The organism is Pseudomonas sp. TSO6 (assembly GCF_056098905.1).
This window is the reverse complement of sequence record NZ_JBLZWV010000033.1, coordinates 57,672-114,747: the sequence shown is the minus strand read 5'-3', so window position 1 is coordinate 114,747 and position 57,076 is coordinate 57,672. Positions and strand designations below refer to the sequence as shown.

Here is a 57,076-nt window from a genome sequence, read left to right as displayed (position 1 = left end):
GTCACCCGCGCCATCAACGACCCGCGTATCGCCGCCGTGACCCTGACCGGCAGCGTGCGTGCCGGCATGGCGATTGGTGCCCAGGCCGGTGCCGCGCTGAAGAAGTGTGTACTGGAGCTCGGTGGCTCCGACCCGTTCATCGTGCTGGCCGACGCCGACCTGGATGCCGCCGTCAAGGCCGCAGTCATTGGCCGTTACCAGAACACTGGCCAAGTCTGCGCAGCGGCCAAACGCCTGATCGTGGAAGACAGCATTGTCGAGGAGTTCACGCGCAAGTTCGTTGAAGCAACCCGCGAGCTGAAAGTCGGCAACCCGCTGGAAGACGACACCTACATCGGCCCGATGGCCCGTTACGACCTGCGCGACGAGCTGGACGGCCAGGTTCAGGCGACCCTCGCCGAAGGCGCCACCCTGTTGCTGGGCGGCAACAAGGTCGAAGGCGTGGCCAACTTCTATGCGCCGACCGTGTTCGCCAACGTCACCCCGCAAATGACCGCATTCAAGCAGGAGTTGTTCGGGCCGGTGGCCGCGATCATCACGGCACGTGATGCCGAGCATGCGGTAGAACTGGCCAACGACAGCGATTTCGGCCTGGCCGCGACCATCTACACCGCCGACTATGCGCTGGCCGAGCGCATGACTGCGGCACTGGATACCGGTGGCGTGTTCATCAACGGCTACTGCGCTTCCGACCCCCGTGTGGCGTTTGGTGGCGTGAAGAAGAGCGGGTTCGGGCGTGAGCTGTCGCACTTTGGCGTGCGCGAGTTCACCAATGCCCAGACAGTGTGGCTGGACCGTAACTGATTCACGACCCTGGGGCTGCTTTGCAGCCCTTTCCGACCGGTCCGGCGCCACGGCACGGCCGCGACTACAGGAGATCGCGTAATCCTGTAGATACTCTGTTGGCGGTCAAGCTTTTCCAAGGTACTCAGAGCTGAAAAGCTTGGCCGTATCAAATGGTTCACCGGTGTGGATATCCCCCATGGCAGTTCTGCCGGCAATGGCTCAATCGCTCAGGCTTGCCATTTCCTTGTAGGAGCAGCCTTGTGCTGCGAAGAGGCCGGCAAGGCAAAAGATCATCTTCGCCAGCTATTGCCTCTTCGCAGCACAAGGCTGCTCCTACAGGTTGGCTTGAAACCAGTGCCTCCTTGGCCCGGTTCGGCGGCTAGATCAGGTAATCGAGGATGGTCTGCTCACAGGTGCGGATATCACCGATGGCAATTTTGCCTGATGGGCCGCAGAGCGGCCCCAGATGCCTCAGTCCCGAACCTGGTCCTTGACCCAGTCCAGCATCCCCCCCGGCACGATCAGTTCATGCCGCGCCCGCGAACAGGCGGTATACAGCCCCGCCAGCATCCGCGCCCGCTCATTGCGGTTGCCCGCCACCTGCGGCGCCACCATCAGCTCCGGCGACACCATCACCCGGGCGAACTCCATGTTTTTCACATCCCGCACCCGCCCCAGGAACAACTTCGGCGCCTTGTCCCAGCGGTAACGGCTCTTGGCTTTGGCAAAATGCTCCGGCGTATAGCCTTTGCGCAGCATGTTGGCCACGGCAACAAACGCCTTGTCATCGCCCTTGTCCTGCTCCAGCGCCTGCCAACTGGCGTAGCGGAACAACATCGGGTGACGCGGTCGAGTGCCAAAGCGGTACAGCTCGATGCAGTCCTCGACAAACAGTTCGAAGTCCTTGCGCGCGCTTTTCAGCAATACGAACGGCACACTTTGGTGCGTCAGGCGCTGGAACCAGCCAAACAGCCCCCATTCGTCATCGACGATCAGCGCCGTGGGCTGTTCCGGCACGGTTACCGTATCGAAGAAACTGACCCGCGTGTAATGCTCGGCGCTGCCACTGAAGGCTGCCTGGATCGCCGCCGGGTGCGCCTGAATCAGCGGGTTGAGCACATTGTCCATCGCCGGCCCGGCACGCAGGGAATGGTCGATGTAGCGTTGGCGGATGAAGCTGCCATGGTGCGGGCTGAGGCCGTTGAGGTTCTGCAACTCGTCGCCCAGCGCAATGATCGACTGCGGGCTGCGGTCCAGCACGGCAAGCATCGGTGCCGACAGCTCGTGAGCCTCGTCGACGATCACGTGGGTGTAGCGGCTATCGATCACATAACCGGTCAACGACAGCAACTTGACCCGGTGGTAGTCGCGCACCGGCAGCTGGACTTCCCGCGCGGACGGGCGAATCAGCTCTTGCCAATACAGGCGGGCCTTTTCCAGCAGTACCTCCTGATCCAGCGGCGAAGTACCCGGCCCGGCCCAGGGCAAATGGTGCAGCTGAAGCTGGGTATCGGCACTGTGGCAGAAGGTGCGCACGGCGCGAACGCACAAGGCAACCACATCGCGCGCGGCGAGCGGGCCGATGTCAGGGATGGCCAGCCAGCGTACAACCTGCTCATTCTGCGGGCGCCATGACAGTTTGGTGCGATACGGGTCGCGCAGACGCCAGCCGTTGTTGGTGAGGTCGCGGTTGAGCAGCTCGTCAGCCAACTGACCGAAAGTCAGCGCGGTGTAGGCGGCAGCGTCCTTTACCCGCGCCTGCAAGGCGCGCAACTGGCTTTCGGTCAAAGCCAGAAGCAACGTGCGCTGTGGTTCCAGCAGGCGGGCGAACTGGTGAATCAGGAAGGTCTTGCCAGTGCCAGCAAAGCCCTGCACCGCCACTGACTCGTCGATACCACTGAGAAACTCGCGCAGCAGGCGGTTCTGCTGGTCGCTGAGCATCAGATCAGTGGCCAGCGACGGCAGGTACACCGGATGCAGCGGTGTGGCCCGCTGGCGGTAGGTGTCGGCGAACTGGAAATTCCACTGGCCTTCGGTATCCAACAGTTCGTCTAGCGTGTACTGCACCTCGGCCGACAGCAGAGCAATGCCGTTTTCGCCCAGCATGCCCAGGCCCATGGCAAAGGCTTCACGATCGAAGTGCTGCGCTACCTGGCTTTGAAAGCGCCCAGGCGCGGCGCTTTCAACTTCGTTGGCGATGCGTACGATTTCGGCGAAACGGCGCTCTTGCGCGTCGGCCGAGGCGGTGGCGGGCTGGCGCGGCAGGTTTTGCGCGAACAACACTGCGGCGGCTTCGAGGACGCTGGCAGTGGTGAAAAAGTCGGTTTTGGGTTCGCTGGCGAGGCGGTCGGCCTGGTCGCTGGGCAAAGGCAGGTAGAACATCGGCACCTCGGTTTGGATCAGGGCGGCACGATAGCAACTTTCGGCGTGAGATGCTGAGTTCAGTGCTGGCTGGGCCGACCTCCTGGCGGGCGCGCCCCCTTCCACAGGATCGCCTCAGGTCCCTGTGGGAGCGGGCAAGCCCGCGAAGAGGCCAACAACTATTTCGCTACCTTAGCCCCTGCTCCGCTTCAAGGTCTCGCTCGGAAACTCCTTGAACAATTGCCGATAACTCTCTGAAAACCTTCCTAAATGCCAGAATGACCAGCGCATCGCGACCTCGGCCACGGTCGCCCTGCCATCGCGTAACAGATCGCGACGGGCGCCATTCAGCCGGCGCAAGCGCAGCCACTGGGCAGGCGGCATGCCGGTAAATGCCTTGAACGCCTGCTGCAACTGGCGCAACGAGACCCCGGCAACATCCGCCAGCTCCACCAGGTTCAACGTCTCTTCTGGGCAGTCCGCCGCCCACTCGCTGACCCGGCGCATGATCGCCCGTTCCTCGTCGCGCCGCCCCAAGGCTATGCCCTGCAGGCGCTGGCTGGCGTTATCGAGGATGAACAGGCAATCCTCCAGCAGTTGTTCCGCCAGGGCCTGCCCCTGCAATGGGCAGTCGGCCTGCCCGAGGCGGGTCAGCGTGGCACTCAGCCAACTGCCAAACAATGCGTTCTGCCCACTGCCCAGCGGCACCATGAACAACCCTTCGAGGCGTTGCGGGTCCAGCCCATGGCGGGCCAGGAAGGCTTGGTCGAACACCACTGCCACTTCCTGGTAGTTCTCCGGGGTGATCCAGATGTTGCGGCTTTGCTCGTTCAGCAGGTACAGGCTGTTTTCGCTGCGGTCGAAGCAGAACGCCAGTGAACCGCTCGGCGCACGGAAAAACTGCTCCACGCGGGTGTTCAAGCGCTCCTCGTACACCTCCACGCCATCCATCCCCAGCCAGCGCAGCTCACCGCTGAAATGCCCCGGCGACATCTGCCGGTACTGCTGCTGCCAGCCGGGGGTAGCGCGCACTTGCTCGGAGACGTCGGTGGTATGGAAGGCTTGGACTTGCAGCGCATTGGGCGTTGTCACGCGAGATCCTAGTTGCACTCTTTTGGTGCATTGCTTGCCGAAGAAAATGGATAGATCGGCCCGGGGGGCTGCGACCAAGATAGTCTCCAGTGCGTCACCTGGGAAGTACAACGCCTTGTTCGCCTTGCCATGGCATTGGCGAGCAGCATTGCTCCCACACTAAAACCCAACCAAGAGGTCTGTATGAACGCCCCCTTCGATCAGCTGTACACCTGGCTGAAAGAACACCGCATCACCGAAGTCGAATGCGTGATCAGCGACCTGACCGGCATCGCCCGCGGCAAGATCGCGCCCACCGCCAAGTTCCTCCACGAGCGTGGCATGCGCCTGCCCGAAAGCGTGCTGCTGCAGACGGTCACCGGCGACTACGTTGACGATGACATCTACTACAACCTGCTCGATGCCGCCGACATCGACATGGTCTGCCGGCCCGATCCCTCCGCCGTTTACCAGATCCCGTGGGCGATCGAGCCCACCGCGATCGTGATCCACGACACCTTCGACAAGCAAGGTAACCCCATCGAACTGTCGCCGCGCAACGTGCTGAAGAAAGTGCTCAAGCTCTACGCCGACAAGGGCTGGCAGCCGATCGTCGCGCCTGAGATGGAGTTCTACCTCACCAAGCGCTGTGAAGACCCGGACTTGCCATTGCAGGTGCCGCTGGGGCGTTCTGGCCGTGCCGAAAGCGGTCGCCAGTCGTTCTCGATCGATGCCGCCAACGAATTCGACCCGCTGTTCGAGGATGTCTACGACTGGTGCGAGATCCAGGGCCTGGACCTGGATACGCTGATCCACGAAGACGGCCCGGCGCAGATGGAGATCAACTTCCGCCACGGCGACGCGCTGGACCTGGCCGACCAGATCACCGTGTTCAAGCGCACCATGCGCGAAGCTGCACTCAAGCACAACGTGGCCGCCACCTTCATGGCCAAGCCGATCACCGACGAGCCGGGCAGTGCCATGCACCTGCACCAGAGCGTGGTCGACATCGCCACCGGCAAGCCAATCTTCGCCAATGAAGATGGCAGCATGAGCCAGCTGTTCCTGCACCACATCGGCGGTTTGCAGAAGTACATCCCCAAGCTGCTGCCGATGTTCGCGCCCAACGTCAACTCGTTCCGCCGCTTCCTGCCAGATACCTCGGCACCGGTGAACGTCGAGTGGGGTGAAGAAAACCGCACCGCCGGGCTGCGCGTGCCCACCTCCAGCCCAGAGGCAATGCGGGTGGAAAACCGCCTGCCGGGCGCCGACGCCAACCCCTACCTGGCGATCGCTGCCAGCCTGCTGTGCGGCTACCTGGGCATGGTCGAGCAGCTTGACCCCAGTGCACCCGTACAAGGCCGTGCCTACGAGCGGCGCAACCTGCGCCTGCCGATCACCATCGAAGACGCCCTGCAGCACATGGAAGACTGCGAGACCGTGCAGCAGTACCTGGGCAAGCAATTCGTCCAGGGCTATGTGGCGGTCAAGCGTGCCGAGCACGAGAACTACAAGCGGGTCATCAGCTCCTGGGAGCGTGAGTTCCTGATGATGAGCGTCTGACCCACCCCGGGGCGCTTTGCGCCCCCGTACACCGAACTCGAAGAACAAAACCAACGAGGTGTCCCCATGCGTCATCTGCAAGCCCTGATCCCCGCTGCGTTCACCCTGCTGTTCGCCACCACCACCCAGGCCACGCCCTCGGTCAGTGTGTACAACTGGACCGACTACATCGGCGACACCACCCTGGCTGACTTCCAGGCCAGCAGCGGGATCAAGGTGGTCTATGACGTGTTTGACTCCAACGAAACCCTGGAAGGCAAGCTACTGGCCGGGCGCACCGGCTACGACGTGGTGGTGCCGTCCAACCACTTCCTCGCCCGCCAGGCCCAGGCTGGCGCCTTCCTGCCGCTGGACCGCAGCAAGCTGCCGAACTGGCAACACCTGGACCCCAAGCTGCTCAAGCAGCTTGAACAGAACGACCCCGGCAACCAGTACGCGGTGCCCTACCTGTGGGGCACCAACGGCATCGGCTACAACGTCGACAAGGTCAAGGCGGCACTGGGGGTCGACCATATCGACTCGTGGGCGGTGCTGTTCGAGCCCGAAAACCTGAAAAAGCTCAAGCAGTGCGGCGTGGCCTTCATGGACTCGCCCGACGAATTGTTCCCGGCAATACTCAACTACCTGGGCATGGACCCGCGCAGCGAAAAGCCGGCGGACTACGCCAAGGCTGAAGCACGCCTGCTCGAATTGCGCCCCTACATCACGTACTTCCATTCATCCAAATACGTGTCCGACCTGGCCAATGGCGACGTCTGCGTGGCCTTTGGCTATTCCGGTGACGTGTTCCAGGCCGCCAACCGCGCTGTTGAAGCAAAGAACGGCGTAAAAGTCGCCTACAGCATTCCCAAGGAAGGCAGCAACCTGTGGTTCGACCTGCTGGCCATCCCCAAGGACGCCAGCAACCCCGACCAGGCCCTGGCCTTCATCAATTACCTGCTCGACCCGAAAGTGATCGCCAAAGTCAGTGCCACGGTCGGCTATGCCAACGCCAACCCGGACGCCAAGGCCTACATGGATGCATCGCTGGTGCACAACCCCGAGATCTACCCACCCCAGGACGTATTGGACAAGCTGTACATCTCCAGCACCCCAAGCCCGAAGATCATGCGTGTCATGACCCGCTCCTGGAGCAAGATCAAGTCCAACCGCTGAGCCGAGAACGCCCATGTCTTTCGATTCCCAACACACTGCTTCGTACTACGCTGCCACGGCACGCAACGCGGCGCCCTACCCCAGCCTGGACGACGAACTGACGGCCGATGTGTGCGTGGTCGGCGGCGGGCTGACCGGCGTCAACACCGCCCTGGAACTGGCTGAGCGCGGCTTGTCGGTGGTGCTGCTGGAAGGCCGGCGCATCGGCTGGGGCGCCAGCGGGCGCAATGGCGGCCAGCTGATTCGCGGCATCGGCCATGACGTCAGCGGCTTTACCCGGCATGTCGGTCAGGACGGCGTGCGCTACCTGAAGCAGGCCGGCATCGATTCGGTGGCGCTGGTGGCCAGCCGCATTGCCCAGTACGGCATTGCCTGCGACCTGCGCTGGGGTTTCTGCGAACTGGCCAACACAGCCGAGCAGTTCGCCGCTTTCAAGGACGAGCAGGATGACCTGGCAACGCTTGGCTATCGCCCTGAAACCCGTCTGGTAGGCCCTGGGCAGTTGCACGAAATCGTCGCCAGCGACCAGTACGCCGGCGGCTTGGTAGACATGGGCTCGGGCCACCTGCACCCACTGGATCTGGTCCAGGGCGAAGCCCGTGCCGCGCATAGCCTGGGCGTGCGCATCTTCGAACAAAGCCCCGTACTGCGAATCGAGCACGGCCCCCGCGTGACCCTGCACACGGCCCGTGGCAAGGTGCGGGCAAACAGCCTGGTGCTGGGCTGCAATGCCCACCTCGATGAGCTGGAACCGCGGCTGAGCGGCAAGGTGCTACCGGCCGGCAGTTACGTAGTCGCCACCGAACCCTTGCCCGTAGCACTGGCTGCGACCCTGATCCCGCAGAACATGGCGCTGTGCGACCAGAAGGTCGGCCTGGACTATTACCGCCTCACCGCAGACCGCCGCCTGCTGTTCGGCGGTGCCTGCCACTACTCCGGCCGCGACCCCAAGGACATCGCCGCCTACATGCGGCCCAAGGTGCTGAAGGTATTCCCGCAACTGGCCAACGTGCGCATCGACTACCAGTGGGGCGGCATGATCGGCATCACAGCCAACCGCTTCCCCCAGGTCGGGCGCCTGAGCCAGCACCCAAACGTTTACTACGCCCAGGGCTATTCCGGGCACGGGCTGAACGTGACGCACTGGACGGCGAAACTGCTGGCCGAAAGCATCGCCCTGGGCCACAGCCAAGGCCTGGACGTTTTCAGCGCCGTGCCCCACCTGACATTCCCCGGCGGCAAGGCCCTGCGTTCGCCGCTACTGGCAATGGGCATGCTGTGGTACCGGTTGCGCGAAGCGCTGGGTTGAGTTCACCGCAAACCACGCGGCGCCCGGGAAATCGGGCGCCGCCACTTTTCGCCTTTTCCACAAGGGATTGAACTCGCCCACTGGCCAACTGCGGCGCAGCTGCTAGCGTTGTTCTGGCCGAACTCTCATGGATACGCCTTCATCATGAAATCACTGCCTCGCATTACCCTGTTGTGCGCCGCACTGCTTGCCGTGGGCGCCTGCTCCAGCAATCGCGTGGACCCCAAGGATTACTCCGGCTTCCTCAAGGATTACAGCCGGTTGCAAGAAGCCAAGAGCCCGTCGGGTGCCCCGGTAATGCGCTGGATCGACCCCAAGGTCAACATCAACCAGTACAGCCAGGTGTTCATCGAGCCCAGCCAGTTCTACCCCAAACCGCAGCCCACCCCGGTCATCTCCGCGCAGACACTGGGGGAAATCACCCGCTACTTCAACGAAGCGCTGCGGCGTGAAATCGGTGGTGTCATGCCGCTGGCCAACGGGCCTGGCCCGGGCGTGATCGTGGTGCGGCCGGCGATCACGGCAGTGTCTACCAGCAACGAGGGCCTCAGACCCTATGAGGTGATCCCCATCGCGCTGATCGCCGCAGGCGTGAACACCGCCACGGGCGGCCGTGACCAGGACGTGGATGTCGGCGTGGAGGCGGCGTTCCTGGACGGTGCCAGCCAGAAAGTGCTGGCCCAGGTGGTACGCAAAGGCGCGGGCCAGGAACTGGAGAACGATACCCAGAAGCTGACCCTGAATGACGTCAAGCCGGTACTGGATGGCTGGGCCAAGGACATGCGCGCCAGCTTCATTGAAGCCAAGCAGAAAGCCCGCTAAGGGCCGCCCGAACACAATACTTGTGGGAGCGGCCTTGCGTCGCGAAAGGGCTGCGAGGCAGCCCCAGGATTCAAGCCTTGATATACAAAGTGCTGGGGCCGCTTTGCGGCCCTTTCGCGACGCAAGGCCGCTCCCACAAAAGACCGCATCGGCCGGTGAGTTTTCCTAGCACTCGACAAAGGCGACTGCCAGGCCGCCGCGCGAGGTCTCTTTGTAGTTGGCATGCATGTCCGCCCCGGTATCACGCATGGTGCGGATCACCCGGTCGAGCGAAATGTAGTGCTCGCCATCGCCACGCAACGCCATCTGCACCGCGTTGATCGCCTTCACCGCAGCAATCGCATTGCGCTCGATACACGGCACCTGCACCAGGCCGCCAACCGGGTCGCACGTCAGCCCCAGGTTGTGTTCCAGGGCAATTTCGGCCGCGTTTTCCAGTTGTGGCGGCGTCGCCCCCAGCACCTGGGCCAGGCCGGCGGCAGCCATCGAACAGGCCGAACCCACCTCGCCTTGGCAGCCTACCTCTGCCCCCGAGATCGACGCATTTTTCTTGCACAGGATACCGACGGCCGCTGCCGCCAGCAGGAAGTCGACCACATCGGCATCGCAAACGGTCGGGTTGAATTTCATGTAGTAATGCAGCACTGCAGGGATAATGCCTGCGGCACCATTGGTGGGCGCGGTGACCATGCGCCCGCCGGCGGCATTCTCTTCATTCACCGCCAGGGCGAACAGGTTCACCCACTCCATGGCGCTGAGCGTCGAACCAATCACGTTGGGCTTGCCCAGTTCCTGCAAGCTGCGGTGCAGCCGGGCAGCGCGGCGCTTGACGTGCAGCCCGCCAGGCAAGATGCCTTCGTTGCGCAGCCCGTTATCCACGCACTCACGCATGGCCGCCCAGATGCGCAGCAAGCCTTCACGTATTTCCGCTTCCGGGCGCCAGGCCTGTTCGTTGGCCATCATCAGTTGCGCCACGCTCAAGCTGTGTGCTTTGCACAAGGCCAGTAACTGGGCAGCACTGTCGAACTCATAAGGCAGCACAACGTCATTGGCTTTGGCTGCAGGGGCATCAATTTCGGCCTGCTCGACGATAAAGCCGCCGCCAACCGAATAGTAGGTCTGCAGCAGCAGGCTGCTCTCCCCGTCCATCGCTTCCAGGCTCATGGCATTGGGGTGGTAAGGCAGGTTTTCGTCGAGCAGCAACATGTCCCGGCCATACTCGAAGGCCAGCGGGTGGCTGCCATCCAGCATCAGGCAATGCTCCTGCAACACTTGGCCAATGCGCGACTCGATGGTGGCCGGGTCGATGCGGTCCGGCCACTGGCCCATCAGGCCAAGCAGGCAGGCGCGATCGGTGGCGTGGCCAACCCCGGTGGCCGACAGCGAGCCATACAACCGCACTTCGACGCGCGTTACCCGCGCCAGCAGCCCCTGCTCACGCAGGACCTGGGCAAACATCGCCGCTGCCCGCATGGGCCCGACGGTGTGGGAACTGGACGGGCCGATGCCGATTTTGAAAAGGTCGAAAACACTGATAGCCATGCTAATGCCTGACCGTGCCCTGATATGAATCCACAGCACGGTTATCTGATGAAATTGAGCGGTAGTGCGATTTTGCGCGATACTGACGCGATGGCTCATGGATGACCAACGAAACTTTCTAAGCAAGCCTTTAGCAGGACTAAACAATGCGACGGCAACTCAATGGGCAGATGTTCGTCTGGCTGCATGTATTCGCCTGTGCAGCCCGGCATCTGTCCTTTACCCGATGTGCCGAAGAGCTGCGCATCACCCCCGGCGCGGTCAGCCAGCAGATGCGCCAGCTGGAAGAACGCCTGGGTTACCGGCTGTTTCTGCGCCGGGCGCGCGGTGTGGAGTTAAGCGCCGAAGGGCAACGCCTGGCCCAGACGGTGGCCGAAGCCTACGGCAGTATCGAGGCTGAACTGTTGCGCCTGGACGCCGGTGAAATTCGCGGCACCTTGCGTGTACGCTCCATTCCGTCGTTCCTGGCCAAATGGCTCACCCCGCGCCTGCCGCGCTTTCAGCAGCGATACCCGGACATCGAGCTGCGCCTGGTGGCCGAAGACAGCGCCCAGGCATTGACCCCGGGCGACTTCGACCTGGCTATCGACCTGAACGATGGCAGCTACCCTGGTATGCTTTCGACACCGCTGCTGGACGAACATATTTTCCCGGTGTGCTCACCCACCTTGCTGCGGGGGCGCCCGCCACTGCATGGGCCGGCAGACCTGGTGCACTACCCGCTGCTGCATGACATCACGGCCTGGCGTGGCAGTTCGGAGTATGCAGAATGGGAGTTTTACCTGGAGGGGATTGGCGCCGCTGGCCTGAATGTGCGGCGTGGCCATACCTTCAACCGCAACCACCTGACCATCGAAGCTGCAATTGCCGGTATTGGTGTAGCGATCGCCCGTCGGACACTGCTGAATGACGAACTGGAGCGCGGCGCGCTGATCGTGCCGTTTGGCGTGGCGATCGCTAACCACAAACGCTACGTGGTGCATTACCCGCCAGGCGGGTTGAATCAGCCGGGAGCGCGGGCGGTGCATGACTGGCTGGTGGAGGAAGCGCGGGGGTTCAGGGAATTGCATCCGCTGAACAAGGTGTAGGAGCGGCCTTGTGCCGCGATGGGGTGCGAAGCGGCCCCGGCAAGGCCGCTCCTACAGGGGGCTTGCGAGCATTCGATGATTAGTAAGCCTGCTTGCCGGTAAACGCATTGAGGGTGCGCACCAGAATCACAAAGTCCAGCCACAGCGACCAGTTGTTGATGTACTCGATGTCCGAGTCCACCCGCTGGATCATCTGCTCGATGTCCTTGGTCTCCCCCCTGAAGCCGCGCACTTGCGCCAGGCCAGTCATGCCCGGCTTGATGTTGTGGCGGGCAAAGTAATCGACGATGTCCTGGGAATATAACGTGTCATGTTGCAACGCATGTGGCCGTGGCCCAACCAGCGACATCTCCCCGGTCAGCACATTGAATAACTGCGGCAATTCATCGAGGCTGGTGCGGCGGATGAAGGCACCAATTTTAGTCAATCGCGGGTCATTCTTCTGCGCCTGTTTGACCACGCCATTGTCCGGCTGATGAACATGCATGCTTCTGAACTTCCAGATACGGAATGACTCGCCGGTCCAGCCCGTACGCTCCTGGCGGAAGAACACGGGCCCGCGGCTGGTGAATTTGATAGCCAGTGCAACGCCAATCAACACAGGCGATGCACACAGCAGTATCAATGCCGCCAATACCCGGTCCTCGATATTCTTCAGGAACAGGCTCATGCCCGTCAGCGGGGTTTCAGACAGGGTCAGCACAGGAATACCGGCAATTTCCCGCACACTGTGGTTGATCAGGCGCAACGAGAAAATATCCGGCACCCAGTTCACGGCAATGCACTTGTCAAGCAACTTGAAGTACACGTCGTTGATAACCTCGGAGCCCCCCAGCGGGGTCACCAGGTACACGGTGCGAATGCCATACTGGGCAACGATTTCATCCAGGTCTGCAATGTGACCGAGCACGGGCAGGCGCTGCTTGCCCTCGGCACCTTCGTACGCCTGCTCGCCAGCCTTGTCGGTCAGCACACACCCCAGAACTCGTTCGCCAAACCAGGGGTTGTTGCTGATTTTCTGATAAAGGAAATTGGCCAGGTCGCCGTTGCCGATAATCAGGGCATTGTCCAGCCGCGCATGCGCGGTAAAACGTTTTTGCAGTTCACGAACCGCAAAGTGCAAGAACAACTGGGCAATGTAACCAATGATGAACAACTGCACGACCAACAACCGTGAGTACGTTTCACTCTGTTTAGTGAGAAAGGCCATGACCACAAGAAAACAGAATGTTGCCGACCACGCCTTGAACAGGCGGAAGGCCTTGATCGAAAGGCCAACGTTAGTGCGGTAGATTGCATAATGGTCGTAGATGACGGCCAGTGCGCCAATCAGCAACAGCAACATGATTACATAATCAGAGGTAATGTAACCAAACTGGTCATAGATGAGATACCAGGCAATACCGATTACTGCAATGCCATCGAGCCCCGCCTGAATGGCGTTACTTACGCTGCTTCTTCTTTGGAGTAAGGAACGACTGCTTCTGGGTTCGAAAACCATTTCAGACCTCATCTATTTGAGCGTAGCAAGTGCCGTCCATCAAACATCAAGTCTTGAATACAGCTTATTCAACGCCAGTGAAGCAGGATCGTGCGGCCCCCAAGCCACTGCTTTCACTGTAGCAGCCACCCGCCATCAGCGCGGATTTTGGCCGATTCATACGGTGCCCCTGGCCGAATCGGCTGCCTTGCGGCACAGCAGGGTGCGCAGCAAGAACAACGGGTTGCCTACCACATAACGCATGAACAAACGTTTCGGCTCGCGTAACAGACGGTAGGCCCACTCGCCACCCACATGCCGTAACCACTGCGGTGCCCGGCTGACCTTGCCGCCGAGGAAGTCCAGAATCGCCCCGCCGCACACGATCAGGCACGGCCCACCAACGGCTGCCAACCTGGCCGCCACCGCTTCCTGCTTGGGCATGCCCATCCCCAACACGATCAGTTCCGGTTGCTGTTCCTTGGCCAACTGCAAGTAGGTGTCGATGCTGGCAAAGCCATCGTGGACCGATACCGGCACCACGCCAAACAAGGCTTCGCTGCGCCGCACCGCCTGATTCAGGTACGGTTGCTGCGTGCCCCAGAACGCAACCCGCCGCCCGCGGTATGCCTCCATGAGGCTGGGTATGAAGTCGGTGCCATTCATGTTGAGCCCAGGCTCCAGCCCCAACCGGCGATAAAGGATCGCCATGCCAGAGCCGTCGCGCAACAGCACATCGGCCGCCGACAACGCCTGACAATACTCACCGTCGTGCACCACCAGGTTCATTGCATGGGCATTGACGAACCCCAGCACGGTTGCAGACTTCGGGGCGGCAAGCCGGTCGAGCAGGCACTGCGCCGCGCTGCTGTCAGGCACCACCTCAAGCGTGTCGATAATGCGCTTCCAGCGTTTCTCCCACTGCCACTGAGCCATCAGTCATCATCCCGTTTGGAGCGCACCCATTCAACCTGGCGCTTGATCAGGAACCCCAAATACAAGGGGATCTTCCTTGCGGCGTAAAAAGGCGCGTACAACAGCACGGAAAAAGGGATCAGCTCACGGCAGAAGCGTGCCCACGCCAGCACAACGGCAAGGCCGAGCATGACCAGCGCAGCCAGTGCGATCCACGCAGGCGCCGCATGGCCTGACAGCAGGTAAGCCAGCCAGGTCACCAGGTTGAGCCCCAGCAGCGCCAGCACCAGAAGCGCCAGAGGTGGCACCAACAGGTCCAGGGTCATGGCCAGCAGGCTACCGTTGCGCTGGCGGATGGCGGCCAGCGCACGCTTGGGCGCATCCGCCAGCATCAAGCCCAGGTGGCCATGCTCCCAGCGGGTGCGCTGGCTGTTCATGCCTTGCTGGCTGGCAGGAAACTGGCTGGTGACCAATGCCTCGGGGCAAAACACCGGCGGCTTGCCCTGCTGGCACAGGTCCAGGCCCAGCTTCACATCTTCCACCAAGTGCCCATTGGCCAGGTTGATCAAAGCCAGGTCGTGCCAACCGAATGCCATGCCTGCCCCCATCAGCTGGCACGGTAGCCCCAGCCGCGCCCAGCCACGCGGGCGTACCAGGTTCTTGACCCGCCAGGCAAACTCGGCCACCTGCACCTTCAGCCCGCTACCGGCGGGCGCGCGCATCAGGTACAGCGCCTGCACCGGGCGTTGGGCCTGGTGATAACGGCGTGCCAGGCAGTCAATCGCGCCCTCGGCTACCTGGCAGTCGGCATCCACCACAATCACCACCTCGGGCGGCTGCAGGGCCAGGTGTCGTACGCCGAAGTCCAGGGCATAGCCTTTGCCACGCAGCACCGTATCAAACCGCTCCACCACCTCGGCGCCGGCCTCGCGGGCAAGCCGCGCCGTGTCGTCCGTGCAGTTGTCGGCCACCACCAGCAAGCGGTCGCCTGGCAGCAACTGCGGGGTTACGCTCGCCAGCGTTGCACGAATGATCGCAGCCTCATCATGGGCCGGTACCAACACCGCCACCCGCGGACGCACGCTGACGCCCGAGGGCCGCGAGCGCGGCGGCAGGCAAGCCAGCAGCATCTGCAGGAAGAAAACGGACACAGGCACAAGGGCGATGACCGCCAGCAGGCCCAGTAACCAACTCAATACAGTCATCATGCGGATGCCTTGAAGTAGCCGGCCAGCTTGGCCGCCTCGGTGTCGATATCATGCCGTTGCAGCACGCGCTGGTAAGCCGCCTCGCCCATGCGCTGCAGCACTTCGGCGGGTTGCGCAAGGCACTCGCCCATGGCCTGGGCCAGTTCGTCCACGGCGCCAGCGGGGAACAGCCAGCCGTTCTCGCCCTGGCGCACCAGCTCCGGGATACCGGCCACATAGGTAGTCAGCACCGGCCGGCGCAAGGCCATGGCTTCCATGATCACCACCGGCAGGCCCTCGGCGAAGCTCGGCAATACCAGCGCGCGGGCGGCAAGTATTTCCTCGCGCACCTGTGCACTGCTGATCCAGCCGGTGATGCGTACTTGCTGCTGCAAGCCATGCCGGGCAATCAAGGCCTCGACCTGCTGGCGCATCTCACCGTCACCCGCCAGCACCAGTTCGAAGGCGATCGACTGCGCCGCAAGCTGGCCCGCCGCCTCAAGCAACAACAGTTGGCCTTTCTGTTCACAGAGCCGCCCGACGCACACCAGCCGCGGCACCGCCGGCACACCGACTGGCACCACCTCATGAAACCCTCGCTCCAGGCCGCAATGCACCACTTTCACCTTGGCCCAATGCTCGTGCGCCACCCAACGAAACAGCTGGCTGCGCCCGTAAGAACTTACCGCGGCAACAAAGGCGGCACGCCGCACCTTCTCGCCCATGTGCAGGAACTGTGGTTTGTCGAATTCTTCCGGCCCATGCACGGTAAAGCTGTAGGCCGGACCGCCCAGCAAGTTGGCCAGCATCACTACCTCGGTAGAGTTGGTGCCAAAATGGGCATGCACGTGTTTGGCCTCCCCGGCCTGCAGCCATTGCAACACCTGGCAGGCCTCGGCCAGGTACACCAGGTGGTAGGGCCACGCGCGGTCGGCGCGCAGGCCAAGGCGCATGGCCACCCGCAAGGCCTGGAAAAAACGCCGCGGTTGCGCACGCAGCACCTGCAACGTTGGCGTCAGCAACCCCTTGACGCCGCCTTGCAACACATACCGGGTCCTGGCCCGTTCGCTCGTGTCCTCGGCGTCCTGCAACTCGGCGTCCCACCCCCGCAGGGCAATGCGTTGTACCTCTATGCCCTGGCGCTCCAGCGCCAGTATCTCGCGGCGGATGAAACTATGGCTGACCTTCGGGTACTGATTGATGAAGTAAGCGATGCGCATACGAATCCAGATCCAAACCCGCTTGATGACCCACCTCCCCTGGCAACCTTCACTTCAGGCTGTCGACTACGGGCGGTCGGTCCACTGCCGATGCACTCACAGCAAATGCATCCCCCTGTTTTCCTTGTAGTCCAAGGTTGTGACTGCTGCTTGGCAATGCGGCCTGCAAGCGTGAGAAAACATCGTCGAGCATCGCTTGGCGGCGGCGGTACATCGCCCGTTTCTTCGCTGGAATGTCGGCTTCTGCCCGCTGCGCCTGGGCAAGCGGAAGGCTGAAGAAATCCGCAAAATTCGATGCACTGGCACCGTGTTCATGCCAGATGACGTCATAGTTGGCGGCAAGGTCCTGGCCCTTGTCGCTGCCAAAATACGCATGCCGATGGTGCCGGCAGTCATCGCTGACCGCATACAGGTGCGTGACACCCAGCGTCCGGGCCAGGCACTTCAGCGCTTCGAGCACCAGGCTGCGCGGGCGCAGGCCTTCGAAGTCCTTGGTCAGGTCGCGGTAGATAGCCAATGAGGTTTCGCTGTCGATGCCTTTGTGGATGCCCTGCACGGCCCCGATGAACAGGCACAGTTCGCCCTGGCTGCAGCACAGGGTGAACGCCAGTGAAGCCACGCGCAGGTCGCCCTGGAACAGGTTCAGCACCAACTCGCCTTCGCGTTTGAACCAGATCGGCCGGTCCAGCACCAGGCGGCAGCCCGGCGAATGGCTGGCCAGATCGCACAGCGTCAGGCTTTCGTCCCGCCCCAGCAGCAACAGCGCCGGAAACTCGCCGGCCAGCACTTCATAGTGCGAAGCGACCACCGCCAGGCGCTGCGGGGCTTCCCAGCATTTGCTGAGGTAAGGCCACTGCACCACACCGATGCAGTCCACACCCAGCCGCCGCACGCCTTGCTCGCCGAGTGCCGCCGTGATGCGCTGCATGAAACCATTCAACTCAGGCCATTGCCTGGCAATTTGCAGCATCAACTTGTACTTGTTGTTCAACGCCCGCAACGAGTAGCCCGGTTGCAAGGTAAACACACTTTTAACGAGGGTGCCGAGCATCATGGTCATCTCTCATTTGTACTCGATCAACGCTGATTTGCCGGCCGCGAAGCGGTGGCGCAAGAACTTCAGCTGGCCGAGCATTTCCGGGAATTTGCCCAACACCAGGAATACCGCCTGCAGCCAGTTTTCGCGCGCCGACTTGCCACCGCGACGGGCCAGGCGCACCGCCTGCAACGGGTAGATCAATAGCAACAGCAAGCCCCAGCCACCCAGCAGCAGGCAGGCCAGCACGATCACCAAGGGTATGCCCAGGCCCCATAGCCAGGCCCGACGTGACTCGCGCAACCAGTGCTGCTCGGGCGGCTGGCCATGCAGGTAGGCCCCTTCGGCATAGGCGTGGCCGGCACGCAGGCTGCGCCGCCACCACTGGCTGAACCGGGTCATGGCAGCGTCGTGCAGGGTCATTTCGGCGGCCAGGCGCCAGACCTTCCAGCCCTTGGCGCGCAAGCGCACGCAGAGTTCAGGCTCCTCACCGGCAATCAGCTCGGCGCGAAAACCACCGACGGCGGCAAAAGCGTCTGCCCGCATCAGCGCATCGCCACCGCACGCCTTGGCTTCACCGATGGGGGTGTCCCATTCCAGGTCGCAGAGCAGGTTGTACACCGACCGCTCCGGGAAGCGCTCCCGTCGGCGACCACACACCACCGCCACCTCGGGGTGCTGGTCGAGAAACACCTGCGCCGTGGCCAGCCAGTGGGCATCCACCTCGCAATCGCCATCGACAAACTGCACCAGTTGCATCGAAGGCAGCAGCCGCTGCAAGGCGCTGAAGCCTTCGTTGCGCGCGCGCGCGGCGGTAAACGGGATGGCCATGTCCAGCGCCAACACCTCCACCCCGAGGCTGCGGGCCAGTTGCAGCGAGCCGTCGGTGGAGCCCGAGTCGATATACATGACCTTGCCCGCACCGTTTACCAGCGAACGCAGGCAGCGCTCCAGGCGCGAGCCCTCGTTGCGGCCAATGACCACCACACCGGTTACTGCCGCCATGGGCCTCACTCGGCGGCGGCCGTGGCGGCTGGCTGCCTGGCCTTGATGGTGGCTGGCACCCCTACTGCCAGGCAATTGTCCGGCACATCCACCAGCACCACGGCATTGGCGCCGATGATCACGTTGTTGCCAATGCGGATGCTGCCCAGCACCTTGGCCCCGGTGCCGATATCGACGTTGTTGCCGAACACCGGGGCAATCGGCTCATCGACGTTCTTCAAGCCCACCACCACACCGTTGCGAATGCGGCAGTCATCGCCAAACCGGGCATAGCCACTGACGACGATGCCACCAAAATGGTCGATGACGAAGTTGCGGCCGATCACCACTTCGCACGGCAGTTCGATACCGGTGATGATCTGCACGAACTTGAACAGCACCTTGTAGACCAGCGAGAAGAGTTTGCGCAGCAGTGCCGGGCGCACGGTGTAGCGCCAGCGGCCGAAGCGATACACCAGCAGTACCCAGAAGCCCTGCGCGCCCCAATCTCCGCCATGGGCGCGCAGGTCGGCACGAATATTCTCGAACATGGCTTTACCTACCTTGTCGGTTGGCTGGCGTACCGGGTCTTGAACAACAGTGACCAGGTCGCCCGGCAATGACGCCAGCAGGCCTGAATCGCGCCCCAGCCGCGTCGCTTCAACAGCGCCTTGAGTGCCAGCACCAGGTCACCCAGGGTGACCAGTACCATGTGCAGGGCAAGGCCCGCCACCCCGTGATGCTTGCGGAAATACAACAGCTCGCTTTCGATCTGGTAGGACGAGATCTGCCGGCTGGCCGCCTCCAGCTCTGCCACCGACTTGGAGCTTTCGCCCCCGATGTGCACCACGGTGGTATGCGGGTAGAACACGACTTTCCAGCCGGCTTCCTTCACCCGCTTGCAGTGGTCCACCTCTTCGTAATAAAGAAAATAACGCGGGTCGAACAGGCCCACCTTGTCCAGCACTTCGCGGCGCACCAGATAGAAGCAACCCGGTAACCAGTCACACTCGCGCACCGAGGCGTGGTCCCAGGTCATTTCATCGACCATCTTCAGCCCCGGAAAAAACCGCCCCAGCCCGGTACGCCCGACAAAGACGTTGAGCGGCGTTGGGAAGTAGCGGCAGCTGGGCTGCAGATCACCGTCGCGGCCTTCCAGGCGCACCCCTAGCACGCCGCACTCCGGGTGAGCGTCCATGTAGTCGAGGGTTTTTTGCAGGGAGTCGGCGGCAACGAAGGCATCGGTATTGAGCAGCAAGGCGTACTTGCCCTTCAGGTGCGCCAGCAACTGGTTATTGGCCCGGCCGAAGCCCACGTTCTGCTTGTTACTCAGCAGCAGTGCCTCGGGGCACACCTGGGCCATGCGCTGCACCGAGTCATCGCGCGATGCGTTGTCTACTACCAGGTAACTGGCCAGCCGCTCGCTGTCGGCCCGGCGCAGCGCATCGAACATCGGCTGCAGCAGCCCGGCGGTATTGAAGTTGACCACCATGACATCCACAGGTTTGCTAGCCATTGTTGCCGTCCCCGAAGAAGTACTGGCGCCTTTGCGCCATCAACAGCGGTTCAACTTCCGGGTCGTAAGCGCCGTTGCGCTGTTTTACCAGTTCGATCCACGGGTAACTTTCGCAACGCGCCTCGACCCGTTTGATCAACTGTTCGGTGGTGCAGATGAACTGCGCCGGGTTGCCGCCAAACACGGTGCCTGGTGGCACGTCCTTGGTCACCACCGCGCCTGCGGCCACAATCGATTCCGGGCCGATGGTCACGCGGGGCATGATGATCGCGCCATGGCCGATGAAGCAGTTGTCCTTGATATCGATGAAACCGACCGAATCCAGGTGCTTGCCAAAGCGATGTTCGATCAGCAATACCACCCCGTCATGACCGATCAGCGTGCAGTCGGACAAGCCCACGCTGTTACCGATGCGAACCAGCGAAGGGTCGAGAAACTTGCAGCCTGTATTGACGAAGAAGTTGCTGCCGACAGAGTGAAAGTTCCCCCATCGGGCGAGGTAGGCACCCCATTCAAGACCAGAAGGGTTGCAGAACCTCCTGTAGAACTTGCCCCCTCGCCCGGTTGCATGAGCGTAGTGCGCCACTGCCTTGCGTATCCATCCCTTCATACTGCCTGGCCTCGCGATCTGAACAATCTGGAGTGTCCTGAGGCGTTCCGGTCTCGTTCTTCTAGGTGCTGACCGCAGCGCTCAACCCATGTACAACCTGCATCATGCAGCGGCGCCGCTAGCCGCCCTCATCCTGGTATCGAGGTGGTCGGCCAGCCGCACGGCAAACTGCAACAACGGCATGGTCGGGTTGGAAGCGCCGCCCTTGGCGAAGATACTGCTGCCGGCGACATACAGGTTCTCGGTACCGAACACCTTGCAATTGGCATCGACAACGCCGAACTGTGGCGAGGCGGCCATGCGTGTGGTCCCCATGTGGTGAGCGTGCGGCGCCATCGTCAGCGGTATCGAAGTGTCATAGACAAAGTCGTTCAGCTTGACGAAGCCCAGGTCCATTTCAGCGAACTGCTTGGCCAGTTCGCTGCCAATGCACTTGATGGTGTGCCGGTCGTCGGCGCTCAGCGCCCAGTTGACATTGACCTTGGCCACCCCCAGTGCGTCCTGTTCGTCCAGCAGCGAAATGCGGCTGTGCAGGTTGGGGAACTGCTCGATCATGGTGCTGATCACGCCGTCACCGGGGCAGCTGAACTTGGCGACGAAGGCGATCTTGCTGGCAACCCCCATGTCGCAAGCCAGGTTCTCGAGAAAATGCTTGACCTCGGCGGTGCGGCCATAGGTCTGCACATCGGCCAGCAGCGCGGCGGTGACATTGCCTTTACCGGCCTTGTACTCGTCGACGAAGGCATCGGTGGTGTAATACTGGCGCGGCTCCGGGTCCTGCCCGGACTTGAGGATGAACGTGCCCAGGTCGATGTTCAGATGCTCCATGAAGCATCCGCCGACCAGCCCTTCCTTGCTCACTACGCCTGCTGCCACCAGGGTCTGGCTATTAAGCAACTGCCGGGCGTTCTCGATGGCCCCCGTAGCCAGAATGAAGTGCCTTGCCACCAGGCGCTGACGATTGCGTTCATAGTCGGATAGAACCACCGCAGCCAGGTGGCCGGAGCCTTTGTCGAACTCCAGGTCCACGCAGTTGCAGTTGATGAACACGTCCAGGCCTTTGGTCTGCTCCAGTGCCGTGGCGTACTTTTGCGCAAAACGTGTCGGGGTGCTGAGCAAAAAGCGGTCTGCCTCGAAGTCACCGCCATCCAGGCCGGTATTCATCGCACGAAAATCCGAGCCGGCTGGCAAGTCGACGATGTCCATGGCCGCCGGCAAGTAGCCTTCGATCTCCGAATAGGGAATCGGCCAACCGGGCAAGTCACCTGGCGGGGCGACGGTAAAATCCGACGGGGTGAAAGGCCGGCAACGGCCGGCCCAGTGGTTGGAGGTGCCCCCCAGGTAACGCAGGCGGGTCTCCTCGGCATACAGCTCCAGGCCCGTGGATGCGCAGGCGTACAAGCCTTGCGAGTGCGGCGCATACTCGCGTCCACCACCTTCGGCGAGTAATACGTTCCAGCCGGCGGCGGCCAGGCGCAAGCCCAGGGTAATACCCGCCGGGCCGGCACCGATGATGCAGAAATCGTAGTTGTCGCGCAGCGTTTTGTGCTGCTGAAAGTCCTTGATCATGCTGGCTGGTTCCGCAGGTAACGGGACGGCAATACCCAACCGTTGATTATCACGAACCCGGGCGGTTCGACAGGTTTGCCAGCCACGGACGCCGAGGCGCCGAACACCGCCCCACCCACACCGAGCAAGACACAACTCTGGAGAAAGCCTCTACGGCCCAACTGCGCAGTACAAAAAGTGAGCTTGCCCATGATCCCGTGACCTGTACCCATGAAAGTTACACCCAGCACGCCGCTTTACAACCAGTCGAAAAAGGCCGTCAGCAGCGCCCCGCACAGAGCCCCGACCAGCAGCATCGGCAGCACTACCAGCTCACGTTTCAGGCTGAACATGCCCAGTTTGCAGTTCACATACACAACCAGCACCAGGGTTGGCACGGCATGCAGGGCAACCCCCCAGATCGCCCACTCCACACCACCAATCGCCAGCAATAGCGGCAGCAGCCCCCATAGCGAGACCAGGCGGATGATGTTGTCCATGGCCTGATACTTGGTAAGGCCCAAGGCAATCCACACCTGATGAGCCAATGTATAGCGCATTATGATGAACGACAGCGAAAGAATTGCCAGCATAGGGCCAGCTTCACGGTAGCGATCATCGTACATCCAGCCAATCAGCAGAGGGCTGGCGGTCAGGAAACCACCGCAGATGAACAGCACCAGCAGGTCGACCAGCAGGCGGAAGCGGTGATACAGCGCTGTCAGGCGTTCCTTGTCATCGGCCCTTGCCGCTTCACTGAAGGCAGGAAGCGCCACGGCACCGACAATTTTCATCAGCGCGGTCTGCACCGCGCCAAGAATCAGCACGGCAATCGAATACACCCCCAGTTGCGCCGCCGACATGCTGGCGCCAAACCAGATGCGGTCACCGTACATGGCCAGCACGCCAACCATCGACGACAACAGGATCCAGCGGCCAAACACGATCAACTCGGTCAGCGCCGTACGGTCCCAGCGCAGGTGGTTGTTCGGGCCCTCCAGGGCGGTATGCCCTAGCACGGTCCAGGCTACCGCCGAAACCAGGCCAGAGATCACCAGGGCCCAGATCGAATGGGTCAGCAAGCCCAGCACCAGCATCACCACCAGGCCGGCCACCTGCGAGGCCAGGTCGACCAGCACCACGCGCTTTTGTTGGAAAGTTCTTACAGCCACATCTATCTTGGTGGACTGGAATCCCCAGATGGCTGCCGACAGGCCAGTTACCGCCAGCACCATCGGTAGCACCGGGGCAGCATAGGTGGAGTCCGCAGGCCATAGTTCCGCCAGTTGGGCCAACCAGGCGCCCACCGCCAGCAGCAGGGTGAGGGCAAACAGCAGGAAGCCGCGAATGATCTGCACGGTCCAGGCGGTGTTGAGGAAATCCGGGTCGTCACCCCGGTGACTCTGGATGATGTTCTGGCGCAGGCCGACATCGGAAAGCAGATGCAGGAGTACCGAAACGGTGGTGGCGATGACCATCACCCCGAACATTTCCGGCAGCAGCAAGCGGGCCATGATCAGATTGCCGCCCAGGCGCATCACCTGAGAAGCCACCTGCGAGACCAGGTTCCACGACCCGGCCCTCAAGGCCCGGTTGCGCAGGCTCGCAGCGGCTGACACATCAATCGACGGCATGACTTCAATCTCTGACTGATTGGCTAAAAGTCACTATAGTTTCAATTAGCCACGATGCTAGCCGTTGCCCACCGAGGGAAAGGTGTACATAGCCGATGCCTGAACATTTTCGTGCGTTGATCGTCATCCTGTTTTTGGCGAGCGTGGTCTTCCTGATGGCGCGGCGACCCGCCACCGACCTTATTCCGCTCAGCGACTACAAGCGCCGGCGCAATCTCTGGTTCCTGCTGACGGTGCTGGCCTTTGCCTCGCACAGCTTCTGGCTGTACCTGGGTGCAGGCGCGGTCATCCTGTTGCTTGCAGGGCGCCGCGAGCACAACCCCATGGCGCTGTTCTACATGCTGCTGTTCCTGATTCCGCCGGCATCGGTGCAGGTGCCCGGGTTTGGCGTGGTCAACTACCTGGTCGACCTCAACCATATCCGCCTGCTCACCCTGTGCGTGCTGCTGCCGGCCGCGCTGCAGCTGCGCCGGCAAGCGGACACGTTGCGCTTCGGCCGTACCTGGGCGGACAGGCTGCTGGCGGCCGGGCTGCTGCTGATGAGCGTTTTGTATCTGCGCGAAACCACCCTCACCGACACCCTGCGTCAGGCGCTGTACCTGTATGTCGACGTATTCCTGCCGTACTACGTGGCCAGCCGTGGCCTGCGCCATATCAGCGATTTCAAGGATACCATGCTGGCCTTCGTGCTCACCGCCTTCGTCATGGCGTTGATCGCCGTGGCCGAATATGTGCGCCACTGGTTGCTGTACAGCGCCCTGATCGATGCAATGGGGGTGCCGTGGAGCATGTCCGGCTACCTCAGCCGCGGCGGCGCGCTGCGGGCCAGCGTCACCACCGGCCAGGCGATTGCCCTGGGTTATGTGATGAGCGTGGCCATCGGTCTGTTCCTGTTCGTCCAGGGGTATGTGCAACGCCCGCTACACCGGGCCATGGGCGCCCTGCTGCTGGCCGCCGGGCTGTTCGCGCCGTTGTCACGTGGGCCATGGATCGGCGTCGTGGTCATCGTGGTGGTGTTCATTGCCATGGGCAAAGGCGCGGTCAGGCGCCTGGCGCTGCTGGGCGCGGCTGGCATGCTGGCGCTGCCCTTGCTGACCGTCGTACCGGGCGGTGACAAGGTGCTGGACCTTTTGCCGTACATCGGCAACATCGAAAAAGAGAACATCACGTACCGCGAGCGGCTGATGGACAACTCCTGGATCGTCATCCAGCGCAACCCGCTGTTCGGCTCGTTCGACTTTCGCAACACCCCGGAAATGCAGTCGATGATTCAGGGCGAAGGCATCATCGACATCGTAAACACCTACATCAACCTGGCGCTGCGGGTGGGGCTGGTCGGGCTCGGCCTGTTCGTTGCGTTCTTTGCTGTGGTGTTGAGGGGTATCCGCAGGGCCATGCTCACTTTCCCCGACAAGGATGACGAACGACGACAGCTGGGGCGAGTGCTGCTGGCAACACTCATCGGCATTCTGGTGATCATTTTCACCGTCAGCAGCATCACCTTCATACCGGTGGTGTACTGGTCAATCGCGGGGCTTGGCGTGGCGTACATACAGATGGTCCGCCGGCTTGACGACAGCCCGGCTACCGAGCTGGCCGAAACCGGCCTTCAACCCAGGTAATGTCCATGAACGTGCTTACCCTGCGTCACCTTGTGCAGGCTTCGGCCATGGCTGGCCTGGCTTTACTGCCGTTGGCCGGCTGGGCTTCGCAGTGGCAGGTCAGTGTCGATGAGCAGAATGGCCTGCCTACGGTGACATACGGCGGCGGGCCGGTGATGAAAGCCAAGTTCGACTTCTGGGCGGCCAACTGGAGCTGGACCGGCTTTTACACCGATTTCAAGGTCAATGGCCCCTACCAGTACACGCTGCTGGGCAAGAACAAGGAGCTGGACTTTGACCTGAAGGCGGATATCCGCAAGGAACAGGCACAAACCCTGAGCTGGGCCTTCGACCTTACCGCCCACAGCCGCCAGGCCGGGGTGATGGGCGGCGGCATGGTGTTCCAGTTCGACCCGGCGCAAATCGCCGGCGACATGGGCGCCCCGCAACTGCTGCCCGACAACCGTGGCTGGTCGTGGGGCAAGGCGGACCAGGGCCGACGCGTCGAGATGCGCTTCGATCCGCCACTGGCCAAGGTCTTTTTCGAGCGCGGCAACCCGTCCGAGCTGCGTGCGTTTCTCTACAAAGACCCGATCAGCGCCGGCCGCCAGCAGCTGAAGGCGGTACTCAACGTTACCGGCAACATCGAGCTGGGGCCCACCCCCACCGAGCGTTTCGGCCTTGCCGACCCCGCCAGCTGGCCCGATGACCAGCTGGACTGGCGCACCTCGCCGGTGGACCTGTCGTTCCTCAACGCCGCGGAAAAGCCCGCCGGCAAGCGCGGTTTCGTCAAGACGGTCGGCGAACAGCTGATGTTCGCAGACAACACCCCGGTGCGCTTCTGGGGCACCAACCTGTCTGCCTATTCGCTGTTCAAGAGCCCGGACGAGGAAATCCGCCAACAGGCCAAGCGCCTGTCGGCACTGGGCTTCAACCTGGTGCGCCTGCACCACCACGATTCGCCGTGGGTCAGCCCGAACGTGTTTGGCGACGGCAGCCTGGTGCGCGATACCCAGCAGCTCAGCGCCGAATCGCTGCGCAAGCTCGACCTGTGGATCAAGGCACTCAAGGACGAAGGCATCTACATCTGGCTGGACATGCACGTGCAACGTGCGTTGACCGCCAACGACAACATTGAAGACTTCGATGAACTGCCCGAAAAGGAGGGCCGCGCAGACCTGAAGGGTTACGCCTACATGAACGACAGCATCCAGAAAGCAATGAAACGCTTCGCGGAGCAGTACCTGACCCATGTGAACGAATACACCGGCCTGGCCTACAAGGACGACCCGGCCATCGCCGCCGTGTTGATCACCAACGAAAACGACCTCACCCAGCACTACGGTAACGCTCTGATGCCGGACAAGGACGTACCGCGCCATAGCCAGCGCTACATGGCAGCAGCCAAAGCCTTCGCCAGGCAGCATGACCTGCCCGCCGACCTTACCTGGCGTGCCTGGGAGCATGGCCCGTCGAAGCTGTTCCTCAACGACCTGGAGCAACGCTTCAACGCCGACATGATCGCCCACCTGCGTGGCCTGGGCGTCAAAGTGCCGATTGCCACGACCAGCACCTGGGGCGGCAACGGCCTGAGCGCACTGCCGGCGCTGACCGCAGGCGATGTAGTCGATGCCCACAGCTACGGCGCCATTGGCCAGCTGGAGAAAAACCCGTTGACCAGCGACGGCATGATCGACTGGATCGCCGCCGCCCAGGTGGTCGGCAAACCGCTCACCGTCACCGAGTGGAACGCCGAGCCGTTCCCGCTGCCCGACCGCCACTCGTTGCCGCTGTATGTAGCCGGCACCGCCAGCCACCAGGGCTGGGACGCCATGATGCAGTACGCCTATAGCCAACAAGGGTTCAACCCGGGCTGGCGCACGGCGGACAACTGGCACGCGTACAACGACCCGGCGATGATCGCCACCCTGCCCGCAGCCGCCCTGCTCTATCGCCGTGCGGACGTCAAGCCGGCAACGACCCGCTACGTGTTCGCGCCGACGCCCGCCACCCTCTACAACCAGGAGATCACCCCGCGCAATTCGGTACTGCTGCGCACGGCCATGGAAAAGGGCCAGTTGCAGATTGCCCTGCCGCCGACACCGGAACTGCCCTGGCTGAAACCCGCTGCCATCCCGTCTGGCGCGCAAGTGTTGCAGGACCCGGGGCAATCGCTGCTGCCCGCCGATGCAAAGGAGTCGGTGACCGACACCGGCGAGCTCAAGCGCAACTGGCAACAAGGCATCTATACCATCGACACGCCACTGACCCAGGCCGCCACCGGCTGGCTGGGTGGTCGCTCGATCAGCCTGGGGGCCGTACAGGTACAGACGAAAACACCTTACGCCAGCGTCGCGGTACAGAGCCTGGACGGCAAACCCTTGGGCCAGTCGCGTGAGCTGCTGCTGTCGCTGGGCACGCGTGCCATGCCCAAGGCCGATGACAAGACGCCGTTCAACGTGGAACCGCTTCAAGGCACTTTGACAATCAAGGCACCCGCCGGTCTGAAACTGTTCGCCCGCGATGCACAGGCACAATTGAAGGCATTGCCGGTGGCCTACAAGGATGGGCAGTACAGCATTACGTTCGACGGCAACTACATGTCCAACTGGCTGTTCTTGAAATAGGGCATAGGGCCATCTACGCTCAGGTCACCTGTAGCTGATCATCCCACCTGCACGTTTCAGGGACGGTTCACTGCGTCTGTAAACAGCAGATTCCAGGAGGTGCGGATGAAATTTCTGGTAGTGGGTGGTGCAGGCTACATTGGCTCACACATGGTCAAGCACCTGCTCGGTGCCGGCCATGAGGTGGTGGTGGCGGACCTGCTTTCGCCTGGCCCCGGCATCCAGTGGGCCAAGCTCGACATTGCCGACGAAGCTGCCCTGGATGTGCTGTTCGGCATCTGCCACTTCGATGCGGTGTTCCACTTTGCTTCGTTCATCCAGGTGGGCGAATCGGTCAGCGCACCAGGCAAGTACTACCAGAACAACGTCGCCGCCACCCTCGCCTTACTGCAGGCCATGGTGAATGCCGGCATCAAGCACCTGGTGTTTTCTTCCAGTGCCGCCGTTTACGGTAACCCGCAGTACGTACCAATCAATGAAGCGCATGCCAAAGGGCCGATCAACCCTTATGGGCTGAGCAAGTGGATGGTCGAGCAGATTCTCGAGGACTTTGACCGGGCTTATGGCTTGAAGTCTGTATGCCTGCGTTACTTCAATGCCGCCGGTGCCGACCCCGATGGCCAGCTGGGTGAACGCCACGAACCGGAAACCCACTTGATCCCGTTGATCCTGCAGGCCGCTTCAGGCCGCCGCGAGGCGGTGACGGTGTTTGGCCGGGATTACGATACGCCGGATGGCACCTGTATCCGCGACTACGTGCATGTGGCCGACCTGGCGGCGGCGCATGCGTTGGCGGTGGATTATTTACTGGCGGGTGGCGAGCGCACCGCGTTCAACCTGGGCAATGGCCTGGGCTTTTCGGTACAGCAGGTGATCGATACAGCCCGGGTAGTGACCGGGCGGCAGATCAATACCCTTGACGCGCCACGCCGCGCTGGCGACCCGCCACGGCTGGTGGCGGATGCGAGCAAGGCGCTGCAGGTGCTGGGCTGGCGGCCGGAGTTTGCTTCGCTGGAACAGATCGTGCGGCATGCGTGGCAGTGGGAGTTGCAGTATCCCTGGAGCCTGCATCAGGGCTGAGATCTTTGGGGGCTGCAAAGCAGCCCCAAAATTTCGAACCTTAATAATAGGTTCGCGGCTGCTCGTCAGCCTTGTTCAGCACCGTCCCGACCAGGTTCACCGTGGCCAGGTGATGCAGGCAGTCCTCGATTTCCTTCTTGTTGTTCATCCCGTTGGCCACCACCAGCAGTACACAATCGAACTTGGGTATCACGGTGATCGCATCGTCAGAGCTGAGCAGTGGCGGCAAATCGAAAATGCAGATGCGCGAGTCGTAGCGGTTGCGTAAATCACTGATCAGGTTGTTCACCTTGGGCGACGACAGCATCTCGGTCGACATCGGCACCGGCACACGTGTCGGCAACACCACAAAGCGCGGCAACGTCGGGTTGACCAGGCATTCCTGCAACTCGGCCTTGTCCGTCAGGTACTCGTTCAGCGCCTGCTCCATGGGCAGGCCAAGGGTACTGCCGACTTTGGGCCGGCGAAGGTCAAAGTCCACCAGCAACGCAGTCTTGGTCGTGTGGTGAGCAATACTCATGGCCAGATTGATCGCCAGCACCGTCTTGCCCGCCTCAGGCGTTGGCGAGGTGATCGCCAGGGTACGCCAGCCGTTCTCCTCCATGGCCCTGAGCACCTGCGTGCGCAGCAGGTCGATCGGCCCGTTCATGTTGGAGTTCTTGTTGTACGCCACGATGCGGTGGCGCTCCAGATGGTCCGCCCGCAGCGGCACCACTTTGGTGTTCACATAATCGAACTGGCCTGGCACTTCCGCCAGCGCGGTGCCGGGGGCGGGTGACAATGCCTGGGGGGTGCCCGGGGTAACCTGGTGAAGATTATTGCCAACAGACGGCTTGGTCCTGTCCATCACTGCTTTCCCTATGCAAACCGAGATATGACTTTGAACAACAGCACATCCAGTGGCATGTAGAAGACGTGCACCAGCACTACCATGATAGCCGCCAACGCCAGTGCCGCCAGGATCAGCCAGTTACGCCAGCGTTTGCGCCTGGCCACGTCGGCCCGGGTATCGATGTAGGGGATTGCCACCAGCACCCGTTTGCCCAGCAGGTTTTCCAGAGCACCGACGCCGCGCACGCGCTGGTTGAGCATTTCCAGCAGCATCACCAAGGCGCCGCCGCCTGCCGGTGCCAGCACCAGGCCCAACGCAGCGATCTTCTTGCGATTAGGCTTGATCGGTTTTTCAGGCATCAGCGGTGGCTCCAGCAGCACAAAGCGCTCGGCCTTGTTCTCCTGCTCCAGGCTTTCGGTAATCTTCGCGCCCATCTCCTTGGCGCGGATTTCTTCATACTTCTTGCGCGCGTTATCGTGGTCACGCATCAAGGTCACCAGGCCACGCTCGACTTGCGGCGCCTCGAGGATTTCGGCCTCGTAGCCCTCCATCTTTCTGGTCAGCTCGCGCTTCTGATCGGCCAGCGAGCTGATACGTTCCTGGGCCGCGCTCATCTTGGCGCGAACGCGCGCCACGTCGAGGCTGACTGTGGACGTGGTGGCCGTGCGCCCGCCGCTGGCTTCGAGCGCCTGGATCTTGCGCTTGACCGCTACCACATCCGGGTGGGCATCCTTGTAGCGGGTCAGCAACCGGGCATATTCGGCCTTCAGGCTTGGCAGGTCCTGGGACTGGTCGGCACTGGCTGGCTTGCTGCCTTCGGTAGTCTTGGTGGCCAGGCCGGCATTGGCCGCCGACAGCTCAAGCTCCAGGTAGCGCAGTTCTTCCTGGGCGGCCTTGTAGTCACGGTCGACTTCGCGGAACTCCAGCTCCGAACGCGAGAGCATGTTCATGCGCAGGGTCTGGTGCTCTGGCAAGGCATTGGCGTGGGCCTGTTTGAAGTCGGCCAGCTGGTTCTCCAGGCTGGCCAGTTCGGCGCCCAGCTTGTTGGCCTCCTGGGTAAGAAACTCGGTGGTTTCGTTGGCCCGCTCGGTGCGCTGCTTGAGGTTTTCGTTAAGGAACAGGGTGACCAGTTCGTCGGCCACTTCCTTGGCGACTTCCGCCTGCTTGTGCTCGAAGGACACATTGAACGCAACCGTCGCCTCGCCTCGCCCGCGCACGAACGTGGTGAGGGTTTCGACCACGATGGCATTGCGCATCTGGTCGATCTTGTCGGACTCGCTCAAGCGCTTGTCGGCGAACAGGTTGTACTTGTCGATAATGCGCAGCAGGTTCTCGCGGGTCATCACCCGCTGGCGAATCACCTCGATGCGCTCATCGGCAAAGCTGGTGGTGTTGGTCGACACCAGCTCGGGGGAAATCTGCTGTGACTCCACAAGGATGGTGCCGGTCGACTGGTAGAGCGGCGGCACCATCAACGCGACCGCCACGGTCGCGGCAAGAATGACTACGGCACTCACCCCTAACACCAGGGCCCTGTCCTTGATAATGGCGATGTAATCTCTGATGGAGAGTTCGTAGTCAGACTTCATGGGGCCACCTGCCTGAAGTTCAGATGTCGGGGTACCTGTACGTCAACGTCAAACCAACGATCGTAGCGGTTGCATCGGGCGCCTGGTCCTGTTGCCGCTCCTTGTACATCAGCGACAGACGCAGGTCCCAGTAAGGTGAAAACTGGCGGCTGGCCCAGACGCTGTACGTCTGCAATGTATTAGGGCTCTGCCCTTTGCTGTCTTGCCAGGCAGCGTCAGCGCCCACCCGGTCCAGTTCGGTGAGCGCGTAACTCCACACGCCACGCACCTGGTCCAGCTCGGCAAAGCCGCCTTCAGCACTGGCCACCGTGCTGCGCTCGGCGGTCAGGCTGGCAATGGCACGCGTGCCGGTGTAGAGCAACGCCACCCCACCCTCCCCGCGTCGACCGCCGTCGTCGCCAGACACCTGGTTGACGCCAATGTGGGCATCGGCGCTCAGGCCTTCGGCAAGCTGGTACTTGATGCCGACTGCCGGGGTGTAGCTGTTGGACGCGGTCGCGGTAAGGTCCTGCTCTGGCTCATAGCGTCGGGCACCGAAGCGGGTATACACATCGGCCCGCTCGCTCCAGGCATAGGTCCAGGTAAACACGTTTGCCAGTTCGTCGTACCCCGTCAGCGTACTGATGTCATAACGGGCACGGTTAAAAGTGGTTTCGTTGCTCAAGGTGCTGCGCTCGGTAACCGCCTGGCTCCAGTTGCCGGTCAGGGTGTAGAGCTTTTGCGTACCGTCAGTGGTGATCACCCCGGTATCCAGCACTGTCCCCGACAGTGTCGAACTTTCGTTGTAGCGCGCCACCAGGCCGAAACGCCCACGCTCGGTGGTGCGCTGCCAGCCCAGGCTGATATCAGGGTCTTCACGGTCGTCGACCACATCCGTGTCGGACGAGCGCAACACATGCATGCCCAGCCCCAACCTCAATTCGTCCTGGCCGAAGGTACCGATCAGGGTGTAGTCCGGCGCGATGATCGTGCGCGTTACACCCTTTTCCCCCGAGGTCAGCAACAAAGGGTTGCTGTCATATTCGACGGATGTCGGTACCACTACCGTAGACTGCCAATTTGCCGCCAGGACCGCGTCCGTGAACGGCAAGACCAAGATTGCCGTTGCAATGCTAGTTGTTCTAAGAAGAGGCATTAAATGTTCTTATTAAAGGCAAGATCAAGGAACGACCAGCGTATCGCCAGCCTGAAGTTGGATGTTGGTGGACATATCCCGCCCAGACACCAGGTCCTTATATCGCACGGGCAGGATCTTTTGGGAAGCACCGGTGCCGCGGACCACCTTGATATCGCTTTCGTCAGCAAACTTGTCCAGGCCGCCCGACATGCTCAGCGCCTGAAGCACTGCGGTAGGGCCTGCCATCTGCACGGGGCCTGGCTTGATCACTTTGCCTTGGACATAGACCAGGTTGCCGGCGATGCTCTTGACGACAACGCTGACGTTCGGGTCGGGGAGGAATTTTTCGAGTTTGGCAGCCACTTGCTTCTCAACTGCCGTTACATCCAGCCCGGCAACATTTATGCGCCCGGCCAAGGGGAAGGTAATACTGCCATCGGGTAGTACGGTGGCTTCTTGACGCAGGCTGTCTTCCTGCCACACCGAAACCATCACCACATCACCGGGGCTGAGCAGGTAAGCCGCACCGCTCTGATCGGCGTTGCCAGCACTGGACCACACGGTCAGCATGCAGAATGCGGCAATCAATGAACGCATCATGAGGGTCCCTCCGGCCAAATGGCCCGAAAAAGAGCACTGAATGAGAACAGCACACCAACTCTCGCTCTGCTTCGCGGCTTAAGCCCGCCGCGATGGCCTCGTCTTTCCTGGAGGCCCTAACCTTGACGCTTTACAGGTAGGCTGCCTTGCTCTGCAAACCAAGGCCTTTCAAGGGCTACTGGGAATATAGCAACGGTTGGGAAATTCACAAGCCAGGCCCCGGGCTTGCAACAACCTCTGCCCACGCTGCAAAAAAGGCGGTCAGCCTCAGATTTTTCTTCTGTTTGCCACCAGCACAAAGCCAACCACTGCGAAGGCTAACAACCAGCCGGCGGTTGAAACAGGAATGATACTGTTTTGGTTTACATAGGAATCTGCCGCACGCGCAGCGCCACTCAGCAACACCAGCAAGAACATCGATTTGATAATCAGAGTCGTGCGCATACGCCCCTCCAAAAAAACAGGAAATCAATTAGTTATTTGCTCGGTGTGGCGGGAGTTGTTTCGCTGTTGACTTGAGCTTATGGGCACAATGACACTACGTCAATGATCCGACACCATAATAAAATTCAATGGGAGATGGGGGTATTCGTCAAAATACCGACATGCAAATTATGCAAAGAAATGCCGCTGCGGTGGACGCTGCGTTTCACGGATGAGAATACGTGGGGGGCGTTGCCCTGCCCCCTGTGGTTTTATTCGTCTGCGTGGTGAACCACGACCAGCAATTGCGCCGGCTGGGCACCTACCGAGCGTAGTCGGTGCGGTGTCTGCGCGTTGAAATGCAAGGCATCGCCCTGCTCCAGCAGCACCCGTTCGTTCATGAAATCCACCTCCACCTGGCCTGCGTGCACAAACAGAAACTCCTCGCCCAGGTGCTCCTTGAACGTTGGGTCGCTGAACTCGTTCGGCGGCTGGATCAGAAACGGCAGCAGGCTGCGCTGCCCGACCTGGCTGGTCAGGGCTGCATAGCCCGGCCCTTGCCCATCGCCTACCAGGGCCTGACGTTCGCCATGGCGCACCAGGCTGTAGCGGCTCTGGCCGGCCTGCTCTTCAGCGAACAGCTCTTCGACATTGACGTTCAATGCCCGTGCGAGCTTTAGCGCGGCAGCAATCGAGGGTGTATTCAGGCCGCGCTCGACCTTGGACAGGTAGCTTTTGGTCATGCCGGTCTTCTCGGCCAGCATTTCCAGGGTCATTCCCAGTTTCTTACGCAGCAGTTTCAATCGGATAGACATGTGACGCGGGTTTCCCAGGCTGAGGCAGCCTGGTAATGATACGTGGACTGCCGGCGAAATGCTGGGGCTCCTTTGCAGCCCATCGCCGGCAAGCCAGGCTCCCACAAATACAGCGTCACTTTTTGGGCATGCGCCGGACCTGTGGGAGCTGGCTTGCCGGCGATGGGCCGCACAGCGGCCCTGCCTTCATGGCATCACAGGCGGTACGTATTGCAGCGTCGTACCCAGCGCCCACAGCAACACCAGCACCAACGGCACGTGCACCAGCAACTGCACGAACGAGAAGCCGATCAGGTCACGCGCCTTGAGCCCCAGCACGCCCAGCAGCGGCAGCATGTAGAACGGGTTGATCAGGTTCGGCAAGGCTTCGGCAGCGTTGTAGATCTGCACCGCCCAGCCCAGGTGGTACTGCAGGTCGTTGGCCACCAGCATCACGTACGGTGCCTCGATGATCCACTTGCCCCCGCCCGAAGGGATGAAGAAGCCCAGTACCGCCGAATACACTCCCATCAGCACGGCATAGGTGTCATGGGTGGCAATCTGGGTGAAGAACAGCGAAATATGGTGGGCCAGCGTCTGTTCATCGACGCCCTTCACCTGGGTGAGAATGGCAGCGATGGAACCGTACAGCGGGAACTGGATCAGTACTCCCGTGGTGGTCGGTACGGCACGCGCCACTGCGTCAAGAAAGCTGCGCGGGCGCCAGTGCAGCAAGGCACCGAGCATGATGAACAGCAGGTTGTAGGTATTCAGCCCGGAGATCGCGGTAATCGCAGGCTTGGTGGCGAACTCCTGATAAAGCCAGCCAGCGGCCAGGGCCACCAGCAGCAGGATCAGGATCGGGCTGTGCTCCAGCCACTCACCCGGGCGAGTGCGCTGCGGTGCAGGTGGCGCGGTGAAGCTGGGGTCAACGCCGCAGTCTTCGGCGCTACGTGCGCTGTTCGGGCCAGGGGCCGTGGCATAGGCGATGAACAGCGAGACCAGCACCAGCGCCAGCAGCATGACGCCAGACTGCCAGAGGAAGATGGTTTCAGTGAACGGAATCACGCCGGTAATCGACAGGATCGAAGGTGGCAGGCTGGCCGGGTTGGCCTGCAGTTGCGCCGCCGACGATGACAAGCCCAGTGCCCACACTGCGCCCAGGCCCAGGTAGGCGGCCGCGCCGGCGGCGCGGTAGTCCATCTTGAGATCGGTGCGCCGCGCCAGCGCGCGTACCAGCAGGCCACCGAATACCAGCGACAGCCCCCAGTTGAGCAAGGAAGCCAGCATCGAGATCAGCGCTACCCAACATACTGCCGAGCGACCATTGCCGGGGATGCGCGCCAGGCGATCGATCAGCCGCGCGGCGGGCGGCGAGCTGGCCACCACATAACCGCCAATGACCACGAAGGCCATCTGCATGGTGAACGGGATCAGGCTCCAGAACCCGTCACCAAAGGCTTTGGCGGTGTCGGTCGGCTTGGCCCCCATGGCCAGGGCACCGATGCACACCAGCAGCACCGCCAGGGCGGCGAATACCCACGAGTCGGGGAACCAGCGTTCGGCCCAGTTGGAACAGCGCAAGGCAAAGCGCGCGGAACGGCTGTCTTGGATTTCAGCGGCCACAGTTGAATTCCTTTTATTGGTTTTATCGGATAAATCAGCAAAAACACAAAACCCCTGTAGGAGCAGCCTTGTTCTGCGAAGAGGCCAGTACAGACAAACATTATGTGAATGCCTGCACTGGCCCCCTTCGCAGCACAAGGCTGCTCCTACAGGGGAATGTATGAAGCGCGTTGAATCAGAAGGTCATTTCCTTCACATCATCCGGCACGATCAGCTTGCCGGCGGTTTTCGCGATGATCTCTTCAACGCTTACCCCTGGCGCGGTTTCGCGCAGGATGAAGGCGCCGTCTTCGATTTCCAGGTAGGCCAGGTCAGTCAGCACCTTGCGGATGCAGCCGGCGCCGGTCAGCGGCAGGCTGCATTGCGCCAGCAACTTGGACTCACCGTCCTTGGAAGCGTGGGTCATGGTGACGATGATGTTCTCGGCGCCAGCCACAAGGTCCATGGCACCACCCATGCCCTTGACCAGTTTGCCGGGGATCATCCACGAGGCGATGTTGCCTTGTACGTCCACTTCAAAGGCACCCAGCACGGTCAGGTCGACGTGGCCACCACGGATCATGGCGAACGATTGTGCCGAATCGAAAATCGAGGCGCCGCGGCGGGCGGTGACGGTTTGCTTGCCGGCGTTGATCATGTCGGCATCGAGGGTGCTTTCAGTCGGAAACTCGCCCATGCCGAGCAGGCCGTTTTCCGATTGAAGCATCACATCCATGTCTGCGGGTACGTAGTTGGCCACCAGGGTCGGAATGCCGATGCCCAGGTTGACGTAGTAGCCGTCTTTCAGTTCACGTGCGACGCGTTGCGCCATCTGTTCGCGGGTCAGTGCCATGGTCAGGGTCTCTTTGTTGTTCTGGTGGATGGCGCTCAGGCCTTGACGGTGCGCTTTTCGATACGCTTCTCGAAGGTGCCGACGATGACACGGTCCACGTAGATGCCCGGGGTGTGGATTTCGCTGGGCAACAGCACGCCGGGTTCGACGATCTCTTCCACTTCGACCACGGTGATCTTGCCGGCGGTGGCCGCCAGCGGGTTGAAGTTTTGCGCGGTGTTGCGGTACACCACGTTGCCGTAGTGGTCGGCCTTCCAGCCCTTGACGATGGCGAAGTCACCGGTAATGGATTCTTCAAGGATGTACTTGCGGCCCTTGAACTCACGCACTTCTTTGCCCTCGGCAACCGGGGTGCCGTAGCCAGTGGCGGTGAAGAACGCCGGGATTCCGGCACCGCCGGCGCGCATCTTCTCGGCCAGGGTCCCCTGCGGGGTCAGCTCCACGTCCAGCTCACCGCTGAGCAGCTGGCGTTCGAATTCGGCGTTTTCTCCCACATAGGAGGCGATCATCTTGCGAATCTGCCGGTCTTCAAGCAACACGCCCAGGCCGAAGCCGTCGACGCCGCAGTTGTTCGACACTACGGTCAAGCCCTTGACGCCACGTCGCTTGATTTCGCTGATGAGGTTTTCCGGGATGCCGCACAGGCCGAAACCACCGGCCAGCACTGTCATGTTGTCGGTCAGGCCTTCGAGGGCCTGTTCGTAGGTTGCAACGCGCTTGTCCAGTCCGGCCATGCTGATCCGCCTTTTGTAGTTGTAGAACCGACGAGGCTGTCGGTGAGCGTGTGCAGACATCTTCACCGCACGCGACTGATTTGTTAATTTTGTTTTCGTCATCGATTGATAACTTTTACAAAACAAACAATAGGCCTGTCATGAACGTCAAGCAACTGCGTGCCTTTGTCGCCGTGGCCAAGTACCAGAGCTTCGCCCAGGCCGGTGAGCACCTGCATATCTCGCAGCCCGCCCTGAGCCTGACCATCAAGGCCCTGGAAGAAAACCTAGGCGGCGCCCTGCTCAGCCGCACCACGCGCAGCGTCAGCCTGACCGCCGAGGGCGAAGTGTTGCTGCCGCTGGCACGACGCCTGCTGGCAGACTGGGACGACACTGAAGAGATGCTGCGCCAACGCTTCACCCTGCAACTGGGCCGGGTGTCGGTGGCGGCCATGCCAGCCTTTGCCGGCAACCTCCTGCCCCACTCTCTCAAGGTATTTCGCCAGCGCTACCCCAAGGTCAACGTCACGGTGCATGACGTGATCAACGAACAGGTGCTGGAACTGGTACGCCATCGCCGCGTCGAACTGGGCATCGGCTTCGAGCCGGACAACATCGACGGGCTGGATTTTCACCCGTTGTACCTGGACCGCTTCGTCGCGGTGGTACCGGCCGACTCGCCCCTTGCGCTGCTGCCCCAGGTCAGCTGGGCACAGCTGATGGCCGAAGACTTCGTGGCCCTGCAACGCCCTTCGGCGGTGCGCCTGCTGATGGAGCAGAATGTGGCCGCCCACCACGGCAAACTGGCCGTGGCGTTCGAGAGCCACCAGCTGGCAACCATCGGCCGAATGGTCGCCAGCGGCCTAGGGGTCAGTGCCGTGCCGGCGCTGTGCATCAACCACATGCAGGAACTCGGCGCCCGCTGCATAACCTTGGTGGAGCCCACGGTCGAGCGGCGCATCGGCGTGATCGCCCTCAGCGAACACAGGCTTTCCACTGCAGCGCAAGCGCTGCTTGAGGTTGTGCTTTCCAATACCCGGATCCCGGAGGTGACATGCGTTACGTGAAACTGGCAGGTTCGAGCGTCCCGGCCATCGGCCAAGGCACTTGGTACATGGGTGAGGACCCAGACCGCAAAGCCGCCGAAGTGGCGGCCTTGCAACAGGGCATCGAGCTGGGCCTGACCCTGATCGACACCGCCGAGATGTATGCCGAAGGCGGGGCGGAAGAGGTGGTTGGCCAGGCCATTGCCGGGCGCCGCGACCAGGTGTTTCTGGTCAGCAAGGTGTACCCGCACAATGCCAGCCAGCGCGGCATGGCGGCCGCCTGCGAGCGCAGCCTCACCCGCCTGGGTACCGACTGCATCGACCTGTACCTGCTGCACTGGCGTGGCCAGCACCCGCTGGAAGAAACTGTCGAAGCCTTCGAGCGTTTGCGCGAGCAAGGCAAAATCAGGCGCTGGGGCGTGTCCAACTTCGACGTCGACGACCTGCGCGAACTGCACAACCCTGAATGCGCCACCAACCAGGTGCTGTACAACCCGGCGCAGCGTGGCATCGAATTCGACCTGCTGCCGTGGTGCGAAAAACGCGCGCTGCCGACCATGGCCTACTGCCCGCTGGCCCAGGCTGGGCGCTTGCTGCAGCACCCGGTGCTGGCAGAAATTGCCGAGCGCCATGGCGCCACGCCGGCCCAGGTCAGCCTGGCCTGGGTGACCCGTAGTGGCGGAGTGATCGCCATCCCCAAGGCCGTGGCGCCCGAGCATGTGCGGCTGAATGCAGCCGCAGGTGCGCTGACCTTGAACAGCGAGGACCTTCGGGCAATCGACCGGGCGTTCCCGGCACCGACGCGCAAGCAGCGGTTGGCGATGGTGTAACCGGCGAGCCGTGAATCGTTTTAATCTTGCCAATCTGAAAGCGTGCGCGGCCCCTGTGGGAGCGGGTTTACCCGCGAAGAAGGCAACACGGTGGATGGCACGGGCTTCGCCCGTGTTCGCGGGTGAACCCGCTCCCACAAGGAATACGCGAGAATCACGGTTTTTGGTAGGGGCCGGGGGTTAGTGGAAATCCCGGCTGCGCACATCCAGCCCTTGCAGCAACGGGCTCACATCTTCCAGCCGCCGTGCAATCAGGTGCCGCACGCCGTTCTCCTGCTCCAGCCGCCCACTGACCTTGAGCAGCTGCGACCCCACCAGCGCCCGCCGCTGCCGTTCGGCAATGTCCCGCCACACCACCACGTTGACCATCCCGTGCTCGTCCTCCAGGGTGACGAAGGTCACTCCGCTGGCGGTCTGGGGCCGTTGACGGCCTACTACCAGGCCGGCCACGGCAATGTTGTCGCCATGCTCGACACCTTGCAGCTCGCTCGAACTGCGACAGCCCAGCGCCCTCAGGCGGGCGCGCAACAGGGCCAGCGGATGCGGCCCCAGCGTGGTGCCCAGCGCCTGGTAATCGGCCATCAGGTCTTCACCTACGGTGGGCACAGGCAAGTCCACTGGAGTTTCAGGCACCGCTTGCACCTCAGCGAACAGGGGCAACTGCGGCTGTACCGCCGCCACCTGCCAGCGTGCCTGGTGACGATCGCTGGCCAAGGCTCGCAGCGCCCCGCCATCGGCCAGTTGGGCTCGGGCCCGTGCGTCGAGCCCGGCACGCTGGCACAGGTCTTCGACATCGCGCCAGGGCCGTTGCGCCCTCGCCTGCTCCAGGCGCCTGGCATCGGCCTCGGCCAAACCGCGCACCAGGCGCAAGCCCATGCGAATAGCCAGAGTGCCTTCAGCATCAGGCTCCAGGGTGCAGTCCCACTCGCTGTGGCAGGCATCTACCGGCCGCACCTCGATACCCTGGCGCCGCGCCTCTTGCAGCAACTGGTCAGGGCTGTAGAAGCCCATGGGCCAGCTGTTCACCAGCGCGCAGGTGAAAATCGCCGGTTCATGGCACTTCAGCCAGCTGCTGGCATAACACAGCAAGGCAAAACTGGCCGCGTGCGATTCCGGGAAGCCATAGCTGCCAAACCCCTTGATCTGCTCGAAGATGCGTTCGGCAAACGCCAGGTCGTAACCATTGCGCAGCATGCCCCGCACCAGCCGCTCGCGGTGCGGCTCCAGGCCTCCGTGGCGCTTCCAGGCCGCCATGCTGCGGCGTAGCTGGTCGGCCTCGCCGGGTGTGTAGTCGGCGGCAACCATGGCCAGCTCCATCACCTGCTCCTGAAACAGGGGCACGCCCAAGGTACGCTCGAACACTTCCTTGAGCTGCGGCGATGGGTAGGTGACAGGCTCCTGCTTCAGGCGGCGGCGCAGGTACGGGTGCACCATGTCGCCCTGGATCGGCCCGGGGCGGACAATCGCCACCTCGATGACCAGGTCATAGAACGTGTTGGGCCGCAGCCGGGGCAGCATGGCCATCTGCGCGCGCGACTCGATCTGGAACACCCCCATGGTCTCGGCGCGGCTGATCATCGCGTAGGTGGCCGGATCTTCGCCGGGGATGGTGGCCAGGGTCAGCTGCTGGCCGCGATGGCGCTGCAGCAGGTCGAAGCAGCGGCGCAAGGCACTGAGCATACCCAGCGCCAGTACGTCGACCTTGAGCAGGCCGACCATGTCCAGATCGTCCTTGTCCCACTGGATCACCGTGCGCTCCGCCATCGCTGCATTCTCCACCGGCACCAGCTGGTCGAGGGGTTGCTGGGAGATGACAAAGCCGCCTGGGTGCTGCGACAGGTGCCGGGGGAAGCCGATCAACTCGCCAGCCAGCACCAGTACCCGCCGCAGTGAAGGGCTGCTGGCCTCAAAGCCGGCTTCGGCCAAGCGCTGGTCATCGGGAATGCGGTCGCTCCAGCGACCACAGCACTTGGCCAGGGCATCCACCTGGTCCACCGGCAAACCCAATACCCGCGCCACATCGCGCACCGCACCCGCGGCGTGGTAGGTGTTGACCACCGCCGTCAGCGCGGCACGGTGACGACCGTAGCGGCGAAACACATACTGAATGACTTCTTCGCGCCGGTCGTGCTCGAAGTCCACGTCGATATCAGGCGGCTCGTTGCGTTCACGCGACAGGAAGCGCTCGAACAGCAGGCGATGCTGCATGGGGTCGAGCTCGGTAATGCCCAGCACGAAACACACCACCGAGTTGGCCGCCGAACCGCGGCCCTGGCACAGAATGCCCTGTCTGCGGGCGAAGGCGACGATGTCGTGCACGGTCAGGAAGTAACTTTCGTAACCGAGCTCCTCGATCAGCGCCAACTCCCTGGCCAGCACGTCACGCACCTTGTCACTCGGCCCGCCTGGCCAGCGTAACGGCAAGCCCTGCTCGCACAGTTCACGCAACCAGCTTGCCGGGCTATGGCCCTGGGGCACCAGCTCGCGCGGGTACTGGTATTTCAATTCGCTCAGGTCAAATTGGCAGCGCTCGGCAATGGCCAGCGTCTCGGCCAGCAGGTCGGCAGGATAAAGCTCGCCCAACTGTGCCTGGCTGCGCAGGTGCCGCTCGCCATTGGCGAACAGGTAGCGCCCGGCCTCGGCCACCTGGCAGTGCTGGCGGATGGCGGTCATGCAGTCCTGCAACGCACGGCGACCGCGCACATGCATGTGCACATCGCCACAACCCACGGCGCGGATACCCACTTCAGCCGCCAGGCCTCGCAAGCGTTGAAGGCGCTGGGCATCATGACTGCCTCGGTGCAGGTGCACGGCCAGCCACAGGCGTTCGCCGAACACACTGCGTAACCACTCACCCGTGGCCATATCGGCGCGATCATCAGCCACCCAAAGCGCCAACAGGCCTTGGTGGTGCTGCTGCAGGTCGTCGCGAAACAGCTGGTACTCGCCCTTTTGCGCCCGCCGCCGCGCCCGAGTGATCAGCGCGCACAAACTCTGGTAACCAGCCAGGTTCTCTACCAGCAGCACCAGCTTGGGGCCCTCCTGCAGCAGCACCTCACTGCCCACGATCAGCCGCAGCTGATGCGCCTTGGCGGCCTGCCAGGCCCGAACGATGCCGGCCAGTGTGCATTCGTCAGTGATCGCCAGGGCCTGGTAGCCCTGTTCACCCGCGCGCCGGAACAGCTCGTCAGCGCTCGACGCCCCGCGCTGGAAGCTGAAGTTGGACAGGCAATGCAGCTCGGCATAACCCTGCTTGCTCATGCGAACCACCCCTGCAGCCACAGCGGGCCGGCCTGGCCCAGGTCGCGGTAGGCCCAGCCGCGCAGGCCATCACGGGTTTCGATGCGGTAGTAGTCGCGGCGCACGTCGCCGCCATCCCACCACCCCGACTCGATGCGTTCGGCCTGGCCGTGTACCTGGTAGCTGGCGGCGTCCAGCGCCATCGGGGCTGGCAGCAGCCAGCCGGGGCGAGTGCCCGGGGCAACCGGCATGCTGCCTTGGGCGCCTTGCTCGGTCAGCTGCCAGGCGCATTCGGGGCGATGATCGGCTGCCGCGCTCAGCCCCTTCACGGCCTCATCCCCCAGGCGAGCTCGCAGCCGCTCGCGCAATTGTTCCCAGGGTTGCGCCTGCTGCGCACGAGGGTCGAACAACGCCTGGTGCTGGGGCACGAAGGTTGGCAGGTCCTCGGCAACCAGCCGCAGGTTGCGTACGGGTGCGGGAATGCGCAGCGGCTCAAGGCGCCCACGGGCCAGTTCGAACAGCATGGCGGCATCGCGTTCGGCAGCCAGCAGGCCCACCTTGAGCAGGGTGTCAGGCCCTTCGGCATGTTCCAGGTGCAGGCAAAAGCGCTGCACGCCACAGTCGCGCCCGGCAAGGAAGGCGGTAAGGTCGCTGAGCATGCGCCGCAGCGGAAACAGCAGCGCCTGATGCGACTCGACGTCGAAGTTCAGCTCCAGCCGGGTTTCGAAACGGTCCGGTGGCTGGTAGAAGGCCAGCCCCAGATTGCGCAGGCCAAGCAGCTGGTCGAGGTGCAACTGCACCTGGGGCGCACAGCGCTTGGCCAATGTATCGCGCGGCAAGGACAGTACCTGGCCCAGCTGGCGCAGGCCCATGCGGGCAAAGGCTTCGGCGGCGTCTGCCGGCAAGCCGATACGTGTGATGGGCATGCCTAGCAGCGCCGCACGGGTGGCGTCGGCATCGCCCACGGCCAAGCCATCATGACCATTGGCAAGCATGCGCGCCGCGACTGGGTTGCTGGCCAGGACGATGCGTTGACGCAAGCCCAAGTCAGCCAGCTCCTGGCGCAGGCGTGCCTCGAACATGGGCCAGGGGCCGAACAGTTGCAGGCTGGAGCCCACTTCCAGGAGCAACGCCCGTGGGTAATGAAGGCTGACCTGGGCACTGAAGCGATAGGCCCAGGCCGCCAGCAATTGCTGTACCTGCTCGATACGCCTGGGGTCGGCTTCGACGCAGGTGAAACCGTCCGCCAAGGCACGTGCCGCCGTCAGGGTCTGCCCTGCCCTCAACCCAAGTGCGGCCGCTGCCGGGCTGACCGCTTGCAATACCCGACGCTGGGCAGGCCCGCCAAGTAGCACCAAGGGTGTATCAGGGTCGTCACGCTCACGCAGGACCGTGTCCAGCGCCAGCTGCGGGAGGAGGATGCAGGCCCAGAGCATGGTGCATCAGCCCCTCCCCTGGCAGGCAATGGGCAGCGCCGGAGGCATGCCACCCCGGCTTTTCAACACACGCCACTGCGCGGGACGAGTGTCGACGGCAATGCGCAGCGCTGCCGGCGATGGGTTGTGTGCTGCCTGATGCGGCCGGCAAGCGAATGCCAGCGCTTGGCCGGTTTCTGCGGCCACCTGCAAACGCCGCAGGGCCCGGTCATCGGCACGTTCAGGCCAGCACAGCACCGCCGCGCAACTGCCCGAGCGCAGGCACTGCTCGGCCGCCCACAAGGCATCGGCAGGGGCGGCATCCACCTGCACCAGCCAGCGCAGGTCTACCCCGGCTGCCTGCCAGGCCGGTGCGTAAGGGATGAACGGCGGTGCCACCAGTACTACTCGGCTGCCTTCAGTACTCAGCCGCGCCAGTGTGGGCCACAGCAGTTGCAGTTCGCCGCAACCGGGGCTGGCCAATAGCAACTCGCTGAGTGCCGCCGTCGGCCAGCCGCCTTCAGGCAGGCGCTCATCAAGGGCCGCATGGCCGGTCGGCTGCAAGCCGAGTGGCCGTGCCTGGGCCTGCCGACCGCGCCAGACACGGCGCTGATCGAGCAGCCTGTCGAGGTCGACCACTGCGCCCATCAGTCACGCCTCAGTAGGCCGCAGAACACGCCTTCGATGAAAAAATCCTGTTCAGGCTGCACATCGATGGGTGCATAGGCCGGGTTGCGTGGCAACAGCCGGTAACGGCTGCCCTGGCGTTGCAGGCGCTTGATGGTCACTTCGCCGTCCAGGCGCGCAACCACGATCTGGCCATCGTGGGCGTCGGCCTGTTGCAGGATGCCGACCAGGTCACCGTCGAAGATGCCGTCGTCGACCATCGAATCGCCACGCACTTTAAGCAGGTAGTCAGGGGTGCGGCGGAACAGGCTGGGGTCGATCAGCAACTGTTCGTGGATATCGAGGTCCGGGCCGATGGGGGCGCCCGCCGCCACCTGGCCCAGCACCGGCACTTCGAGGATTTCTGGCCGACGCAGCGGTTCGGCCAGGCGAATGCCCCGCGCCTGGTTCGGCGTGACATCTATATAACCGGCCTGGCACAAGGCGGTGATGTGCTTGCGCGCAACGCTGCGCGAAGCAAAACCGAAGCGCGTGGCGATATCGGCCAGGCTCGGTGGCTGCCCTTGATCGGCAATGCGCTCGCGGATGAATTCGAAAATCGCGCGGCGTTTGGGGGTAAGATTGTCCATGGAGCACATTTGTACTCTTTTCGGAGCACGCTGAACAGCCCCCTTCGTCGTCAGCTTTGGCTATGATCCCCTGGCTTGTGTTTTCTTGATCTGGATACCCCATGCTGACCGCCCTGCTGTTCGACCTCGACGGAACCCTCACCGACACCGACACCCTGCACCTGCAGGCCTTTCGCCAACTGCTGCGTGAGCATGACGGCCGCGAACTGAGCCAGGCGCAGTTCGATGCCCAGGTCAGCGGCCGCGCCAACGGCGAGCTGTTCGCCGAGCTGTTTAGCGGTGCGAGCGTCGAACAGTGCCGGGCGCTGGCCGACCGCAAGGAGGCGCTGTTTCGCGACCTGTCACCGTCTCTTGACCCGATGCCAGGCCTGTTGCGCCTGCTGGAGCATGCCAAGGCCCATGACATCGGCATGTGCGTGGTGACCAATGCACCGCGGCTTAACGCCGAACACATGCTGAACGCCATGGGCCTTGGCCAGCAGTTCGAGCATGTGCTGGTGGCCGAGGAACTGGCGCGGCCCAAGCCAGACCCCCTGCCCTACCTCACCGGCCTGCAGCGGCTGGGCGCCGAGGCCAGGCAGGCGCTGGCCTTCGAGGATTCATTGCCGGGGGTTGCGGCCGCCAGTGGCGCGGGGATATTTACCGTGGGCGTGGCCACGACGCAGACGCCGCAGCGGTTGCTGGAGGCGGGTGCCAAGCTGGTTGTGAACGATTTCAATGACCCGGCGTTGTGGGCATTGATCGAGCGTATGGCTTGAGGTGTGGGGTGTGTTTGAGACCGAGCGCCGCCCGCGCGGCGCTCGATCTCAAACACACCATAACCCTATAGCCATACCCACCCAGGCCCCCATGCTGATCGACGAAGAACTGACCCTCAAAAAGCTGGAAACCTTTCTTGCCTTCATGCGCACCGGCAACCTCGGCCGCGCGGCGATCGAGTTGTCTACCAGTGCCGTCAGTGTGCACCGCGCCATCCACTCGCTGGAAAGCGCCCTGCGCTGCCCGTTGTTCAAGCACGAAGGCCGCCAGCTGATCCCGCTGGAAAGCGCCTACGTGCTGGAAAAGAAAGCCCGGCAGCTGATCCAGGACGCCGAGCAGATGGTGCGCCAAACCCGCGAAGCCGCGGGGTTCTACGCCGAGCGCTTCCGCCTGGGCGCGCTCTACTCGCTGACGGTAAAAACCGTGCCCAAACTGGTCATGGGCCTGAAACTGCGCCGCAGCGAGCTGAACATCGACCTTACCCTGGGCTCCAACGTCGACTTGCTGCAGCGCCTGAAAAACCACGAGCTGGAAGCTGTCCTGGTGTCACTCGACGAAAGTGTCAGCGACCCGGCCTGCGAGCAGCTGCCGCTGTTCTCCGACGACATCTTCCTTGCTGTCCCCACCGACTCGCCCTTCGCCGGACAGGCCGAGGTAGACCTGGCCGACCTCGCCGACTCCACCTTCATCACCCTGACCCAGGGCTTCGCCACTCACCGCGATGGCGCACGGGTGTTCCAGCAGGCCGGCTTCGAGCCCAAGGTGGCCATGCAGGTGAATGACATCTTCACCCTGCTGAGCATGGTCAGCTCGGGTGTGGGCTTTGCCCTGCTGCCCGGGCGTATCGCGGCGGTGTACGAAAACCGCGTCCGGCTGATTGCCTTGAAGCCGCAATACCGCTTGCAGCAGCACATTGGCGTGGTGTTTCTGAAGGCTAGGGAGCGGGAGCCGAACCTGCTGGCGTTGCTGGCGGAGTGCCGGATGTACAGCCTTGAGCGCTAAACCGTAGCGCAGCATTTCGCCCCTGCAGCCATACTGCCAATGCCGCCAGCGCAGCAGGCAACAGCAGCGAAGCGAACACTTGTTCAAAACTCCAGCCCAGCGCCAGCATCTGGGCCCCGGCAAAGGCGCTGAGCACGGCGCCAATGCGCCCGATGCCGCTCATCCAGCTGGCCCCGGTCGCCCGCGCTTGCGTCGGGTAAAAGGCCGCCGCCAGTGCATTCATGCCAACGCTCGCGCCATTCAGCCCAAAGCCCACGGCGCAGGCACTGGCGCACAGCCAGGCGAAATCCCCCGCCACCTGGCCAATCGTGAAGATAACCGCGCCGCTGAACACAAACGTCAGCATCAATACGCGCTGCGGGTTACAGCGGTCCATGGCCCAGCCCACTGAAATCGCCCCTACCGGGCCGCCAATCTGGAAACAGGCCGTGACAATGGCGGCTTCAGACACCGAAAAACCACCGCCCTCCTTCACCAGTGTCGGCAGCCAGCCGCTGAACAGGTACACCAGGAAAAGCGCCAGCACATAGCCAGCCCAGAGCATGCAGGTACCAAAGCGGTAGCGCGGCGAGAGGATGGTGCCAATCGCGCCGCCAGTGCCCTGGGGTTTGGCGGGCATGACGAAGGTACTGTCGGCATTGACATGTTCAGGGGTCAGGCGGCGGACAATGGCCAGAATGCGCTGGCGGTCTGCACCTTTGCTGACCAAAAAGGTGACCGATTCCGGTAGCCGCCAATACAGCAGCGGCAGGACCAGCAGCGGCAACACCCCGCCCAGCACCAGCACACTGCGCCAACCCAGGTTGGGTATCATCCAGGCGCTGACGAAACCACCCATCGCTGCCCCCAGGGAGAACCCGCAGAACGCCAGGGTGATCAGCAACGAGCGGCTGCGCGCCGGGGCGTATTCGCTGACCAGGGTGCTGGCATTGGGCATGGCAGCACCCAGGCCCAGGCCGGTAAGAAAACGCAGCGCGACCAGGTTTTCCAGGTTTGGGGAAAAGGCCGAGGCCAGGGTCCAGATGCCAAACAGCAGCACGCTGCACAGCAATACCGCCTTGCGCCCGTAGCGGTCAGCCAGGGGGCCGGCAATCAGGGCGCCAAGGGCCAGGCCGATCAGCGCAGCGCTCAATACCGGGCCCAGGCTTTGCGCATCCAGGCCCCAGTCGCTTTTCAGCTGTGGGGCAATGAAGCCGATGATGGCCACGTCCAGGCCGTCCAGGGCGATGATCAGGAAGCCGAGGAACACTACCCATTTCTGGTAGCGGCCGATGGGTTGCTGGTCGATCAGTTGGCGCACGTCGAGTGTGTTGTTCATGGGTATCACCTGTTGTTGTTTTTATGACGGTGTTTCGGGGCCGTGTTGCGGCCCAATCGCCGGCACAGGCAACATCACTGCCTGTCGAGGCTGCGCAGATACACAGGCCTGATGATCCGTGTTTCCTGCGCCACCACCAGGTCACGGGTGGCGTGCAGATACGCGGCAAAGTCCGGGTCGGCATCCCGCGCCGCGCTGCGCTTTTCAAAGTCATCGAGGCTGTCATAGCCCCACAGGTGCACCACCTGGTTCAGCGGCCCGATGCTACTGGTGTAGAACGCCAGCGGTGCGCCGAGGTGGCGCAGCAGGATCGGCATCGCCAACTGGTCGAAGGCTTCGAGAAAGGCCGCCATGCAGCGCGGGCGAATGGTATAGATGCGGTGATCGACCACTGCCTTGTCCATCACGCCACCTCCCGCGCATTGCCGGCCGCCGCCAGCCCCTGCTCCACACCAGCCAGGTGGCGCCCGGTGATGTAGCCAAAGGTCATGATCGGCCCGAGGGTAATGCCGGCACCGGGATAGTTGCCGCCCATGATGCTGGCGCGGTCGTTGCCCACCGCATACAGCCCTTCGATGGCCTGCCCGTCGGCGGCCAGCACTTCACCGACCACGCTGGTGCGCAGCCCGTCGAAAGTGCCCAGATCACCCATGATGACCTTCACGGCAAAGTACGGCCCCTCGCCCACTGCTGCCACGCAGGGGTTGGGCTGTTGCTGCGGGTCGGCCAGGTAGCGGTTGAAGCTGGTGCTGCCGCGGCCATACTGGCGATCCTCGCCCTGTACTGCGCCAAGGTTGTACTCGCGCACGGTCCGCTCCAGCCCTTGTGCATCCATACCAGCCTTGCCTGCCAGCTCGGCGAGGGTCTTGCCCTTGAGCAGGTAGCCGTTACGCAGCAATGGCCCCAGCGGCATCGGTGCAGGCTTGGCAAAGCCCAGGCCGTACTTGGCCAGGGTGCGACGGTCGCACACCAGCCACATGGCGGTTTCCGCCTGCCCGGCGCAAGCCTCGATCAGCGCTGCGCCCACGTCGTGGTAGGAGTTGGACTCGTTGGTGAAACGCCGACCAGAGCGCAGCACCCCGATCACACCTGGCTTGTAGCGGTCCAGCAGATGCGGAAAGGCGACGTATCGCCCGGCACCTACCGGCACCTTCGACACGGGCATCCAGGCGGCTGGCGCTTGCAGGCGGATATCCACCTTGGCTCCCAGCGCCTCGGCCATGCGAGCGCCATCGCCGGTATTCCCCGCTGGCACCGGTGAAAAATGCTCACCACCACGGCGCACATGCGGGTAGGCCTGGCGCAGCCGTTGCAGGTCATGGGAGAACCCACCACAGGCCAGCACCACCCCGCGCCGTGCCTGAATGCGCAGTTCGCTGTTGCCTTGCCCGGCCAGTGCGCCCACCACCCGCCCACCGTCGCGCAGCAGCTGCCGCGCCGGGGTGCCGGTGAGGATCGGGATGCCCAGGTCCAATGCCGAGCGCACCAGCCGCGCCGCCAAGGCATTGCCGCTGGTAACCTGGGTACCGCGGCGATACAGGGCAAGCTCCTTCAGGTGGGTGAGCAGGCGCCTGGCCACATACACGAACGAAGTCAACGAGCGGGTAACGTTGAAGAAGTGCTTGAGGTCGGCATTCGACGAATTGAACATCATGCCGATGAAGGTGATGGTTTTCAGCGGCGGCCGCAGGCGTGCCATGTCCGGCCCCAGGCCGCGGATGTCGTAAGGTGCGGCTAGTATCGAGCGGCCCACATCCACGCCCCCTTCGACTTGTGGGTGATAGTCGGGGTACAGCGTGGGCACGAACTTCACGGCGGTTTCCCGCTCGAAAAAGTCCACCATCTGCGGCCCGTAGCGCAAGAACGCCTCGACCCCGGCCGCGTCAAAGCAGGCACCGGTTTCGTTGCGCAGGTAAGTCATGGCCGCCTCAGGGCTGTCGTTGGCGCCGTGCCTGTTGCCGGGCACCCACAACACACCGCCGGAAAACGCCGTGGTACCGCCAAAGCAGTCATCCTTTTCGATGACGATCACGTCAAGGCCATGCTTCTTTGCAGTAATCGCGGTCGCCAGGCCACCCGCACCCGCACCGATAACCAGCACATCGCAGCTACGCGTGGTCATGCGCGTGCCCCCTCAAAGCCTGGGCGCGGGATCAGCGCCATGGGCATGCTTTCGAGCCCGCCATCCACGGTCAGCTCTGCACCGTTGATGTAGTCGGCGCGCTGGCTGGCCAGGAACAGCACGGCTTCGGCGATATCCTGCGGCTCACCGATGCGCTGGTTGGCCGTCATGGCGCAGCGCTGGCGTTCGATCTGCGGGTCGGCATAAAACGCTGCGGACAAGGGTGTGCGGATCAACCCCGGGCAGACTGCGTTGCTGCGTACACCGCGCGGCCCCCATTCCACGGCAATCTGCCGCGACAACATGCTGACCCCGGCCTTGGCCGCACTGTAGGCACCGCTGTTGGGTTGCGGGTAATGGGCGGCGATCGAGGCCACGTGCACGATACGGCCCTGGCCGCGGGCCAGCATCGAACGTCCGAAGGCCTGGGCACACAACAGGTAGCCCGTGAGGTTGACCGCCAGCACCTGGTTCCATTGCTCCAGGCCAAGCCCGTCCAGCGCACCGGGGCGCAGCACGCTGGCATTGTTGACCAGTACATCGCAGCGCCCGTGCAGCGCCTGAACCTGGGCGGCGGCCTGCTCCACGCTGGCCGGGTCGGCGATGTCGCAGCCCAGGGCGCTGACCTCACCGACGCTGTGTTCACCCAAGGTGGCAGCCAGTTCACGGCTTTTGTCCAGGTCACGGTCCAGCAGGACCACATGAGCGTGCTGCCCGACCAGGGCGCCGGCCAGCGCCGCGCCAATACCACCGGCGGCACCGGTTACCACACAGACGGCCGAGTCCAGGCCCAGCCATTGAGAGGGGATCTTGTTGTTGTGCATGCTGCTCTCCAGAGTGTCGCTTCATCTGGGCCACAGCCTAGGGCCGGCAGGCACACCGGCAGAATGGACAAAACCTGCAACCAGCCCCACATTCCAGACAATTTTCGCCCTGCCGCCTGAAGCCTGCAGGCAGCTGTGGCACAGTAGCCAGGTACCGAACAGAACAATTACAACAACATGAACAAGATCCCCAACTACGCCCTGTACGGTGAAACCGCACAACCGGTGTGGCACGAAGCCCTGCATGTGGAGCAGATCTCCCAACGCTCTGGCGCACACAACTGGGAAATTGCCGCGCACCGTCATGAAGGCTTGCTGCAGCTGCTGTACCTGCAAAGCGGCGGCGGTGAAGTGCTGTTCGACAGTGACCGGCTCCAGGTGCAGGCACCCTGCGTGGTCTATGTACCAGCGCAAGTGGTGCATGGTTTCCATTGGGCTGGCCAGGTCGAGGGCCTGGTGATCACCGCCACCCAGCACCCGCTGGAATGCATTGCCCAGGTGCTGGCACCCCACCTGCTGGTGCAGGTGCGCAAACCACAGGTGATCGCCCTGCCGTCGTGGGCAGCCGACGAAGACCCGTTGCTGCCGCTGTGCATGGCCTTGCGCGAGGAGTACCACAACCGCGCCCGTGAGCATGTGGCCAGCAGCATGGCGCTGTTCCTGACGTTGCTGATTCAGGTGCTGCGCCATGAACCGCACCTGCCCCACGGTGGGCTGCGCCCAGTGTCAAGGCGCAGCCAGCTGCTGACCGCATTGCGTGAATTGGTGGACATGCATTACCGCGCGCACTGGCCACTGGCAGACTACGCCGCCGAGCTGGGCATGACCCTGGCGACCCTGGGGCGGTTGTGCCAGGAGCACCTGGGCATGACGCCCATGAACGTGATCAATGCCCGGCTGGTGCTGGAGGCCAAGCGCATGCTTGGACATTCGAGCCTGAGTGTGAAAGAGATCGCCCATGAGCTGGGGTTTGCCGATGTGGGGTATTTCAGCCGGTTCTTTCGCAAGCATGCGGGGGTGAGCCCTAGCGGGTTTCGCGAGGGCCAGTAACATCTGCCGGCTTTTGCTGTGGCCTGCACTGGCCTCTTCGCAGCACAAGGCTGCTCCTACAGGTATCGCGTGCTCATGTAGGAGCAGCCTTGCGCTGCGAAGAGGCCGGCACAGGTCAGCACTCGACCGCCAAGGCCCGCTGCACCTCGCCCACTGTGGTCGCCAGGCTGCTCAGGTGCAAATTCATTACCCGCTCCACCGGTGCCTGATCCAGCGGCCAGTGCAAGGCAATGCTCCCGGCCAGGCGCCCTTCGGCATGCACCGGCAGCGCAATGGCGCGGATCAGGAATGGCAAGCGCACCGGGTACTCCCAGTACCCTTCTGTCCGTTGGCCAAAGCCCTTGTGCGCGTCTTCTTCGATGTTGCGCAGCACCGCGTCATCGCGCAGCCGCTCATGGGCCGCCAGGCGTTGCACTTCATCGACCGCCAGCTCACCCAGGCAGGCCCGCCCCATCGCCGAGTGAAACAGGCTGGCATGGTGGCCGACGATCTGGCAGGTATGCGGGTACCGCTTGCGCAATACCTGAGGGATGGCGCTTTCCATCACCTCCAGCCGCTCGCCGTCGAAACACGACAGGTCCACCACCAGCCCGGTGCGCTCGCTCAGGTCCAGCAGCATTGGTGCAGCACTTTCCACCAGGCGCCGCTTGAAGCGCATCTGCCGGTCACCGAACAACCGCCGCGCGCACAGGCGATAACGCCGGTCGCTGAGGCCACGGTAGACCCAGCCCTGCTCCTGCAAGGTGGCCAGCATGCGCGAGGCCGTGGCCTTGGGCAGGCCGGTAAGGTAATGCAGTTCTTCCAGGCCCAACGCCTGGTGCTCGCCCAGCAGGTCGACAATGGCCAGCGCCCGCTCCACCGAACGCACGCCGCCACTGTCTGCCGTAATGCCCATGGGTTAGACCTCCGTGTAGCTGGATGGTCAGCATAGCCAGCAAGAACCGCGCCTGCCCAGTGCTTTCATCTGGCCTGCAGGCACGGTGGCGGGCGCCGCTCAACCCACCGGGTCAGCTGCTCATGGGCGTATGCCAGTTGCAACACCGCATGATCGGCCTGGGCCGGGCCTATGATTTGCAGGCCCATGGGCAAACCGTCGCTGTTGAAGCCGACCGGCACACTGATGCTCGGCAAACCGGCCAGGGTCGGCCCGATCACCACCTCCATCCAGCGATGGTAGGTGTCCATCGCCCGCCCCCCGACCACCGTCGGCCACGCCAGTTTTGCATCAAAAGGGAACACCTGGGCCGACGGCAACAGCAGGTAGTCGTAACGTTCGAAGAGGTTGGCCAAAGCGCGGTACCAGTCGCTGCGGTCCAGCGAGGCCTGGTACAGCGAGGCCGCGCTCAGTTGCAAGGCGCCCTCTACCTCCCACTGTGCTTCGGGCTTGAGCAAGGCGCGCCTGGCTGGGTCGGCATAGGCCGCGCCAAGGTTGCCGTGCACCAGGAAGTGGCGGTGGGTGAGCCAGCATTGCCACAAACGCGCCGGGTCGAATGCCGGTTGGCAAGCCTCGACCCGGCAGCCCAGTTCGGCGAAATCGGCCAACGCTGCTTCACACAGGCCCAACACCCCGTCATCCATCGGCAGGTAGCCGTTGTAGTCACCCAGCCAGCCAACCCGCACACCCCGAAAATCGCGCTGCAGCCCTGCGGCGAAATCGCGCCGGCCCTCGCTCAGCGACAGCGGCACCCGGGCATCAACGCCTGCCTGGGTCGACAACAGCCGCGCCACATCCACCACGCTGCGCCCCATCGGCCCTTCGGTAGCCAGCTGCTGCACGAACAGTTCGGGCGCAGGACCATGTGGCACACGGCCCTGCGACGGGCGCAGGCCGAACACATTGTTGAACGCCGCCGGGTTGCGCAGCGACCCCATCATGTCGCTGCCGTCGGCCACCGGCAGCAGGCGCATGGCCAGCGCCGCTGCAGCCCCGCCACTGCTGCCGCCGGCCACCCGATGCGGGTCGTAGGCATTGGTGGTGGTACCGAACAGGGTGTTATAGGTTTGCGAGCCGAGGCCGAACTCCGGCACGTTGCTTTTGCCAACGATCAGCGCCCCGCTCGCCCGCACACGCGCCACGCTGATGGCGTCATGCTCGGGTACCTGTTCGGCGAACAACGGCGAGCCCAAGGTGGTGCGCAACCCGGCAGTGGCAGCCAGGTCCTTGATCGCCTGTGGCATGCCGTGCATCCAGCCGCGGGAATGGCCCCGCTTCAGCTCGCGGTCATGCTCATCGGCCTCGGCCAACACCGCCTCGGCCGGGCGCAGCGACACCAGTGCGTTGACCTGCGGGTTGCAGCGTTCGATATGCGCCAGGTAGGCCTGCATCACTTCCCGGCACGATACCTGCCGGGCATGGATGGCCTGGGACAAAGCTTGGGCATCGAGGGCAACGATGGGGTCGATGGCTAACGGCTTCACGGTTTTACTCCAAGGTTGAAAGTGGCAGGCTTGCCCGCCCGGGGTGCTTCTTTCAGGCAGTAGGTGCCCAGCAGCGTCAGCAGGCAGGCAAACAGCACGTAGAACGACGGTGCCACCGGGGTAGCGAGCACCTTGGTAAGCCAGGTGACGATCAATGGGGCAAAGCCGCCGAACACCATCACCGCTACGTTATAGGCCACCGAGACGCCGGTGGAGCGCACCTCGACAGGGAACTGCTCGGCCAGGGCGGTCGGGGCCGGGCCAAAGAAGCCGCCGATGGCCGTGCACAGCAGTAGTTGCATCACCAGCAGGCGCTCCAGCGAAGGCGCAGCGGCCACCCACACATACAGTGGGTAGACCATCACGAAAAAGGCCAGGGTGAAAGCCATCAGCACCGGGCGCCGCCCCACCCGGTCAGACAACGCCCCTGCCAGAGGAATGACCACGGTCATCAGCCCCACGGCCAGCATCTGCACCAGCAGCACCTGGTCCAGCGGCAGCCCGAGGTTCTTGTGGGCGAAGGTCGGCATGTTCACCAGCACCACGTAGAACGACACCGTGGCGCCACAGGCCAGCCCCATCGACACCAGCAGGCTGCGCCGATGCTCACGCAGAACTTGCCACAGGCTAGGCGACTGGCCCTTGGCCTGGCGGCGCGCCTCGACGAACTCCTCGGGCTCTTCCATATGCTTGCGAATCCACAGCCCCACCGGGCCGATCAGCAGCCCCAGCACAAACGGGATCCGCCAGCCCCAACTGTCCAGTGCCTCAGGCGAGCACAGGTGGGTAACCAGTGCCACCATCGCCGCCCCGGAAAACACCGCCAGGCACTGCCCTACCAATTGCCACGAGCCATAAAGGCCCTTGCGGTGTGCAGGCGCGCTCTCCACCAGAAACGCCGTGGCGCTGGCGTACTCGCCACCGGTGGCAAAGCCCTGCAGCATGCGCGCCACCACGATCAGCAGCGGCGCGGCCATGCCGATGGCCAGGTAATCGGGGGCAAAGGCGATCATGGCGATCGACACGGTCATCAGGCGGATGATCATCTGCATGGCCGCCTTGCGGCCCTTGCGATCGGAATACATGCCCAGCAACACGCCACCCACCGGGCGCATGAAAAAGCCGACGCCAAAGGTGGCCAGGGCCATCAGCAGCGAGGCGTACTCGTCGTCGGACGGGAAAAACTGCCGGGCGATGATGCTGGCCAGAAAGCCGTACACGATAAAGTCGTACCACTCCAGGGCGTTGCCGATAACGGCGGCGACCACCTGCCGGGTACGCGACACGCCGGTGCTCGAAGTCTGCATAGGGAACACTCCACACAAGGATTGGGTGATCGCCCAGGCGCGGTCGCGCCCGGGTTCCAGCGGCAGTCGTCAAAAAGGAAAGGTCAGGCGGGCGCGAGCCAGCGCTCTGCCAGCGCGCCCCAGTAGGCGGCACCGGTCAGCAGGATGTCGTCGTTGAAGTCGTAGGCCGGGTTATGCACCATCGGCCGCGATACACCATTGCCGATGAACAGGTAGGCGCCCGGGCAGCGTTGCAGCATCCAGGCAAAGTCCTCGCTGCCCATCAGCTTGCGGGTGTTGGCATCCACCGCCGCGGCACCGAGCAACTCCACCCCCACCTGCGTGGCGAAGGCGTTTTCTGCGGCATGGTTGACCAGCACCGGGTAGGCCGGGCGATGCTCGATGCTGGCACGGCAGCCAAAGCTTTCGGCCTGGCTGACGATAATTGCCCGCACCCGCTCCAGGGTCTGCGCCCGCACCTCGGCGTTCAGCGCACGCAGGCTAAGGCGTAACAGCGCCTGTTGCGGAATCACGTTGGCCGCTTCGCCGGCCTGCAAGGCACCGACGGTGACCACCGCAGCCTCCTGCGCATCGATGTTGCGCGCCACCACGGTTTGCAGCGCCATCACCACACTGGCCGCTGCCACCAGCGGGTCTACGGTCAGGTGCGGCATCGAGCCATGGCCGCCCACCCCGTCGAGGGTCACCGTGAGCAGGTCTTGCGAGGCCATCATCGGCCCCTCGCGAAAACCAAGATGCCCGGCCGGCAGCCCGGGCATGTTGTGCATGCCGAACAGCGCATCGCAGGGGAAGCGTTCCAGCAGGCCGTCGGCCAGCATCGCCTCGGCA

General features: G+C 63.0%; 49 protein-coding genes (2 of these 49 only partly in view). 14 read left to right on the top strand and 35 right to left on the bottom strand.

Going from position 1 to position 57,076, the window contains the following annotated elements; all coding sequences use genetic code 11:
• A protein-coding gene (locus tag ACN6NG_RS13415) for an aldehyde dehydrogenase family protein (protein ID WP_474314407.1) crosses the window boundary here: on the top strand, nt 1–804 show its 3' portion. Its footprint begins 582 nt before the window's first position; the window shows 804 of its 1,386 coding nt (coding positions 583–1,386); the start codon falls outside the window, past its left edge; it ends in the stop codon at nt 802–804.
• Between the two features lie 453 nt (nt 805–1,257).
• Here ACN6NG_RS13415 and ACN6NG_RS13410 read toward each other — a convergent pair whose 3' ends face one another.
• Together ACN6NG_RS13410 and ACN6NG_RS13405 are read right to left on the bottom strand one after the other, a co-directional pair.
• Nucleotides 1,258–3,168, bottom strand: a complete 1,911-nt coding sequence (locus ACN6NG_RS13410; RefSeq protein ID WP_474314405.1) for an AAA family ATPase — start codon at nt 3,166–3,168, stop codon at nt 1,258–1,260.
• A gap of 171 nt (nt 3,169–3,339) precedes the next feature.
• Nucleotides 3,340–4,239 carry a helix-turn-helix domain-containing protein gene (locus tag ACN6NG_RS13405; protein WP_016499594.1) on the bottom strand — a complete coding sequence of 300 codons (900 nt, stop codon included), beginning with the start codon at nt 4,237–4,239 and terminating at the stop codon, nt 3,340–3,342.
• Nucleotides 4,240–4,422: 183 nt separating this feature from the next.
• On the opposite strand from ACN6NG_RS13405, the gene ACN6NG_RS13400 reads away from it, so the two are divergent.
• The 4 genes from ACN6NG_RS13400 (at nt 4,423) to ACN6NG_RS13385 (ending at nt 9,067) form a co-directional block, all read left to right on the top strand.
• Nucleotides 4,423–5,781 carry a glutamine synthetase family protein gene (locus ACN6NG_RS13400; protein ID WP_016499593.1) on the top strand — a complete coding sequence of 453 codons (1,359 nt, stop codon included), beginning with the start codon at nt 4,423–4,425 and terminating at the stop codon, nt 5,779–5,781.
• A 66-nt stretch (nt 5,782–5,847) separates the two neighbouring features.
• Complete coding sequence (locus ACN6NG_RS13395; RefSeq protein ID WP_016499592.1) at nt 5,848–6,936, top strand: polyamine ABC transporter substrate-binding protein; 1,089 nt, start codon at nt 5,848–5,850, stop codon at nt 6,934–6,936.
• Between the two features lie 13 nt (nt 6,937–6,949).
• Nucleotides 6,950–8,245, top strand: a complete 1,296-nt coding sequence (locus ACN6NG_RS13390; protein WP_474314401.1) for an NAD(P)/FAD-dependent oxidoreductase — start codon at nt 6,950–6,952, stop codon at nt 8,243–8,245.
• A gap of 144 nt (nt 8,246–8,389) precedes the next feature.
• Nucleotides 8,390–9,067 carry a DUF3313 domain-containing protein gene (locus ACN6NG_RS13385; protein WP_063424175.1) on the top strand — a complete coding sequence of 226 codons (678 nt, stop codon included), beginning with the start codon at nt 8,390–8,392 and terminating at the stop codon, nt 9,065–9,067.
• 165 nt (nt 9,068–9,232) lie between these two features.
• Here the strand turns inward: ACN6NG_RS13385 and ACN6NG_RS13380 are convergent, their stop codons facing one another.
• Nucleotides 9,233–10,609, bottom strand: coding sequence for an L-serine ammonia-lyase (locus tag ACN6NG_RS13380; RefSeq protein WP_061202822.1), 1,377 nt, complete (start codon nt 10,607–10,609; stop codon nt 9,233–9,235).
• Nucleotides 10,610–10,755: 146 nt separating this feature from the next.
• On the opposite strand from ACN6NG_RS13380, the gene ACN6NG_RS13375 reads away from it, so the two are divergent.
• Entirely contained in the window at nt 10,756–11,697 is a 942-nt protein-coding gene (locus ACN6NG_RS13375; protein WP_474314398.1) for a LysR substrate-binding domain-containing protein, read from the top strand.
• Between the two features lie 79 nt (nt 11,698–11,776).
• On the opposite strand, the gene ACN6NG_RS13370 is transcribed toward ACN6NG_RS13375, so the two are convergent.
• From ACN6NG_RS13370 to ACN6NG_RS13320, 11 genes are all read right to left on the bottom strand, one after another.
• On the bottom strand, nt 11,777–13,198 hold the full coding sequence (locus ACN6NG_RS13370) for an undecaprenyl-phosphate glucose phosphotransferase (protein WP_049277511.1): 1,422 nt from the start codon (nt 13,196–13,198) through the stop codon (nt 11,777–11,779).
• A 156-nt stretch (nt 13,199–13,354) separates the two neighbouring features.
• Nucleotides 13,355–14,113: a WecB/TagA/CpsF family glycosyltransferase gene (locus ACN6NG_RS13365; RefSeq protein ID WP_049277512.1), complete on the bottom strand. Its 759-nt coding sequence runs from the start codon at nt 14,111–14,113 to the stop codon at nt 13,355–13,357.
• Nucleotides 14,113–15,300 (bottom strand): glycosyltransferase family 2 protein, encoded by a 1,188-nt coding sequence (locus tag ACN6NG_RS13360; RefSeq protein ID WP_474314395.1) that lies wholly within the window; start codon nt 15,298–15,300, stop codon nt 14,113–14,115. Before ACN6NG_RS13360 ends, ACN6NG_RS13365 begins: the two co-directional genes overlap by 1 nt.
• Nucleotides 15,297–16,499: a glycosyltransferase family 4 protein gene (locus ACN6NG_RS13355; protein WP_063424172.1), complete on the bottom strand. Its 1,203-nt coding sequence runs from the start codon at nt 16,497–16,499 to the stop codon at nt 15,297–15,299. The genes ACN6NG_RS13360 and ACN6NG_RS13355 overlap by 4 nt, the downstream gene beginning before the upstream one ends.
• Nucleotides 16,500–16,548: 49 nt before the next feature.
• Nucleotides 16,549–17,553, bottom strand: a complete 1,005-nt coding sequence (locus ACN6NG_RS13350) for a VirK/YbjX family protein (protein ID WP_353455348.1) — start codon at nt 17,551–17,553, stop codon at nt 16,549–16,551.
• 9 nt (nt 17,554–17,562) lie between these two features.
• Nucleotides 17,563–18,540, bottom strand: coding sequence for a glycosyltransferase family 2 protein (locus ACN6NG_RS13345; protein WP_474314392.1), 978 nt, complete (start codon nt 18,538–18,540; stop codon nt 17,563–17,565).
• A gap of 5 nt (nt 18,541–18,545) precedes the next feature.
• Nucleotides 18,546–19,070, bottom strand: a complete 525-nt coding sequence (locus ACN6NG_RS13340) for a serine O-acetyltransferase (protein WP_016499581.1) — start codon at nt 19,068–19,070, stop codon at nt 18,546–18,548.
• Between the two features lie 8 nt (nt 19,071–19,078).
• Nucleotides 19,079–20,035, bottom strand: coding sequence for a glycosyltransferase family 2 protein (locus ACN6NG_RS13335; protein ID WP_016499580.1), 957 nt, complete (start codon nt 20,033–20,035; stop codon nt 19,079–19,081).
• On the bottom strand, nt 20,028–20,645 hold the full coding sequence (locus ACN6NG_RS13330) for an acyltransferase (RefSeq protein WP_016487256.1): 618 nt from the start codon (nt 20,643–20,645) through the stop codon (nt 20,028–20,030). Before ACN6NG_RS13330 ends, ACN6NG_RS13335 begins: the two co-directional genes overlap by 8 nt.
• Before the next feature lie 102 nt (nt 20,646–20,747).
• Nucleotides 20,748–22,214 carry a GMC family oxidoreductase gene (locus ACN6NG_RS13325; protein WP_353455346.1) on the bottom strand — a complete coding sequence of 489 codons (1,467 nt, stop codon included), beginning with the start codon at nt 22,212–22,214 and terminating at the stop codon, nt 20,748–20,750.
• Between the two features lie 236 nt (nt 22,215–22,450).
• Nucleotides 22,451–23,827 carry an oligosaccharide flippase family protein gene (locus tag ACN6NG_RS13320; protein ID WP_063424168.1) on the bottom strand — a complete coding sequence of 459 codons (1,377 nt, stop codon included), beginning with the start codon at nt 23,825–23,827 and terminating at the stop codon, nt 22,451–22,453.
• 95 nt (nt 23,828–23,922) lie between these two features.
• On the opposite strand from ACN6NG_RS13320, the gene ACN6NG_RS13315 reads away from it, so the two are divergent.
• From ACN6NG_RS13315 to galE, 3 genes are all read left to right on the top strand, one after another.
• On the top strand, nt 23,923–25,449 hold the full coding sequence (locus ACN6NG_RS13315; RefSeq protein WP_474314386.1) for an O-antigen ligase family protein: 1,527 nt from the start codon (nt 23,923–23,925) through the stop codon (nt 25,447–25,449).
• A gap of 5 nt (nt 25,450–25,454) precedes the next feature.
• Nucleotides 25,455–28,055 carry a cellulase family glycosylhydrolase gene (locus ACN6NG_RS13310; RefSeq protein ID WP_474314382.1) on the top strand — a complete coding sequence of 867 codons (2,601 nt, stop codon included), beginning with the start codon at nt 25,455–25,457 and terminating at the stop codon, nt 28,053–28,055.
• Nucleotides 28,056–28,160: 105 nt separating this feature from the next.
• The gene (galE, locus tag ACN6NG_RS13305) at nt 28,161–29,135 is read left to right on the top strand and encodes a UDP-glucose 4-epimerase GalE (protein WP_353455343.1); all 975 of its coding nucleotides are present in this window, start codon (nt 28,161–28,163) and stop codon (nt 29,133–29,135) included.
• A gap of 40 nt (nt 29,136–29,175) precedes the next feature.
• Here the strand turns inward: galE and ACN6NG_RS13300 are convergent, their stop codons facing one another.
• The 9 genes from ACN6NG_RS13300 to ACN6NG_RS13260 all read right to left on the bottom strand — a co-directional run bounded on the left by ACN6NG_RS13300 (nt 29,176) and on the right by ACN6NG_RS13260 (nt 37,682).
• Entirely contained in the window at nt 29,176–29,982 is an 807-nt protein-coding gene (locus tag ACN6NG_RS13300; protein ID WP_016499574.1) for a CpsD/CapB family tyrosine-protein kinase, read from the bottom strand.
• Nucleotides 29,983–29,993: 11 nt separating this feature from the next.
• Nucleotides 29,994–31,556: a GumC family protein gene (locus ACN6NG_RS13295; protein WP_474314377.1), complete on the bottom strand. Its 1,563-nt coding sequence runs from the start codon at nt 31,554–31,556 to the stop codon at nt 29,994–29,996.
• Between the two features lie 19 nt (nt 31,557–31,575).
• Nucleotides 31,576–32,691 carry a hypothetical protein gene (locus tag ACN6NG_RS13290; protein WP_041167708.1) on the bottom strand — a complete coding sequence of 372 codons (1,116 nt, stop codon included), beginning with the start codon at nt 32,689–32,691 and terminating at the stop codon, nt 31,576–31,578.
• 24 nt (nt 32,692–32,715) lie between these two features.
• Nucleotides 32,716–33,273 (bottom strand): polysaccharide biosynthesis/export family protein, encoded by a 558-nt coding sequence (locus ACN6NG_RS13285; protein WP_197897413.1) that lies wholly within the window; start codon nt 33,271–33,273, stop codon nt 32,716–32,718.
• Between the two features lie 267 nt (nt 33,274–33,540).
• On the bottom strand, nt 33,541–33,717 hold the full coding sequence (eppA, locus tag ACN6NG_RS13280; RefSeq protein WP_016487266.1) for an EPS-associated small membrane protein EppA: 177 nt from the start codon (nt 33,715–33,717) through the stop codon (nt 33,541–33,543).
• 251 nt (nt 33,718–33,968) lie between these two features.
• Entirely contained in the window at nt 33,969–34,511 is a 543-nt protein-coding gene (locus ACN6NG_RS13275; RefSeq protein ID WP_016499570.1) for a helix-turn-helix domain-containing protein, read from the bottom strand.
• A gap of 186 nt (nt 34,512–34,697) precedes the next feature.
• The gene (locus tag ACN6NG_RS13270) at nt 34,698–36,116 is read right to left on the bottom strand and encodes a short-chain fatty acid transporter (protein WP_353455342.1); all 1,419 of its coding nucleotides are present in this window, start codon (nt 36,114–36,116) and stop codon (nt 34,698–34,700) included.
• A 175-nt stretch (nt 36,117–36,291) separates the two neighbouring features.
• A complete protein-coding gene (locus ACN6NG_RS13265; RefSeq protein ID WP_016499568.1) occupies nt 36,292–36,948 on the bottom strand; it encodes a CoA transferase subunit B in 657 nt (218 codons plus the stop codon).
• Between the two features lie 35 nt (nt 36,949–36,983).
• A complete protein-coding gene (locus tag ACN6NG_RS13260; RefSeq protein ID WP_016499567.1) occupies nt 36,984–37,682 on the bottom strand; it encodes a CoA transferase subunit A in 699 nt (232 codons plus the stop codon).
• Nucleotides 37,683–37,822: 140 nt separating this feature from the next.
• On the opposite strand from ACN6NG_RS13260, the gene ACN6NG_RS13255 reads away from it, so the two are divergent.
• Together ACN6NG_RS13255 and ACN6NG_RS13250 are read left to right on the top strand one after the other, a co-directional pair.
• A complete protein-coding gene (locus ACN6NG_RS13255; RefSeq protein ID WP_063424164.1) occupies nt 37,823–38,728 on the top strand; it encodes a LysR family transcriptional regulator in 906 nt (301 codons plus the stop codon).
• Nucleotides 38,716–39,537 carry an aldo/keto reductase gene (locus ACN6NG_RS13250; RefSeq protein ID WP_474314368.1) on the top strand — a complete coding sequence of 274 codons (822 nt, stop codon included), beginning with the start codon at nt 38,716–38,718 and terminating at the stop codon, nt 39,535–39,537. Before ACN6NG_RS13255 ends, ACN6NG_RS13250 begins: the two co-directional genes overlap by 13 nt.
• A 180-nt stretch (nt 39,538–39,717) precedes the next feature.
• Here the strand turns inward: ACN6NG_RS13250 and ACN6NG_RS13245 are convergent, their stop codons facing one another.
• The 4 genes from ACN6NG_RS13245 to lexA are packed head-to-tail and all read right to left on the bottom strand — an operon-like array spanning nt 39,718 to nt 45,457.
• Nucleotides 39,718–42,798, bottom strand: coding sequence for an error-prone DNA polymerase (locus ACN6NG_RS13245; protein ID WP_474314366.1), 3,081 nt, complete (start codon nt 42,796–42,798; stop codon nt 39,718–39,720).
• The gene (locus tag ACN6NG_RS13240) at nt 42,795–44,213 is read right to left on the bottom strand and encodes a Y-family DNA polymerase (RefSeq protein WP_474314364.1); all 1,419 of its coding nucleotides are present in this window, start codon (nt 44,211–44,213) and stop codon (nt 42,795–42,797) included. The genes ACN6NG_RS13245 and ACN6NG_RS13240 overlap by 4 nt, the downstream gene beginning before the upstream one ends.
• Before the next feature lie 6 nt (nt 44,214–44,219).
• A complete protein-coding gene (gene imuA / locus ACN6NG_RS13235) occupies nt 44,220–44,840 on the bottom strand; it encodes a translesion DNA synthesis-associated protein ImuA (protein WP_063424160.1) in 621 nt (206 codons plus the stop codon).
• Complete coding sequence (gene lexA, locus ACN6NG_RS13230; RefSeq protein WP_474314361.1) at nt 44,840–45,457, bottom strand: transcriptional repressor LexA; 618 nt, start codon at nt 45,455–45,457, stop codon at nt 44,840–44,842. Before lexA ends, imuA begins: the two co-directional genes overlap by 1 nt.
• A gap of 92 nt (nt 45,458–45,549) precedes the next feature.
• Between lexA and ACN6NG_RS13225 the strand changes: the two genes are divergently transcribed.
• On the top strand, nt 45,550–46,206 hold the full coding sequence (locus ACN6NG_RS13225; protein WP_274138521.1) for an HAD family hydrolase: 657 nt from the start codon (nt 45,550–45,552) through the stop codon (nt 46,204–46,206).
• 91 nt (nt 46,207–46,297) lie between these two features.
• Nucleotides 46,298–47,209 carry a LysR family transcriptional regulator gene (locus ACN6NG_RS13220; RefSeq protein ID WP_474314359.1) on the top strand — a complete coding sequence of 304 codons (912 nt, stop codon included), beginning with the start codon at nt 46,298–46,300 and terminating at the stop codon, nt 47,207–47,209.
• Here the strand turns inward: ACN6NG_RS13220 and ACN6NG_RS13215 are convergent.
• From ACN6NG_RS13215 to ACN6NG_RS13200, 4 genes are all read right to left on the bottom strand, one after another.
• Nucleotides 47,142–48,527 (bottom strand): MFS transporter, encoded by a 1,386-nt coding sequence (locus ACN6NG_RS13215; RefSeq protein WP_474314356.1) that lies wholly within the window; start codon nt 48,525–48,527, stop codon nt 47,142–47,144. The genes ACN6NG_RS13220 and ACN6NG_RS13215 overlap by 68 nt on opposite strands.
• Before the next feature lie 74 nt (nt 48,528–48,601).
• Nucleotides 48,602–48,931, bottom strand: coding sequence for an NIPSNAP family protein (locus ACN6NG_RS13210; RefSeq protein WP_338744084.1), 330 nt, complete (start codon nt 48,929–48,931; stop codon nt 48,602–48,604).
• The gene (locus ACN6NG_RS13205; RefSeq protein ID WP_474314352.1) at nt 48,931–50,649 is read right to left on the bottom strand and encodes an FAD-dependent oxidoreductase; all 1,719 of its coding nucleotides are present in this window, start codon (nt 50,647–50,649) and stop codon (nt 48,931–48,933) included. Before ACN6NG_RS13205 ends, ACN6NG_RS13210 begins: the two co-directional genes overlap by 1 nt.
• Entirely contained in the window at nt 50,646–51,473 is an 828-nt protein-coding gene (locus ACN6NG_RS13200) for an SDR family NAD(P)-dependent oxidoreductase (RefSeq protein WP_474314349.1), read from the bottom strand. The genes ACN6NG_RS13205 and ACN6NG_RS13200 overlap by 4 nt, the downstream gene beginning before the upstream one ends.
• Before the next feature lie 177 nt (nt 51,474–51,650).
• Between ACN6NG_RS13200 and ACN6NG_RS13195 the strand changes: the two genes are divergently transcribed.
• Complete coding sequence (locus ACN6NG_RS13195; protein ID WP_474314347.1) at nt 51,651–52,523, top strand: helix-turn-helix domain-containing protein; 873 nt, start codon at nt 51,651–51,653, stop codon at nt 52,521–52,523.
• Nucleotides 52,524–52,638: 115 nt separating this feature from the next.
• Here the strand turns inward: ACN6NG_RS13195 and ACN6NG_RS13190 are convergent, their stop codons facing one another.
• The 4 genes from ACN6NG_RS13190 to ACN6NG_RS13175 all read right to left on the bottom strand — a co-directional run.
• Nucleotides 52,639–53,418, bottom strand: coding sequence for an IclR family transcriptional regulator (locus tag ACN6NG_RS13190; RefSeq protein WP_474314345.1), 780 nt, complete (start codon nt 53,416–53,418; stop codon nt 52,639–52,641).
• A gap of 65 nt (nt 53,419–53,483) precedes the next feature.
• Nucleotides 53,484–54,941 carry an amidase gene (locus tag ACN6NG_RS13185; protein WP_474314343.1) on the bottom strand — a complete coding sequence of 486 codons (1,458 nt, stop codon included), beginning with the start codon at nt 54,939–54,941 and terminating at the stop codon, nt 53,484–53,486.
• Entirely contained in the window at nt 54,938–56,248 is a 1,311-nt protein-coding gene (locus ACN6NG_RS13180; protein ID WP_474314341.1) for a citrate-proton symporter, read from the bottom strand. Before ACN6NG_RS13180 ends, ACN6NG_RS13185 begins: the two co-directional genes overlap by 4 nt.
• 83 nt (nt 56,249–56,331) lie before the next feature.
• Nucleotides 56,332–57,076 carry the 3' portion of a M20 aminoacylase family protein gene (locus ACN6NG_RS13175; protein WP_474314337.1) on the bottom strand. The gene runs 431 nt beyond the window's last position, so 745 of the gene's 1,176 nt are visible here — the last part of the coding sequence; its start codon lies beyond the right edge, outside the window — the gene reads right to left on this strand; its stop codon occupies nt 56,332–56,334.

What these genes read in the sequence shown, in the direction of transcription:
- eppA (WP_016487266.1), bottom strand. Translation starts at nt 33,717, where the DNA reads ATGCGCACGACTCTGATTATCAAATCGATGTTCTTGCTGGTGTTGCTG.
- ACN6NG_RS13370 (WP_049277511.1), bottom strand. Translation starts at nt 13,198, where the DNA reads ATGGTTTTCGAACCCAGAAGCAGTCGTTCCTTACTCCAAAGAAGAAGC.
- ACN6NG_RS13310 (WP_474314382.1), top strand. Translation starts at nt 25,455, where the DNA reads ATGAACGTGCTTACCCTGCGTCACCTTGTGCAGGCTTCGGCCATGGCT.
- ACN6NG_RS13285 (WP_197897413.1), bottom strand. Translation starts at nt 33,273, where the DNA reads ATGATGCGTTCATTGATTGCCGCATTCTGCATGCTGACCGTGTGGTCC.
- ACN6NG_RS13345 (WP_474314392.1), bottom strand. Translation starts at nt 18,540, where the DNA reads ATGGCGGCAGTAACCGGTGTGGTGGTCATTGGCCGCAACGAGGGCTCG.
- imuA (WP_063424160.1), bottom strand. Translation starts at nt 44,840, where the DNA reads ATGGGCGCAGTGGTCGACCTCGACAGGCTGCTCGATCAGCGCCGTGTC.
- ACN6NG_RS13220 (WP_474314359.1), top strand. Translation starts at nt 46,298, where the DNA reads ATGCTGATCGACGAAGAACTGACCCTCAAAAAGCTGGAAACCTTTCTT.
- ACN6NG_RS13320 (WP_063424168.1), bottom strand. Translation starts at nt 23,827, where the DNA reads ATGCCGTCGATTGATGTGTCAGCCGCTGCGAGCCTGCGCAACCGGGCC.
- ACN6NG_RS13265 (WP_016499568.1), bottom strand. Translation starts at nt 36,948, where the DNA reads ATGGCACTGACCCGCGAACAGATGGCGCAACGCGTCGCACGTGAACTG.
- ACN6NG_RS13410 (WP_474314405.1), bottom strand. Translation starts at nt 3,168, where the DNA reads ATGTTCTACCTGCCTTTGCCCAGCGACCAGGCCGACCGCCTCGCCAGC.
- ACN6NG_RS13180 (WP_474314341.1), bottom strand. Translation starts at nt 56,248, where the DNA reads ATGCAGACTTCGAGCACCGGCGTGTCGCGTACCCGGCAGGTGGTCGCC.
- ACN6NG_RS13400 (WP_016499593.1), top strand. Translation starts at nt 4,423, where the DNA reads ATGAACGCCCCCTTCGATCAGCTGTACACCTGGCTGAAAGAACACCGC.
- galE (WP_353455343.1), top strand. Translation starts at nt 28,161, where the DNA reads ATGAAATTTCTGGTAGTGGGTGGTGCAGGCTACATTGGCTCACACATG.
- ACN6NG_RS13295 (WP_474314377.1), bottom strand. Translation starts at nt 31,556, where the DNA reads ATGAAGTCTGACTACGAACTCTCCATCAGAGATTACATCGCCATTATC.
- ACN6NG_RS13380 (WP_061202822.1), bottom strand. Translation starts at nt 10,609, where the DNA reads ATGGCTATCAGTGTTTTCGACCTTTTCAAAATCGGCATCGGCCCGTCC.
- ACN6NG_RS13325 (WP_353455346.1), bottom strand. Translation starts at nt 22,214, where the DNA reads ATGATCAAGGACTTTCAGCAGCACAAAACGCTGCGCGACAACTACGAT.
- ACN6NG_RS13255 (WP_063424164.1), top strand. Translation starts at nt 37,823, where the DNA reads ATGAACGTCAAGCAACTGCGTGCCTTTGTCGCCGTGGCCAAGTACCAG.
- ACN6NG_RS13315 (WP_474314386.1), top strand. Translation starts at nt 23,923, where the DNA reads ATGCCTGAACATTTTCGTGCGTTGATCGTCATCCTGTTTTTGGCGAGC.
- ACN6NG_RS13275 (WP_016499570.1), bottom strand. Translation starts at nt 34,511, where the DNA reads ATGTCTATCCGATTGAAACTGCTGCGTAAGAAACTGGGAATGACCCTG.
- ACN6NG_RS13250 (WP_474314368.1), top strand. Translation starts at nt 38,716, where the DNA reads ATGCGTTACGTGAAACTGGCAGGTTCGAGCGTCCCGGCCATCGGCCAA.
- ACN6NG_RS13375 (WP_474314398.1), top strand. Translation starts at nt 10,756, where the DNA reads ATGCGACGGCAACTCAATGGGCAGATGTTCGTCTGGCTGCATGTATTC.
- ACN6NG_RS13365 (WP_049277512.1), bottom strand. Translation starts at nt 14,113, where the DNA reads ATGGCTCAGTGGCAGTGGGAGAAACGCTGGAAGCGCATTATCGACACG.
- ACN6NG_RS13260 (WP_016499567.1), bottom strand. Translation starts at nt 37,682, where the DNA reads ATGGCCGGACTGGACAAGCGCGTTGCAACCTACGAACAGGCCCTCGAA.
- ACN6NG_RS13195 (WP_474314347.1), top strand. Translation starts at nt 51,651, where the DNA reads ATGAACAAGATCCCCAACTACGCCCTGTACGGTGAAACCGCACAACCG.
- ACN6NG_RS13200 (WP_474314349.1), bottom strand. Translation starts at nt 51,473, where the DNA reads ATGCACAACAACAAGATCCCCTCTCAATGGCTGGGCCTGGACTCGGCC.
- ACN6NG_RS13240 (WP_474314364.1), bottom strand. Translation starts at nt 44,213, where the DNA reads ATGCTCTGGGCCTGCATCCTCCTCCCGCAGCTGGCGCTGGACACGGTC.
- ACN6NG_RS13340 (WP_016499581.1), bottom strand. Translation starts at nt 19,070, where the DNA reads ATGTTCGAGAATATTCGTGCCGACCTGCGCGCCCATGGCGGAGATTGG.
- ACN6NG_RS13190 (WP_474314345.1), bottom strand. Translation starts at nt 53,418, where the DNA reads ATGGGCATTACGGCAGACAGTGGCGGCGTGCGTTCGGTGGAGCGGGCG.
- ACN6NG_RS13350 (WP_353455348.1), bottom strand. Translation starts at nt 17,553, where the DNA reads ATGATGCTCGGCACCCTCGTTAAAAGTGTGTTTACCTTGCAACCGGGC.
- ACN6NG_RS13355 (WP_063424172.1), bottom strand. Translation starts at nt 16,499, where the DNA reads ATGCGCATCGCTTACTTCATCAATCAGTACCCGAAGGTCAGCCATAGT.
- lexA (WP_474314361.1), bottom strand. Translation starts at nt 45,457, where the DNA reads ATGTGCTCCATGGACAATCTTACCCCCAAACGCCGCGCGATTTTCGAA.
- ACN6NG_RS13245 (WP_474314366.1), bottom strand. Translation starts at nt 42,798, where the DNA reads ATGAGCAAGCAGGGTTATGCCGAGCTGCATTGCCTGTCCAACTTCAGC.
- ACN6NG_RS13395 (WP_016499592.1), top strand. Translation starts at nt 5,848, where the DNA reads ATGCGTCATCTGCAAGCCCTGATCCCCGCTGCGTTCACCCTGCTGTTC.
- ACN6NG_RS13225 (WP_274138521.1), top strand. Translation starts at nt 45,550, where the DNA reads ATGCTGACCGCCCTGCTGTTCGACCTCGACGGAACCCTCACCGACACC.
- ACN6NG_RS13215 (WP_474314356.1), bottom strand. Translation starts at nt 48,527, where the DNA reads ATGAACAACACACTCGACGTGCGCCAACTGATCGACCAGCAACCCATC.
- ACN6NG_RS13330 (WP_016487256.1), bottom strand. Translation starts at nt 20,645, where the DNA reads ATGAAGGGATGGATACGCAAGGCAGTGGCGCACTACGCTCATGCAACC.
- ACN6NG_RS13300 (WP_016499574.1), bottom strand. Translation starts at nt 29,982, where the DNA reads ATGGACAGGACCAAGCCGTCTGTTGGCAATAATCTTCACCAGGTTACC.
- ACN6NG_RS13385 (WP_063424175.1), top strand. Translation starts at nt 8,390, where the DNA reads ATGAAATCACTGCCTCGCATTACCCTGTTGTGCGCCGCACTGCTTGCC.
- ACN6NG_RS13290 (WP_041167708.1), bottom strand. Translation starts at nt 32,691, where the DNA reads ATGCCTCTTCTTAGAACAACTAGCATTGCAACGGCAATCTTGGTCTTG.
- ACN6NG_RS13205 (WP_474314352.1), bottom strand. Translation starts at nt 50,649, where the DNA reads ATGACCACGCGTAGCTGCGATGTGCTGGTTATCGGTGCGGGTGCGGGT.
- ACN6NG_RS13360 (WP_474314395.1), bottom strand. Translation starts at nt 15,300, where the DNA reads ATGATGACTGTATTGAGTTGGTTACTGGGCCTGCTGGCGGTCATCGCC.
- ACN6NG_RS13210 (WP_338744084.1), bottom strand. Translation starts at nt 48,931, where the DNA reads ATGGACAAGGCAGTGGTCGATCACCGCATCTATACCATTCGCCCGCGC.
- ACN6NG_RS13390 (WP_474314401.1), top strand. Translation starts at nt 6,950, where the DNA reads ATGTCTTTCGATTCCCAACACACTGCTTCGTACTACGCTGCCACGGCA.
- ACN6NG_RS13335 (WP_016499580.1), bottom strand. Translation starts at nt 20,035, where the DNA reads ATGGCTAGCAAACCTGTGGATGTCATGGTGGTCAACTTCAATACCGCC.